48 protein-coding genes and 1 pseudogene (2 of these 49 running past the window's edge) are annotated in these 56,198 nt (G+C 68.2%); 30 read left to right on the forward strand and 19 right to left on the reverse strand.

The features are described 5' to 3' along the window. Window positions 1–1,552, forward strand: the 3' portion of a protein-coding gene (locus J2Y70_RS03935) for a putative porin (protein ID WP_309913568.1). 170 nt of this gene lie to the left of the window's left edge; only the last 1,552 of its 1,722 coding nucleotides appear in the window; its start codon lies beyond the left edge, outside the window; the stop codon is at window positions 1,550–1,552. Between the two features lie 94 nt (window positions 1,553–1,646). Beyond that, window positions 1,647–2,438 (forward strand): SapC family protein, encoded by a 792-nt coding sequence (locus tag J2Y70_RS03940; RefSeq protein ID WP_309913570.1) that lies wholly within the window; start codon window positions 1,647–1,649, stop codon window positions 2,436–2,438. A gap of 145 nt (window positions 2,439–2,583) precedes the next feature. Here the strand turns inward: J2Y70_RS03940 and J2Y70_RS03945 are convergent, their stop codons facing one another. Beyond that, the gene (locus J2Y70_RS03945) at window positions 2,584–3,327 is read right to left on the reverse strand and encodes an SDR family oxidoreductase (RefSeq protein WP_309913573.1); all 744 of its coding nucleotides are present in this window, start codon (window positions 3,325–3,327) and stop codon (window positions 2,584–2,586) included. An 18-nt stretch (window positions 3,328–3,345) separates the two neighbouring features. Then, window positions 3,346–3,753, reverse strand: coding sequence for a DoxX family protein (locus J2Y70_RS03950; protein WP_309913576.1), 408 nt, complete (start codon window positions 3,751–3,753; stop codon window positions 3,346–3,348). 129 nt (window positions 3,754–3,882) lie between these two features. Here J2Y70_RS03950 and J2Y70_RS03955 point away from each other — a divergent pair, with 129 nt between their 5' ends. Beyond that, window positions 3,883–4,242: a helix-turn-helix domain-containing protein gene (locus tag J2Y70_RS03955; RefSeq protein WP_309914676.1), complete on the forward strand. Its 360-nt coding sequence runs from the start codon at window positions 3,883–3,885 to the stop codon at window positions 4,240–4,242. A 255-nt stretch (window positions 4,243–4,497) separates the two neighbouring features. On the opposite strand, the gene J2Y70_RS03960 is transcribed toward J2Y70_RS03955, so the two are convergent. Further along, window positions 4,498–6,540 carry a TonB-dependent receptor gene (locus J2Y70_RS03960; protein WP_309913579.1) on the reverse strand — a complete coding sequence of 681 codons (2,043 nt, stop codon included), beginning with the start codon at window positions 6,538–6,540 and terminating at the stop codon, window positions 4,498–4,500. Window positions 6,541–6,760: 220 nt separating this feature from the next. On the opposite strand from J2Y70_RS03960, the gene J2Y70_RS03965 reads away from it, so the two are divergent. The 4 genes from J2Y70_RS03965 to J2Y70_RS03980 all read left to right on the forward strand — a co-directional run bounded on the left by J2Y70_RS03965 (window position 6,761) and on the right by J2Y70_RS03980 (window position 10,831). Beyond that, entirely contained in the window at window positions 6,761–7,372 is a 612-nt protein-coding gene (locus J2Y70_RS03965; RefSeq protein WP_309913582.1) for a DUF2946 family protein, read from the forward strand. Window positions 7,373–7,425: 53 nt separating this feature from the next. Next, entirely contained in the window at window positions 7,426–9,552 is a 2,127-nt protein-coding gene (locus J2Y70_RS03970) for a TonB-dependent receptor (protein ID WP_309913585.1), read from the forward strand. Window positions 9,553–9,562: 10 nt separating this feature from the next. After that, complete coding sequence (locus J2Y70_RS03975; RefSeq protein ID WP_309913588.1) at window positions 9,563–10,189, forward strand: SCO family protein; 627 nt, start codon at window positions 9,563–9,565, stop codon at window positions 10,187–10,189. An 84-nt stretch (window positions 10,190–10,273) separates the two neighbouring features. Then, a complete protein-coding gene (locus J2Y70_RS03980) occupies window positions 10,274–10,831 on the forward strand; it encodes a copper chaperone PCu(A)C (RefSeq protein ID WP_309913591.1) in 558 nt (185 codons plus the stop codon). Window positions 10,832–11,030: 199 nt separating this feature from the next. On the opposite strand, the gene J2Y70_RS03985 is transcribed toward J2Y70_RS03980, so the two are convergent. From J2Y70_RS03985 to J2Y70_RS04000, 4 genes are read right to left on the reverse strand one after another with little or no spacing between them, the layout of a single operon-like run. Then, window positions 11,031–12,476: an efflux transporter outer membrane subunit gene (locus J2Y70_RS03985; RefSeq protein WP_309914679.1), complete on the reverse strand. Its 1,446-nt coding sequence runs from the start codon at window positions 12,474–12,476 to the stop codon at window positions 11,031–11,033. After that, the gene (locus J2Y70_RS03990) at window positions 12,473–13,357 is read right to left on the reverse strand and encodes a biotin/lipoyl-binding protein (RefSeq protein WP_309913593.1); all 885 of its coding nucleotides are present in this window, start codon (window positions 13,355–13,357) and stop codon (window positions 12,473–12,475) included. Before J2Y70_RS03990 ends, J2Y70_RS03985 begins: the two co-directional genes overlap by 4 nt. A 1-nt stretch (window position 13,358) precedes the next feature. Beyond that, window positions 13,359–13,568 (reverse strand): DUF1656 domain-containing protein, encoded by a 210-nt coding sequence (locus J2Y70_RS03995; protein ID WP_309913596.1) that lies wholly within the window; start codon window positions 13,566–13,568, stop codon window positions 13,359–13,361. A 4-nt stretch (window positions 13,569–13,572) separates the two neighbouring features. Beyond that, window positions 13,573–15,549 carry an FUSC family protein gene (locus J2Y70_RS04000; protein WP_309914682.1) on the reverse strand — a complete coding sequence of 659 codons (1,977 nt, stop codon included), beginning with the start codon at window positions 15,547–15,549 and terminating at the stop codon, window positions 13,573–13,575. Window positions 15,550–15,632: 83 nt separating this feature from the next. On the opposite strand from J2Y70_RS04000, the gene J2Y70_RS04005 reads away from it, so the two are divergent. From J2Y70_RS04005 to J2Y70_RS04015, 3 genes are all read left to right on the forward strand, one after another. Beyond that, complete coding sequence (locus tag J2Y70_RS04005; RefSeq protein ID WP_309913599.1) at window positions 15,633–16,451, forward strand: helix-turn-helix transcriptional regulator; 819 nt, start codon at window positions 15,633–15,635, stop codon at window positions 16,449–16,451. A gap of 134 nt (window positions 16,452–16,585) precedes the next feature. After that, a complete protein-coding gene (locus J2Y70_RS04010; protein WP_309913603.1) occupies window positions 16,586–16,840 on the forward strand; it encodes a type II toxin-antitoxin system Phd/YefM family antitoxin in 255 nt (84 codons plus the stop codon). After that, window positions 16,840–17,265, forward strand: a complete 426-nt coding sequence (locus J2Y70_RS04015) for a type II toxin-antitoxin system VapC family toxin (protein ID WP_309913605.1) — start codon at window positions 16,840–16,842, stop codon at window positions 17,263–17,265. Before J2Y70_RS04010 ends, J2Y70_RS04015 begins: the two co-directional genes overlap by 1 nt. 163 nt (window positions 17,266–17,428) lie before the next feature. On the opposite strand, the gene J2Y70_RS04020 is transcribed toward J2Y70_RS04015, so the two are convergent. Next, window positions 17,429–21,766, reverse strand: coding sequence for a hypothetical protein (locus J2Y70_RS04020; RefSeq protein WP_309913608.1), 4,338 nt, complete (start codon window positions 21,764–21,766; stop codon window positions 17,429–17,431). A 301-nt stretch (window positions 21,767–22,067) separates the two neighbouring features. Here J2Y70_RS04020 and J2Y70_RS04025 point away from each other — a divergent pair, with 301 nt between their 5' ends. Next, a complete protein-coding gene (locus tag J2Y70_RS04025; protein ID WP_309913611.1) occupies window positions 22,068–22,496 on the forward strand; it encodes a SymE family type I addiction module toxin in 429 nt (142 codons plus the stop codon). 201 nt (window positions 22,497–22,697) lie between these two features. Here the strand turns inward: J2Y70_RS04025 and J2Y70_RS04030 are convergent, their stop codons facing one another. Beyond that, window positions 22,698–23,447, reverse strand: coding sequence for an SDR family oxidoreductase (locus tag J2Y70_RS04030; protein WP_309913614.1), 750 nt, complete (start codon window positions 23,445–23,447; stop codon window positions 22,698–22,700). A 99-nt stretch (window positions 23,448–23,546) separates the two neighbouring features. Between J2Y70_RS04030 and J2Y70_RS04035 the strand changes: the two genes are divergently transcribed. The 3 genes from J2Y70_RS04035 (at window position 23,547) to J2Y70_RS04045 (ending at window position 26,262) form a co-directional block, all read left to right on the forward strand. Further along, on the forward strand, window positions 23,547–24,497 hold the full coding sequence (locus J2Y70_RS04035; RefSeq protein ID WP_309913617.1) for an AraC family transcriptional regulator: 951 nt from the start codon (window positions 23,547–23,549) through the stop codon (window positions 24,495–24,497). A 162-nt stretch (window positions 24,498–24,659) separates the two neighbouring features. Next, a complete protein-coding gene (locus J2Y70_RS04040; RefSeq protein WP_309913619.1) occupies window positions 24,660–24,920 on the forward strand; it encodes a helix-turn-helix transcriptional regulator in 261 nt (86 codons plus the stop codon). A 1-nt stretch (window position 24,921) separates the two neighbouring features. Continuing rightward, window positions 24,922–26,262: a type II toxin-antitoxin system HipA family toxin gene (locus J2Y70_RS04045; protein WP_309913622.1), complete on the forward strand. Its 1,341-nt coding sequence runs from the start codon at window positions 24,922–24,924 to the stop codon at window positions 26,260–26,262. Between the two features lie 132 nt (window positions 26,263–26,394). Here the strand turns inward: J2Y70_RS04045 and J2Y70_RS04050 are convergent, their stop codons facing one another. After that, entirely contained in the window at window positions 26,395–27,867 is a 1,473-nt protein-coding gene (locus J2Y70_RS04050; protein WP_309913625.1) for a sensor domain-containing diguanylate cyclase, read from the reverse strand. A gap of 198 nt (window positions 27,868–28,065) precedes the next feature. Here J2Y70_RS04050 and J2Y70_RS04055 point away from each other — a divergent pair, with 198 nt between their 5' ends. Next, window positions 28,066–28,278, forward strand: a complete 213-nt coding sequence (locus tag J2Y70_RS04055) for a ParD-like family protein (RefSeq protein WP_263395890.1) — start codon at window positions 28,066–28,068, stop codon at window positions 28,276–28,278. Next, window positions 28,275–29,051: a type I methionyl aminopeptidase gene (gene map, locus J2Y70_RS04060; protein WP_309913629.1), complete on the forward strand. Its 777-nt coding sequence runs from the start codon at window positions 28,275–28,277 to the stop codon at window positions 29,049–29,051. The genes J2Y70_RS04055 and map overlap by 4 nt, the downstream gene beginning before the upstream one ends. A gap of 362 nt (window positions 29,052–29,413) precedes the next feature. Here the strand turns inward: map and J2Y70_RS04065 are convergent, their stop codons facing one another. The 3 genes from J2Y70_RS04065 to J2Y70_RS04075 form a co-directional block, all read right to left on the reverse strand. Next, on the reverse strand, window positions 29,414–30,310 hold the full coding sequence (locus tag J2Y70_RS04065) for a hypothetical protein (protein WP_309913631.1): 897 nt from the start codon (window positions 30,308–30,310) through the stop codon (window positions 29,414–29,416). Further along, complete coding sequence (locus J2Y70_RS04070; RefSeq protein WP_309913634.1) at window positions 30,303–31,346, reverse strand: Gfo/Idh/MocA family oxidoreductase; 1,044 nt, start codon at window positions 31,344–31,346, stop codon at window positions 30,303–30,305. Before J2Y70_RS04070 ends, J2Y70_RS04065 begins: the two co-directional genes overlap by 8 nt. Before the next feature lie 408 nt (window positions 31,347–31,754). Then, the gene (locus tag J2Y70_RS04075; RefSeq protein WP_309913637.1) at window positions 31,755–32,618 is read right to left on the reverse strand and encodes a LysR substrate-binding domain-containing protein; all 864 of its coding nucleotides are present in this window, start codon (window positions 32,616–32,618) and stop codon (window positions 31,755–31,757) included. 115 nt (window positions 32,619–32,733) lie between these two features. Between J2Y70_RS04075 and J2Y70_RS04080 the strand changes: the two genes are divergently transcribed. The 12 genes and pseudogenes from J2Y70_RS04080 (at window position 32,734) to J2Y70_RS04135 (ending at window position 45,672) form a co-directional block, all read left to right on the forward strand. Beyond that, a complete protein-coding gene (locus J2Y70_RS04080) occupies window positions 32,734–33,342 on the forward strand; it encodes an isochorismatase family protein (protein WP_263395885.1) in 609 nt (202 codons plus the stop codon). A gap of 107 nt (window positions 33,343–33,449) precedes the next feature. Next, window positions 33,450–33,860, forward strand: a complete 411-nt coding sequence (locus tag J2Y70_RS04085) for a DoxX family protein (RefSeq protein WP_309913641.1) — start codon at window positions 33,450–33,452, stop codon at window positions 33,858–33,860. Between the two features lie 17 nt (window positions 33,861–33,877). Further along, window positions 33,878–34,798 (forward strand): pirin family protein, encoded by a 921-nt coding sequence (locus J2Y70_RS04090; RefSeq protein ID WP_309913644.1) that lies wholly within the window; start codon window positions 33,878–33,880, stop codon window positions 34,796–34,798. A gap of 190 nt (window positions 34,799–34,988) precedes the next feature. Continuing rightward, window positions 34,989–35,078, forward strand: a pseudogene (locus J2Y70_RS04095) (type I methionyl aminopeptidase); the annotation flags it as partial. Window positions 35,079–35,267: 189 nt separating this feature from the next. Further along, window positions 35,268–36,416, forward strand: coding sequence for an efflux RND transporter periplasmic adaptor subunit (locus J2Y70_RS04100; protein WP_309913647.1), 1,149 nt, complete (start codon window positions 35,268–35,270; stop codon window positions 36,414–36,416). Beyond that, window positions 36,413–39,517, forward strand: coding sequence for an efflux RND transporter permease subunit (locus J2Y70_RS04105; protein WP_309913650.1), 3,105 nt, complete (start codon window positions 36,413–36,415; stop codon window positions 39,515–39,517). Before J2Y70_RS04100 ends, J2Y70_RS04105 begins: the two co-directional genes overlap by 4 nt. 130 nt (window positions 39,518–39,647) lie before the next feature. Continuing rightward, window positions 39,648–40,328: a response regulator transcription factor gene (locus J2Y70_RS04110; protein ID WP_309914685.1), complete on the forward strand. Its 681-nt coding sequence runs from the start codon at window positions 39,648–39,650 to the stop codon at window positions 40,326–40,328. A 76-nt stretch (window positions 40,329–40,404) separates the two neighbouring features. Continuing rightward, on the forward strand, window positions 40,405–41,670 hold the full coding sequence (locus J2Y70_RS04115) for a HAMP domain-containing sensor histidine kinase (RefSeq protein WP_309913652.1): 1,266 nt from the start codon (window positions 40,405–40,407) through the stop codon (window positions 41,668–41,670). Between the two features lie 159 nt (window positions 41,671–41,829). Beyond that, a complete protein-coding gene (locus tag J2Y70_RS04120; protein WP_263395879.1) occupies window positions 41,830–42,630 on the forward strand; it encodes a MipA/OmpV family protein in 801 nt (266 codons plus the stop codon). 120 nt (window positions 42,631–42,750) lie between these two features. Next, window positions 42,751–44,202: an efflux transporter outer membrane subunit gene (locus J2Y70_RS04125; RefSeq protein WP_309913655.1), complete on the forward strand. Its 1,452-nt coding sequence runs from the start codon at window positions 42,751–42,753 to the stop codon at window positions 44,200–44,202. A 99-nt stretch (window positions 44,203–44,301) separates the two neighbouring features. Next, window positions 44,302–44,499: a hypothetical protein gene (locus J2Y70_RS04130; RefSeq protein ID WP_309913658.1), complete on the forward strand. Its 198-nt coding sequence runs from the start codon at window positions 44,302–44,304 to the stop codon at window positions 44,497–44,499. 186 nt (window positions 44,500–44,685) lie between these two features. Continuing rightward, window positions 44,686–45,672: an aspartyl/asparaginyl beta-hydroxylase domain-containing protein gene (locus J2Y70_RS04135; RefSeq protein ID WP_309913660.1), complete on the forward strand. Its 987-nt coding sequence runs from the start codon at window positions 44,686–44,688 to the stop codon at window positions 45,670–45,672. A gap of 104 nt (window positions 45,673–45,776) precedes the next feature. Here J2Y70_RS04135 and J2Y70_RS04140 read toward each other — a convergent pair whose 3' ends face one another. The 3 genes from J2Y70_RS04140 to J2Y70_RS04150 form a co-directional block, all read right to left on the reverse strand. Next, entirely contained in the window at window positions 45,777–46,766 is a 990-nt protein-coding gene (locus J2Y70_RS04140; RefSeq protein ID WP_309913663.1) for an MBL fold metallo-hydrolase, read from the reverse strand. Between the two features lie 79 nt (window positions 46,767–46,845). After that, a complete protein-coding gene (locus tag J2Y70_RS04145; RefSeq protein WP_309913667.1) occupies window positions 46,846–47,484 on the reverse strand; it encodes a TetR/AcrR family transcriptional regulator in 639 nt (212 codons plus the stop codon). Beyond that, window positions 47,481–49,013: an FAD-dependent oxidoreductase gene (locus J2Y70_RS04150; protein ID WP_309913670.1), complete on the reverse strand. Its 1,533-nt coding sequence runs from the start codon at window positions 49,011–49,013 to the stop codon at window positions 47,481–47,483. The genes J2Y70_RS04145 and J2Y70_RS04150 overlap by 4 nt, the downstream gene beginning before the upstream one ends. A 257-nt stretch (window positions 49,014–49,270) precedes the next feature. Here J2Y70_RS04150 and J2Y70_RS04155 point away from each other — a divergent pair, with 257 nt between their 5' ends. Continuing rightward, window positions 49,271–51,529 carry a methyl-accepting chemotaxis protein gene (locus J2Y70_RS04155; RefSeq protein ID WP_309913673.1) on the forward strand — a complete coding sequence of 753 codons (2,259 nt, stop codon included), beginning with the start codon at window positions 49,271–49,273 and terminating at the stop codon, window positions 51,527–51,529. A 221-nt stretch (window positions 51,530–51,750) separates the two neighbouring features. Here J2Y70_RS04155 and J2Y70_RS04160 read toward each other — a convergent pair whose 3' ends face one another. Beyond that, window positions 51,751–52,230 carry a VOC family protein gene (locus J2Y70_RS04160; protein ID WP_309913676.1) on the reverse strand — a complete coding sequence of 160 codons (480 nt, stop codon included), beginning with the start codon at window positions 52,228–52,230 and terminating at the stop codon, window positions 51,751–51,753. Window positions 52,231–52,523: 293 nt separating this feature from the next. Between J2Y70_RS04160 and J2Y70_RS04165 the strand changes: the two genes are divergently transcribed. Further along, window positions 52,524–52,679, forward strand: a complete 156-nt coding sequence (locus J2Y70_RS04165) for a hypothetical protein (RefSeq protein WP_263395867.1) — start codon at window positions 52,524–52,526, stop codon at window positions 52,677–52,679. Between the two features lie 179 nt (window positions 52,680–52,858). Here the strand turns inward: J2Y70_RS04165 and J2Y70_RS04170 are convergent, their stop codons facing one another. Continuing rightward, the gene (locus J2Y70_RS04170) at window positions 52,859–56,032 is read right to left on the reverse strand and encodes a cytochrome P450 (RefSeq protein ID WP_309913681.1); all 3,174 of its coding nucleotides are present in this window, start codon (window positions 56,030–56,032) and stop codon (window positions 52,859–52,861) included. Continuing rightward, window positions 56,029–56,198: the 3' portion of a TetR/AcrR family transcriptional regulator gene (locus tag J2Y70_RS04175; protein ID WP_309913684.1), read on the reverse strand. The gene runs 535 nt beyond the window's last position; only the last 170 of its 705 coding nucleotides appear in the window; the start codon falls outside the window, past its right edge; the stop codon is at window positions 56,029–56,031. The genes J2Y70_RS04170 and J2Y70_RS04175 overlap by 4 nt, the downstream gene beginning before the upstream one ends.

Raw genomic sequence — 56,198 nt, forward strand, 5'->3', positions numbered from 1 at the left:
GGAAGTGGGGCAGGCATTGCTGGAGGAAGCCCAGCGCGAGGCCGCGCCGGCCGCAGCGGCGTCGGCGATCGCCGCGCAGCCGGGCGACGTGCGGGTGCCGTACATCCCGGACACCGTGCGCGACGGCATCCGCGACGAAGTCAAGGCGCAAGTCATGGCACAGGCCAAGGCCGAGCGCTGGGCCGCGCCGGAGCAGGTGCCGGAGTGGACGCAGCGCCTGCGCGTGCAGGGCGACGTGCGCGTGCGCAACGAATCGCGCCTGTATTCGGAGCGCAACAGCGACATCGAGGTCGACTGGAGCCGCATCAACGCAGGGTCCGGCTACGACATCAACGAGAACACCAATCTCAACCTGCCGCCGCTGCGCAACACCCGCGAGGACCGCAACAATTCCTGGCGCATCCGCGCGCGCATCGGAGTGGTCGCCGACCTGGGCGAACACACCCGCGCCGGCGTGCGCCTGGCGTCGGGCAGCGACGACGGCCCGGTGTCCACCACCCAGACCCTGGGTGGCGGCCTGGCCAAGAAGGACGCATGGCTGGATCAAGCGTGGCTGTCCTGGTCGCCGGTCGACTGGATGGAGATCGTCGGCGGCCGCTTCGGCAATCCCTACTGGTCCACCGACACCCTGTTCTCCAACGACCTGAACTTCGACGGCATCGCGTTCAAGTACGCCGACGAAGTGGGGTCCGACGGCCTGTCGCTGTTCGCCACGCTGGGCATGACCCCGCTGGAGTATTCGTCCGACGGTTTCCCCAGCACCAGCCAGAACAAGATGCAGAGCGAGAACAAGTGGCTCAACGGCCTGCAGGTGGGCGCGGGCTGGGAGTTCGGCAACGCGCAGAAGCTGCGTGCGGCGGTGGCCTACTACGACTTCCGCAACGTCGCCGGCGAGTTGTCGCAGCCCTGCGCGCTGTATGCCGGCGCCGACCATTGCAGCACCGATTGGTCGCGTCCGGCGTTCATGCAGAAGGGCAATACGCTGATGCTGCTGCGCGATATCGCGCTGGATCCGCTGGACCCGGCCAACACGCCGCTGCCGCAGTACGTGGGCCTGGCGTCGGAGTTCGAACTGCTGGATGTCAACCTGAAATGGGAAACGCCGGCGTTCGCCGGCTACGGCGTGCGCCTGGAAGCGAACTGGCTGCAGAACCTGGCCTACGACCCGGCGCAGATGTGGAAGCGCGCCAATGGCGGCATCGTCACCAACCTCGGCGCAGCGGCCGGTGCCGTCGCCGGGCCGCAGGATATCCGCAGCGGCGATACCGCCTATCTGGCGCAGGCCACGTTCGGCAACCTGGCGCTCGCGAAATCCGGGGACTGGAACGCCTGGCTGGGCTACAAGCGGATCGAGGCCGATGCACTGCCCGACGGCTTCAACGACTCCAACTTCCATCTGGGCGGAACCAATGCCAAGGGCTACTACCTCGGCGCCTCCTACATGTTCGACAAGAACGTGTGGTTGAGCGGGCGCTGGATGGCGGCCAAGGAAGTGACGGGCGCGCCGTTGTCGATCGACCTGTTCCAGCTGGAAGTGAACGCCGGCTTCTGACGCATGCGGCGACCAGGAACGCCCTGCGCCGATACGCAGGGCAATGCCGATTACCCCTTGTTGCACCAACGACATCGAACCAGACGGACACGACATGACTTCCGACACAATGGACGACGCACCCACGCCACAGACGGACCACGCCGCCAGCGCGCCGCCTCACGCCGCCACGCCGCCGCCGGCGGCTGCTCCATGGCCGATGTTCTATCGCCGGCCGGTGCTGCTTTCCTCGCACGACCATGCGGATTGGCGCGTGCGCCCGGCCGGCGTGGGCTTCGCCGCGCGCAGCCACTCGGTGCCGGTGGTGGCCGGCGAGTTCGCCGCGGCGTCGCGTTGCTACCCGCTGGTCTTCGCCGGCAACGACTACATGCCGATGGCGCTGCTGGGGCTGCAGGCGGAAAGCAACCGCTTCGTCGACGGGGACGCCTGGGCGGCCGGCAGTTATGTTCCCGCCTACGTGCGCCGCTATCCGTTCGTGTTCGTGCAGATGGACGAACCGGAAGGCTATGCGCTGGCGATCGACGCCGAGGCCGACATGGTGGCTGCGTCCGGTGAGGAGGGGCTCGCCTTGTTCGAAGGCGGCCAGCCCAGCGAGCTGACCCGGCAGGCGCTGCAGTTCTGCGAAGCCTTCACCCGCGAAGATCGGGCGACCCGGCAGTTCACCGCGCAGCTGGCCGCACAGGGCCTGCTGCTGGAGCGCACCGCCAACATCACCTTCCCCGATGGCCGCAAGGCCAGCATCGACGGCTTCCATGTGGTGGATACGGAAAAATTCGCGACGCTGTCGGAGGAGATCATCGTCCAGTGGCACCGCAACGGATGGCTGTCGCTGGTGCATTTCCATCTGGCCTCGCTGGCGCGCTTCACCGACCTGATGGCGCGTTGAGCCGTCAGGTCGGCGTCGTCGGCCAAGCAGTTTGGCAGCGGCAATCCCAGGGCCTGCGACCACCACGTGGCGAGCTCCTGCGGATCCGCCGTGTCAATGGTGATAGCGTGAATTTCGTGTTCTTTCCTTGTCGATGGATAGCGAATCAGCGCGCGCTGTCGATGATGGAGCCGCCGTCGGGGGTGAGGCTCGACCCGGTGATGAACTGGCTGTCCTTGCTGGCCAGGAACAGCACGACCGGGGCAATGTCGTCTTCTGGCGAGCCATAGCGTCCCAGCGGATTGGTTGGTGCCGGCACGTTGGCATCCGCTCCCCAAGTTTCAGCGACCGGCAGCACGTTGTTCACGGTGATCTTGTCGGCCGCCCACTCGCGTGCGGCGGTACGGGTCAAGGCACGCACAGCCTCTTTTGCCATGTTGTAGGGTGCATAGCCGGCCAGTCCGACAACGCCGGCCATCGAGCCGAAATTGATGATGCGTCCCTCGCCGCTTGCCTTCAGGTGGGGATAGGCCGCCTGCATCGCGCGCAGATAAGCGATGGGACCGAGGTCGAAATTGCGTTGCAACTGTTCCGTCGACAGATCGAGGACGGACGAGAACGGCGCGGTGGGATCGAAGGCGTTGTTCACCAAGATGTCGATGCCGCCATAGGTGGCCGCCACCTTGGCGATCGCCTCCTTGAGTTGGTCGGCATTGCCGATGTCGCAAGGAACCCCAAGCGCGGTACCGCCAGCGGCGGCTATGTCGGCAACCACGGCATCCACGTTCGCCGGCGTGAGAGAGAGGACGGCAACCTTGGCACCTTCTGCTGCGAACAGCTTGGCAGTGGCGCGGCCGATGCCGCGACCGGCACCCGTGACGATGGCTATTTTTCCGTTGAGGCGGGACATGGTTTTCTCCTATGCGGGTCAAGGATTGCTCTGTTGCGCCGCGATGACTGCGCCATATGGCGAAGGGACGTCGCGAGCGAAATTTTGGGTGGAGAACGAGGCCACCAGCAGCACCAGGCCCAGGAACGCTGGCAGCGCGCCCTTGGGCTTGCGTACGCCCAAGTGCGCGGAGCCGGACAGCAGCAGGTGAAAGAACATGCCGGCATAGGCCAGGTCGCTCAGGGGAACGCTGACACGCGACAGGATGACGAGTGGTCCGAGCAGCTTGATCGCGATCATGAGCGGCACAAGGTAGGAAGCGGGGTAGTTCAATTCGGCCAGCGTTTGGCGTACCCAGTCTTTCCTGGCGATGTAGAGCGTAGCGGAAGCGAAATATAGAAGTGTCAGCAATGTGGTGCTGATCCAGTAGGCATATTGCGCAACCATCAGTGGGTTCCTAAGTGCGTTTCAGATCGACTTCCTCCAAGAATGTCGTCTAAGATGAAACGCAACAAGTAGGATGAATAAGTGGTACTTAGTATGGAAAATATGACGAATGGCAATTCTGTCGTGAACATGCACGAGGAAATGCGCCGCGCGTTCGCACTGCTCTCGGGTAAATGGAAGCTGGAAATCATGTGGTTGCTCAACCAGCGGGTCTACCGCTTTGGAGAGCTGCGCAAGGCGATATCCGGCATCACCCAACACATGCTGACGGCGCAACTGCGCGAGCTGGAGGCCGACGGACTGGTGTCGCGTACGGTGTTCCCGGAGGTGCCGCCCCGTGTCGAGTACGCGATCACGACCAAGGCGCGTGGCCTCGGGCCGACCATGGAAGCGTTGACGATTTGGTGGAACGAGCACGGAGGCAGCGTGCCGGCGAAGCCGGCCGCACGCGGGCGTAAAGCCAATACCGCGGGACGGAAGACGAAGTGATATTCATGCCGTCAACGTGGCTGTAGGGCGCCGTTGGTTGGTCGTCGGAACTCGACCTCAGTGGGCTGGAATATCTGAATATTGCGAATATTCAAGAGCGCGGTTCGGTTGTTGGTAGGCAACCAATAAGCAATCCAGGGACGTCGGGTTTAGTTCCAGGGGCTGCGGTAACTGGTCGCAATCCCGGCGTTGGAATGTTGCCACTTGCGCGTTACGCGTCACCGGGTGGAGATCCACCCGGCGCGCAGCCGCTGCTCAGAGCTTCAGACTCAACGACACGAACGCGGACCGCGTGGGCGCGGGCGAGAACATCGGGCGCGCGTCGCTGCCCCAGAAGAAGGTGTCGTACCAGGCGTAGGCGTATTCGCGGCCGGTCACTTTCTTGAGCTGCAGGTCGATGCGCGCGCGTTCGGAGAGCCGGTAGCCGGCGCTCAGGTCGAGCACCGCGAAGCCGCCGAACTTGCGTTCGGTGTTGCGCGCTTCCAGGTAGTAGTCGCCCTGCGCACGTGCCTGCGCGCCGAAGCGCAGGCGGTCGGAAGCATCGAAATCCACGCCGATGTTGGAAATGAAGCGCGGCGTCGCCAGGACTTCGTTGCCGGCGAGCGAGGTGCCGTCGTCGGCGAACGCGCTGACCACCTTGGCTTCCTGGTAGGCGTGCGAACCCCACAGCGACCAGCGCTCGCCGATGCGCGTGCTGGCCTGCAGGTCGATGCCGCGCCGGCGCGTCTGCCCCAGGCCGACGGTGGTGCCGGTGGCCGGCATGTTGGCCACCTCGTCGGTGGCGTCCTGCTGCCAGATGGCCAGCCGGACGTCGGTGCCGTTGGCCCCGCTGAACTTGATGCCGGCTTCCTTGCCGGTGTTGACCGACGGTGCGAAGGCTTTCTGGCCGGCGGTAAGGTAGGCGGGCGCGGTGGAGCCGGTGAGGATCTGGAACGTGCGGCCCCAGTTGGCGTAGACGTTCAGCGCCGGGGTGAGCGCGTACATCACGCTGAGCTTGGGCTGCTCGATGGTGCCGTAGCGTTGCAGCGGTGCCTCGATGCCGCCGGGCAGCCGGGTGTGGCCATCGAAGCGGTCGATGCGGAACGCCGGCACGATCCGCAGCGCGGCCACGGGCGCGTAGATCGCCTGGACGTAGGCGCCGGTGTTGTCGAGCGAGTAGCGGTCGTCGTTCTGGATGCGCGTCGGCGCGGCATCGAAGTCGGTCGGGATGCCGAAGCGGAAACGGCTGCGCCGGTAGCGGTTGTCCTGGTGCTCGCGGTTCACGCCGCCTTCGAGGGTGAGCGTGTCGCCGGCCACCCAGGTCAGCGTCGACAGCAGGCCGGTCTGGCGCTCGTTCCATTCGCGGCGCTGGCGCGGCGCGTCGCCCACGGGGTAGTCGCTGAAGGTGACGTAGCGGTCGTCGTCGTACCCGTTGTAGTACAGCTTGCTGCTCAGGTGCACGCTGTCGGACAGCCGCAGATCCAGATGGGTGCTCAGGTGCCGCATGTCGCGATCGTCAAAGTCGTTGGCATTGCGCGGAGCGGACGCGCGGGGGTCGGCGGCGAGCTCCTCGGCGGTCATGAATCCCGACTCGTCGGCCTCATGGTGGTACAGCCGGGCGATCACGCCGAACTTCGCCACGTCCGCGTCGCTGCCGAAGAACCATTTGCCGCCGACGCTGATCTTCTTCGAGCCGTCGTGCGCGCGATAGCCATCGGACGCCTGCGCGCCGAGGAAATAGTTCTGCGCGAAGCCGTCGGCCTCGCGGCCGAGCGCGAGTTGCGCCTCGCGGGTGTCGAAACTGCCGTAGGTCAGCCGCGCATCGGTGTAGTCGCCGCCCTGACGGGTGCCGAAGTTGATGTTGCCGCCGATGTTGTGCAGGCCGTAGCGCGGGTCGTTGGTGCCGCGGACGACCTCGATGTAGTCGATCTCCAGCGGGAAGAGCATGTCGATGAAGCGCTGGTTGCCGCTGTTGACGTTGCTAGGAATGCCGTCGATCAGGGTCTTGATGCCGTTGAGGTAGCCTTCGCCGTTGAACGCGCGGAAGGTCACCTTGCCCGACTCGGCGCCCTGGCGCGTCTCGGTCAGCTGCATGCCCGGCATCTGGCCCAGCAGTTCCCAGCTCTGCATGACCGTCTTGTCCTCGATCCGCTCGGCGCCCAGGACATCGACCGAGGTCAGCACCTCGTTGGCGGTCAGCTGGGCCTGGCCGTTGCGCACCTGCACGGCGCCCATGGTGGTGGCGGCGCCTTGCACTTCCGCGTAGGCGGCGGTGCTGGATTGGGCCGCAAGGACAGCGGCGATGAGGCGGATCTTCATGGGGAGGGATGCTCGTGAGGGCGTCTGCCGATGGGCTGGCGTCAAAGGGAGGAGCGGCGGATAGCGACCGGGAGAGAGGCGCCGAGCAAAGGCACCAGTCGAAATCGGCCCGCATGCTAACATGTAATAACATTACATTTGCCAGGGTCGTGGACAGGGGTGCTCGGCGCATGGAATCGGCCGCCGACGGCTGCTTTTTTGCAGCCGGCGAGATCTGGCCATGCCTGTTTTTCAGGCAGCGAGCAGCCGCACGACACACATCCGCCGCCGCCGCCGCCATCGCTTGTCGGCTGCTGTCACGGGGCGTGCCGTCGCGCTCGCGAACGCCAAGCGGGCATCCGTCGCCATGCGTCGCTTCTCGCTCCACGCTGCGAGAGCGCTGCACCGCGGCTTGCCGGCGATGCGCGCGCCATGGCTACAATGCGTCCGGATGCGACACGCGGCCTTCCAGCGCAGGATGATCTTGTTGGCGATGCTCGCCGTGGCGTTGTTGTTCGCCATGCCGATCGCATCGCGGCTGGTCGCGTCCGCCGTCGGCGATGCGAACGGCACGTGGGCCCAACTGTGCACGGCCAGCGGCATGAAGCTGGTCAAGATCGGCGCCCCGTCCGTCGTGCCTGACGGCGGGGCGCCGGCGGCGCCGGCCATGGATCACATGCACGACGACTGCCCGTATTGCCCGCTGGCCGCGGGCATGGTGCTGCTGCTGTGCCTGCTGCTGGCCCTGCACGCCACACCGCGCCGCAGCGCATGGACCCGACGGTTCGCTGTCGCGCGCGCGTTCCTGCATCCCAACGGCCTGGGCTCCCGAGGGCCCCCGCTTCCGGCCTGAAGTCGATCCTTCGCGCGCCGCGTGCGTGCGTCACTTCATTTCGGGAGTTCCTCATGTCGATTCTTTCCATCGCGGCGCCGCGTGCGTCGCGCTTGGCCATGGCTGTGGCCGCCATTCTTGTGCCGAACGCCGCGCTGCGCGCCGCCGAGCCGGCCACGCCCACCACGCTCGATGCCGTCCAGGTCCGTTCGGCGGCGCTCGAGCGCATCTACGCCGAACAGGCGCTGACGCCGGGTGGCGTCACCGTGCTCGATGGCGATGCGTTCCACGAACGCGCGGTCGCCAACATGGCCGATTCGCTGCGCTACGTGCCCGGCGTCTGGGCCGAGAGCGGCACCGGCGGCGATGCCATGTTCCTCTCCAGCCGCGGCTCCAACCTCGACGCCACCGACTACGACAACAACGGCGTCAAGCTGTTCCAGGACGGCCTGCCGGTCACCACCGCCGACGGCAACAACCACAACCGCTTCATGGACCCGCTGGCTGCACGCCACGCCATCGTCGCCCGCGGCGCCAATGCCTTGACCTACGGCGCCAGCAACCTGGGCGGCGCCATCGACTTCGTGAGCTACACCGCGCGCAACAGCGCGCCATGGCAGGCCGCCATCAGTGGCGGCAGCCACGGCCTGCGCAGCGGCCGCTTTACCGCCGGTGGCGTCTCCGGCGACTTGGATGGGCAGGTGACGGTGGAAGGCAAGCATTCGGACGGCTATCGCGAGCATGGCCGGCAGAACCGCAGCGGCGTCTACGCCAATGGCGGCTGGCAGGCGTCGCAGGATCTGGACCTGCGCGTCTACGCCATGCACGTGGACAACCGCGAGCAGTTGGCCGGCGCGCTCAGCAAGGCGCAGTTCGACCAGGACGCGTACCAGGCCAATCCATCGGCGATCAGCGGCAACTTCCAGTGGAACACCACCACCGATCGCCTGGCGCTGAAGGGCGACTGGACGCCGGATGCGGACAGCCGGCTGGAGTTCGGCCTGTCCTACGAGAACCAGGATCTCTACCATCCCATCGTCGACAAGGTCATGGTCGACTTCGACGGCGGCGGTCCCGCGGCGCCGGTAGAAGTCTTCAGCCTGCTCAAGAACACCGACCAGCGCACCTGGGCCGGCATGGCGCGCTACAACGTCAAGCGCGGCGATCACGACCTGCTCGTGGGCCTCAACCTGGCCGACACGCGCGAGACCGGCGGCAACTACCGCAACGACCACGGCCAGCGCAATGGCCGCACCGGCATCATCGACAACCGCTCCGACAGCACCGAGGTGTTCGTCGTGGACCGCTGGAAGCTCGCCCAGGACTGGACGCTGGTCTACGGCGCGCAGGGCGTGTTCACCGGCCGCGACGTGCGCAACACCGACCTGGCCAGCGGCACGCTGCGCAATCCGAAGGCCGACTACCGCGCCTTCAATCCCCGCGTCGGTGCGATCTACGCCATCGCCCAGGGCAGCGAGGCCTACGCCAGCATCAGCCGCCTCTACGAAGCGCCGACCACGTTCGACCTGGAAGACGACGTGCGCGGCGACGGCTCCACCCTCGAGGCCATGCGCGGCATCGTCTACGAGCTGGGCGTGCGCGGCAGCACGCCGCCCGCGCCGCAGGCGGTGAGTTGGCAATGGGACGTGGATGTGTACTACGCGCAGATCCGCGACGAGATCCTGTCCGTCGACGACCCCGCCGCACCGGGCACCAGCCTGTCCGCGAACATGGATCGCACCGTGCACGCCGGCGTCGAGGCGCTGGTCGGCGCCAGTATTCCGTTCGGCGACGGCGCGCAGCGCATCGAACCGCTGCTCAGCGCCAGCTACAACCGCTTCGCGTTCGATGGCGATCCGCACTACGGCAACAACGCCCTGCCGGCCGCGCCGGACTACGCGTTACGCGGCGAGGTGATGTATCGCCACCAGAACGGCTTCTACGCCGGGCCGACGTTCGACCTGGTGGGCGCGCGCCATGCCGATTTCAGCAACACCTATCGCATCGGTAGCTACGGCCTGGTCGGCCTGCGCACGGGCTTCGCCCGCGACCGCTGGCAGTTCTTTCTCGAAGGCAGGAACCTGGCCGACAAACGCTACGTGGGCAGCATGAGCGTGCGCGACCGGGCGAGCGCCGACGCGGCGATCCTGCAGGCCGGAGCGCCGCGCTCGGTGTATGCGGGCATGCGGTTCCAGTACTGAGGGCATGCACATGAACACTTCGACATTCGCACTATCCCAATCGCGAGACAGCCGCCCAACGCGGCACCGCGCACGCCATGCGGCGTTCCTGCTGCTCGCCTTGTTGCTGTGCGGCTGCAGCCGTCCGCCGCTGCACGGTGCCGACCTGAGCGCGGCCGGGCGCGGCGTGAGCTTCTACCTGACCGACACGCAGGGCGTCCCGCGTCCGCTGCAGAGCTTTCGCGGCAAGGCGTTGGTGCTGTTCTTCGGCTTCACCCGCTGCCCGGACATCTGTCCCACCACGCTGGTGCGCGCCACGCAGATCAAGCGGCAGCTCGGCGATGACGCACGCCACGTGCAGTTCGCGTTCGCCACGCTGGATCCGCAGCGCGACACTCCCAAGGTATTGCGGACCTATGTGCAGGCGTTCGATCCGGACTTCGTCGGCCTGACCGGCAGCGAGAGCGAGATCAAGATCGCCACCGCGCAACTCAACGTGGCCTACACCAAGGTGCCGATCGGCAACACCTACACCATCGACCATTCCACCCGCAGCTATGTGTTCGACGCCGCGGGCGATCTGCGCGTGGGCCTGGCGCACAAGCAGAGCGTGGAGGAGTGCGTGGAGGATATCCGCCAGGTACTGGCGTACGACTGACCGCGCCCGCTCTCATACATCGCACCACAACAAGCCGACCGTCGCATCGCGGCGGTCTTCTCCAGCAAGCCAAGAGGAATCACCATGAAAACCCGCGCCACCGCACTCGCCGCCGCGATGCTCGTCCTGGCAGCCTGCCAGCCGTCCAACGACCATGCAGCGCAGGATGGCCCGACCGCTGCGCCCGCTCCGGCCGCCGATGCCGCCGCCGCGCCTTCCCGCTCTGCATCGCCGAGCGTGCACATCGGCCAGGCCTGGGCGCGCGCCACGCCGCCCGGCGCGGCCGTGGGCGCCGGCTACGTCACCTTGCGCAACGATGCCGACACCGCCGACAAGCTGGTTGCGATCCAGTCCCCCGCCAGCGCGCGGGTGGAAATCCACGAAATGCGGATGGATGGCGACGTCATGAAGATGCGCCGGCTCGATGAAGGCCTGGAACTGCCGCCGCACGCGACCGTTGCGCTGCAGCCGAGCGGAAACCACCTGATGTTCATCGAGCCGCGCGCGCCGTTCGTCGCGGGCACGCCGGTCGAGGCCACGCTGACATTCCAGCACGCACCGCCGGTGACGGTCCATTTCGACGTGCAGCCGATGGGCGCCGATGGCCCTGGAGAAGACGACCACGGGCAGCACATGCACTGACGCGTTAGCGTTCGTATTCGGTGCGCGTTCTCCGTCATCGGCGGTTCTTGGCCGATGGTGGATTCAAGGAGCCGTGCTGCTGGCGGGACGTCGAAGTTCGGCCCAAGCGGTCGATTCCAACGACGTCCTATGCAGTGGATGGAATAGCGCTCGGCCATGGTCCCGCTCAGGCACGGGGACATGCGCCGGCGATGGATCGCTATCGACGTGTTGCCGTCTGACCGGCCTCCGGCCCCGTGTCCGACCAGCCACCGCCGAGCGCCAGGAACAGATCCACCTGGCGGTCGACCAACTGCGCGCGCGAGGACGCAAGCGCCGATTCGGCGTCCGCCAGCGCCGCCTCGGCGGCAAGCACATCGAGGAAGCCGATCCTGCCGAACCGATACAGTCGCCCGGCCTGGCCGCTCGCGCGGGCGGCAGCGTCGCGCGCCTGGGCGAGGCTGCGTTCGCGGTCGATCTCCTGGGCATAGGCCGACAGCGCGGTTTCCGTCTGCCGCAAGGCCTGCAGCACCGCGCCATCGAACGACGCCAGCGCGGCATCGGCGTCAGCGCCGGCCGCGTCGATGCGAGCCTTGGCCACCCTGCGATTGGGCCAACGCCACGACAGCAGTGGACCGAGGGTGGCGCCGAAGCTGTCGCCGGACAGCAGTTTCCCCAGCGAATTCGCCATGCCCGCGGAGGCGCCGATGCTCACCTGCGGGTAGAGGTTCGCCGTTTCCACGCCGATCGTCGCGGTGGCGGCCGCCAGGTTGCGCTCCGCCGCGCGGATGTCCGGGCGGCGCTGGATCAGCTGCCAGCCGTCGCCGACCGGAATCGCGCGCTGCAGGCGCGGCGGCTGCTGGCAACGGCGCGCGTCCTGCGGGTAGTCCGCCGGCAGCCGGCCCATCAGTGCGGCCAGCTCGAACAAGGCCGCCTGGCGCTCGGCCACCAGATGCGGGATCGCCGCCGCGCTGCGGTCGACCGCGGCCTGGGCCCGGCTCACGTCGAATTCCGTGCCGCGCCCGCCCGCTGCAAGCCGGCGCGTGGCATCCAGCGTGGCGCGCTGCGTCTCCAGTACGCGCTGCGTGGCCGCCAGCGTCAGGTTGGCCGAGCAGGTGCCGAGATAGGCGCGGGTGACGGCCGCGGCGACGACCACCCGCACGTGATCGCGTGCCGCCGCAACGGCCTGCGCATCCGCGCTGGCCGCCTCGATGCCGCGGCGGATGCCGCCGGCCAGATCCAGCGGATAGGACAGGCCGATGCCGAGCGCGTACACCTGCGGCGGCGACGAGGGCGAGGTGTATCCGCCCGCATGCGCCAGCGTGGCCGACGCGCTCGCGTCGGTGTGCAACGCGCCTTGGGCGCGGTACTGAAGCACCGTCGCCGAGGCGCGCCGCAGGTTGGCGTCCGCTGTGCGCAGGTCGGTGTTGGCCTGCAGCGCTTCGGCGACGTAGGCGTCGAGTTCAGGATCGTCGTAGAGCTGCCACCAGCGCTGCGGCGGCTCGGCCAGTGCGAACGCCGGGTCCTGGCCTGAGACGAACGCGCGCCCGGCCTGCGGCGCGGCCGCAACCGCGTCGACCGGAACGCGGTAATCCGGGCCGGACACGCAGCCGGCCAGCGACAGCGCCAACGCGATCGCGCCGGCGCGGCGAACCTTGCCGCTCATTTGCAGGCACCCGATGCGCTCGGGATCACGGTCACGCTCGCGGTCCTGCCGACGATGAGCCGGGTCTGGGGAGAGACATCGTCTATGCGGATGCGGACCGGAATGCGTTGCGCCAGCCGCACCCACGAATAGGTCGGCGCCACCGCCGGCAGCAGGTTGTGGGTGCTCGCGCGCTGGTCGTCGGCAATGCCGGCGGCGATGCTGTCCACATGCCCGCGCACCGCGCGGCCATCGCCCATCAGCCGGGCGACGGCGGCGTCGCCTTCGCGGATGCACGCGAGCTTGGTCTCCTCGAAATAGCCTTCGACCCGGACGCTGCCGGCATCGATCAACGCCATGGCCTGCGCGCCCGGCTGCAGGAAATCGCCGGTGTGCAGGTCGAGGTTGGTCACGACGCCATCGGTGCTGGCGCGCACCTCGGTGCGCTGCACGTTCAGCAGCGCCACCCGCCGCTCCGCCTGGGCCTGCGCCAGGTTCGCCAATTCCGTCTCCACCTTGGCGGCGTTGCGCTCGCGCGTCTCCGAAGCGACCAGATCGCCCAGGGCGATATCCCGTTGCGATTCGCGCCGGGCCAGGCCGAGCGTGGCCTGCGCGCTGCGCACGCTGGCCTCCGCCTGCTCCAGCGCGGCGGCGACGCGGGGCTGGTCCAGCACCAGCAGCAGCTGGCCGGCTTTCACCCGCTGGTTGTCGTGCACCAGCACCTGCGTGACCAGCCCGCCCATGTCCGATGCCACCCGCACCACGTCCGCGCGCACCCGGCCATCGCGCGTCCATGGCCGCGTTTCGTAGCGGTTCCAGATGGACAGGGCCGCGACGATGGCGATGGCGAAGACGGCGAGCGTGGCGCTCCAACGTCCGATGACGACAAGCATGTGCTTCATTTCATTTCTCGAGCAGGGGCACGAGCCGGATCAGCAGCTCCGCCAGGATCACGAACAGCGACAGGCCCACCAGCGGCCGATAGGCGAACACCCGGTACAGGCCGAGGCGCGCCAGCAGCCGCGACACCAGTAGCGACAGCGCCAGCGCGACCAGCGCCACCGCCAGCAGGCCGGGAACGAAGACGCCATCGAAGGAAAGATCGGCAAACATCGCCTCAGTCCCGTTGCGCGATCAGCGGCGCCAGCAGGTCGCGGCGCAGATCCGAAAGCAGCGAGAGCACGCGTTCGCCTTCGGGTTCCTTGTCCGCGATGACTGCCATGCGCATGCAGTCGAGGGAGTCCAGCAGTTGCCCGTCCAGCGCGTGTGCGGGCATGGCACGGGTCCGGAAATGGGCGGCCGCCCGGTCGAGCAACTCGGCATGGCAGACGCGGGCGTCTTGCCCCTTCAGCGCCTTGCCCATCGCACGCAGCTCGGCCACGGCGCCTGCTGCGCGCATGTCCGCAAACAGCGTGCGCAGGGTGTGGGCGGCATCCGGGTGGCCGCGCAGGCGCGGGGCGAGCAGCCCGAGCCGGTCCACCATGCGGCTGGTCCAGTCGGCGGTAGTGCGTCCACGTCCGCGGGCGCGGCGTGCGATGGCGCGCGCGATCGCACGCAGCAGCCGCTTGCGGGTGCGCTGCGTGTCCATCGTCTGGAACAGCAGCATGCTGCACAGCGCCGCCGCCGTGCCCACGAATAGCGCCACGCTGCCGTTGAGCGCGCCCGCGAAGCTCGCGGCATTGGTGGCGCCCAGACCCGCGATGAGCGGAAACGTCAGCACCACCCCCAACGCGCCCATGATGAAAGGCGGGCGCGCCAGGAACGACCCGCACAGCAGCAGCGCCGGCGCCAGCGCGGCCGCCAGGCCGACGAAATCGGACAGGCTCGGGAAGATTACGAAACCGTACAGCAGCCCGACCGCGACACCGATGGCCGACCCGGCCAGATAGCGCATGACATGGCCGGCAGGGGCCTCGGTCGTGCCGAACAGCAGGCACGCCGTGCCGACGATGGACACTGCCGTTGCGCCATCGGACCAAGCCGTGGCGATCCACAGGCCACAGCTCAGCACGATGCCGACGAAGGCACCGAACGCGGCGCGCAGCGCAAGGCGGTGATCGCGATGCAGGACGTGGCCGCGCGCCTGTTTCGCCAGCCGCGCGGGAACCCGCAGGCGCCAGTGCGGGTTGGCGGCGCGCAGCTGCGCTTCCAGCAAGCGGCAATCGCGATGCGCGGTGTCCAGTTCGGCAAGGCGCGAGGCCAGGTTGGCCTGCAGCACGTCGCGCCAGCCGTCCGCGTCGGCCGTGTCCACGGCCTGCGCACCGCGCTCGGCTGCGCGCAGCTCGGCCATCGCATCGTCCACGGCGCTGGACAGCAGCAGCACGTCGAGCATCCGATCGTGCAGCGCCCGCAGCATCTCCACCTGGGCAGGGCCATACGCGCTATCGAAGCGCAGGTGCACGGAGAGCGTGTGCAGCTCCAGCAGATCCACCGCCGCCTTCGCGCGATCCTCCGCCAGCACCGCGTCCTTCGCGCCCGCGCGCATGTCCTGCGTCCAGCGCTCGGCATCGGACAGGATCGCGGCCACGCGCGCCTGCACACGCGGCGCCACCTTGCGCGGCAGCACCAGCCCATGCACCAGCGTGGCGGCCAGGATGCCGAGGGCGATTTCCTGCACGCGGGTGATGGCGATGCTGAAGACCTCACCGGGCACCATCACGCTGGGGAAGCCGATCAGGCTGGTCGTGTACCCGGCCAGCAGGAACGCGTAGGAGCGCGGCGTCCGGTCGAGCATGGCCAGGTACAGGCACAGCCCCATCCACGCGGCCAGCGCCACGCTCAGCACCAGCGGCGCGTTGGCGAAGCGCGGCACCAGCGCCACCGTGGCCACCGCACCGCCCAGCGTGCCCACAAGGCGGAACAGGCCACGGCTCAGCGTGGCCCCGGACAGCGGCTGCGACACCACGTACACCGTGCCGATCACCCAGAACGGACGCGTCAGGCCGATCCGCAACGACAGGTACAGTCCGAGCAGCGCGGCGGCCAGGCACTTGAGCGAGAACAGCGCGGCCTCCCGATCGGCCTGCAGCGCGGGCGCCGTCAGCAGCGCGAGCGGCCGCGCGAGGAAGGAGCGGGCAGGGGAGGGGTCCGGCATGTGCATGGGCACATCGTAGGCAGCGGCCCGCTCGCCGAATTTCGCTACAATGACAACGTTTCGCTAAATCCGGTCAACCTGGCATGACGCGCGTGACGCTCCCCGGCTTCGATCTGGACCCGGACGCGACGGACCGGCCAGCGGTTGCCAGCCGCTTGCAGGTGGCCGACCACGACGCCGAGATCCCGGTGCACGAACACCGCAAGGGGCAGTTGATCCTCGCCCTGCACGGCGCCGTGACCTGCCAGGTCGAACGCGCCCTGTGGATCGTGCCGCCGCAGTGCGGCGTGTGGATTCCCGGCGGCATGCCGCACAGCAACCGCGCCACCGCCAACGCCCGCCTGTGCTATCTGTTCGTCGAACCCGGCCTCGTGGACTTGCCGCAGCACTGCGTGACGCTGTCCATCTCGCCGATGGTGCGGGAGATGATCCTGCACCTGGCCGACGCACCGCCCGACGACCCGCGCGACGGGCACACAGACCGGCTCGCGCGCGTGCTGCTGGACGAACTGGTGCAGATGCCGGCGGAACGCCTGTACCTGCCGGTCAGCCACCACCCGAAAGTGCGGGCCCTGGCCGACGCGCTGGCCGCGCATCCGGCGGACCGCAGCACCATCACCGACTGGGCCAAGCGCCTGGCGCTGGGCGAACGCACGCTGACGCGCCTGATCGCCCGCGAAACCGGCCTGTCCTTCGGCCGCTGGCGGCAACAGCTGCACCTGCTCATCGCCATCCGCGACCTGGCCGGCGGCGCCCCGGTCCAGCGCGTGTCCGAAAGCCTCGGCTACGAATCGGTCACCGCGTTCATCACGATGTTCAAGAAGGCGCTGGGGCTGTCGCCGACGCGGTATTTCGCGGTGCGGTCGCGGGGTCGAGCTTCTGGTGGGAGGGATGAGAGATGAGCTTTTCGACTGCGGAACCGAAAGTGCGCATAGCGTTGCGCTGTCGCCTGCTACCAACCGCCCGGCTGCTCGCTTGCGCCTCAAATCTGCACTGTAGTAACGTAACTACATAGGGTGAACGCAGGAGGTGCCCAATGACCATCACAACCTTATCCAGTCGGGAACTGAACCAGGACGTGACGCGGGCCAAGAAGGCCACCAAGAGCGGCCCGGTGTTCATCACGGATCGCGGCAAGCCTGCGCACGTGCTGTTGAGCTTCGAGGACTACCAACGGCTGACAGGGCAGCGGCGCAACATTGCCGACGCACTGGCGATGCCGGGTGTTGCAGACATCGAGTTCGAACCGCCGCGCGTGACGATTGGAGCCCGGGCGGCTGACCTCTCGTGATGTATGTCCTCGACACCAACGTGCTGTCCGAGCTGCGCAAGGTGCGGCTCGGCAGGGCGGATGCGAATGTGGCGGCGTGGGCGGAAAGCGTCGATGCCGCCGATCTCTTCATCTCGGCCATCACCGTCATGGAGCTGGAGCTTGGCGTTCTTTCGATTGAACGCAAGGACGCCACCCAGGGCGCCATGCTGCGCTCATGGCTGGAGCAACACGTATTGCCCGAGTTCTCCGGGCGTACATTGCCGATCGATACCGCTGTGGCACAACGCTGCGCTCGGCTGCATGTACCCGACAAGCGTGGCGAGCGCGATGCGCTTATCGCGGCGACGGCGCTGGTGCATGGCATGTCGGTGGTCACGCGCAACGTCTCTGATTTCGAGCCCGCGGGAGTTCCCATCGTCAATGCGTGGGAGCCGTTGCCATGATTGCCTGTGAAAGGAAATTGGAAGTTGCCCGCTATGAAAAAAGAAACGACGGTTAGAAGTCAACCTGACCCCGTTGATTTTGGTCTGCGGTCAGTCCAACAAGCAGCTAGGACCAGGCGGCAAGAAGCACGTTTGGCTAGCTAGAATAGATCGATGCCCGGATTCACACCGGCTTCCTCGTTGCGGACTTGCGTGCGCGTTTCTTTTTGACACCGAGCTTCACGCCGCCGAGATAAAGACCGCGAGCCACCAGAAACGCATCGGCCCCCAAGCTTGCTAACAAGGCTTCAGCTTCGGTGTTGAGGCGGCTGATCACCTCTTCGAAGGTCATCGTCAAGCCGGTGTCCGAATCCTCCCAAGTCTTCTCGCCGCGCCAGGAGATCCAGAGGACTCCTACACGTCGATACTCCGGCGCCATGTATTGCCCGACCAACTGGAATCGCAGCGCGTCGCTCAGATCCTTGTATGTGTAGCCGTTCTCGCCGATCTTCAATTCAATCGAAGCCTGCAAATTTCCAGGCGCGGTGGAGATCAGTCGGATATCCGTCTCTTTCTCTTCGGCCGTAGCCGACTCCTGAGTGGTGGTGTAGGAGTTCAGCGACCGCTGACGGAACTGCGATGCAAGTTCGCGTCGTAGCAGCTTCTCCTCAGTGATCTTCTCCCAGAGTTCACGCGGCGACTCATCCTGGCGAAGCAGGTCATCGACATCATCAAGTCTCGACGCAAGGATCTGAGCCATCTGTGCTCTGCTTCGGGGCGCGACCTCGAAGTTCTCCTCAAACGCAATCACTTCCCGCTCAGTCATCGGCACTGCATCCAGCTCCTGCGCGAGCTTCTCGCGTCCAATCGCAATCAACCGGTCGCGGTAGCGCGCCACATCGGGATCATCGGCCAGGCTGAGCTTCAACTTCCAGGCTTCGGTGCCTGGAGCATCCATGAACGCGTTGGAGAGCATGCTGCGCGCATACTCAGCATCGTCGCGAAAACCACTCTCTCGCATGCCCTGTCGGGCGTCGTCGTGCTCGCTACGCACATGGCGATTGGCAAGGCGAACAAATCGCAGGAGAAGTTCGGGCTGCTCGCTGAGTTTAGCGATGTCGATCGCGGCGTGATGGCCAAAGAGCGCGCCAATCCACCGGACCATCTCTGACTTCTTGGCGGGCTCCACGGACTTGCCGAGGCGCTCCAAGGCGTCGGCTAGCGCTGTATGATTGATGCGGGCAAGGATGGGGAGCCAGAGGCCGAGCGTGGGCTCGCTGGCCCCATTCTCGATTGCCGCCAGCGCAGCGGCTTCGAGCATTGCTGTATCGCTGGCCGTGCCGAACTCGAACAAGTAGGAGGCCGCATGCTCTATCGTTTTCTGGTCAGGCCCGGAGAGTGGGCCTGCCACCATAGAGTTGTGGACCCAGGCTTGGACGCGGGGCAGGAGTAGCCTCGCCACCACGGGAGCAACACGCTGGACATGTTTCAGGAGCATCCCGTGCAGATCATCGCCACTCCGCAGCGCGTCGTCCAGCTCGCTGCCGATGATTTCATCAACCGCCTTCGGGTGCCGCACTGCCAACTGCTCCACCCAACGCGGCAGGCGGTTCAGTTCGATCAGCGCATATCGACAGGCTAGCTTCGCTTCGTCCGCGGTGAGCTTGTCCGCCCAGAGTGGGTCTTCCGCTTCGGCGTAAATGCCTGCAAGGCCCATGCGCCAGATAACGAGATAAGTGCTCTTCTCGTCTTTCGAGCGCTCTGAACGAACCGTTGGCGTCCTGGTCCGCCAGCTGGCCGCGAACGCCGCCCGGAAGCGATCGGCGATCTCCTTACCGAACATCCGTTCGAGATAGCCGCGGTTCCAACCCGCATGGTCGCTGGCGCCTCGGTCGGTATCCGTTGCGCACCAGATGTCCCAGATCGTCCTCTCGACGCGCGCGGGAGCGAATACGTCGTCGGGGCGTTCCGCAATCTCACGAAAGCGCAGGCGCCAGTCCGACAGTCCGCGCGCATGCTTGCGGCGGTTGGCTTCTCGGCGCTCCGCATCCCGTTTCATCCAGGCTGGCTCTTCCCGCGGCTCAGAGATGCGCTTGGCGAAAAAGTCCGCCTCTGCTTCGAGTTCCGCATTGCCCTTGGCGGCCGATTTCAACTCGCGCGCCCAGGCTTCCGAATCAGGCTTCCCATGCGTGAAGGACTTTGCCGTTTCGAATGCAAGTGCCTGCTCTTCCGCGCTGCGCGCTGGGTCAGAGATCGCTGACAGCAACCACGTTTCATCCTTGACAGGATTGAGCCGGAGTCCGCAGTCGCTATGGACGCGGATCAGGCGTGCTTGCGCATCTCGGTCGCCCTTGGGGTGGTGCTTGTGGGCCATGGCGTCCTGCGCCCAGTAGACGCCTGCGCGCAACTCTGGGGACGCGTCGCCAAGGGCTGCGTGGAGCGCCTTGGCATCCTCGTCCGAGTCGTAGTCCCCGCGTGCGAGGAGAAGCGACATCGTAATGTCGCGCATAAGAGTGGCGTCAGTGCGGCCCTCCCGAAGGCGCCGCACGCTACTGGCGAGAAGGGCCGGGACCAAATTTTGCCGGTTCGTGCGAAGCCGGTAATGCTCCTCATGCCAGTGGACCCCGGAAGCGACCAAGTTGGACAGCTCTTGATCGAGAAGATCGACTTGATCCTGGGGAAGGTCTGGTTGCTCGGCAACATTGGCCAGATGTGTGGCCTGCCCATAGACGGACTCCTTCTCGGCTGGAAGGACGTTCAAAACGCCTACCAGCTGCCGAACGGTCATCGTCCGCGGGAAGAACTCCAAGATGGCGCGCTGGCGGAGTGGCATCGTCCACTTTTTGTCGGGCGTAGCCATTTCGTCCAGAAGCAATGGGAGGCGCGGGTCTGACAGGCGCGCTAGGGCCATCAGCGCACTGACACGGGTGGGGGGGTGTTCCTTCGGGTTGATCGCAACTGCGTGGGCAATGTCGGCGTTGTCTGTCATGCCCCCGTCGCCAATCAGGCCGAGCAGCGTCTCCTTGACCTCAGGATTTTCGATGCCGTTCGACCAGAGGCGGGCGATGTCCGCAGTCAGGTCCTTCGAGGCGAAGCGCTCGACCTGCACCTTCGAGACGGCCTGGCCGCGCCATGTTCCCTTGCCCTGCTGGACAACATAGGCGGCCAGTGCAGCCTGTCGCAGCGGAAGGTCGAGCGACTCAGGATCGCCGTAGTGAAGCAGGAGCGCTGGCTCATGCTTCAACACCTCATGGCGCACATACTCATTGTCGGCGGCGAGCCACGCCACGACAGAGCGCATCGCCGGGCGCACCAGGCGCTCTCCGTCCGGCAGCGTCGCAAACAGCAGTCCCCCAAGCGCGGCATGCGACATGCCCCGGTCGACGAAGCCCTTGATGTGCTCCGCTGCGAGGAACTCAATTACTGATCGGTGGTAAAAGCGCACGCGGCCGTAGTTGGCAAAGCCGAACAGTGCGCGCTGCAACAGGGTGTCAATCTCGTCCCAAGTGAAGTCTCCCAGCACCTTAGACGGATCGATGGATCCATCGCCAGACGCCCGGTCGGCATCATTGCCAAACCAGAGCGCGAACCGCCCCCTCATCAGCATAGCGAACGCGAGCCGGGCGGCTGCCTCCCGCGCACGCGCGCTACTCAGGTCTAGGCGTTCGGCATGCTTGGGGTTCTTCCTAAGCCTAATGTCTATTGCGGAGTGGATCTGATCGCGATGGCGCTGGATGCGGCCGTGCTCCTTCCAGTCGCCACAGAGGGCTAGGAAATCGAGTGGCCTTCGCGCGAAGTCATGCGCGTTACGGGCCTCAATCGCCGCAAAAAGCGCGTCGACATCTTTAACCTTGGCTTCTTGCGCCAAGGCGTGCATCTCTTGCCTTCGAAGCGGCGAGAGGGCGACCTCGCGCCACTGCATGGGCCTCTGCTCCTCGCGCTTTCGCGTCTCGACGCGCATTGCAAAGTTAGCGAACTCGGTCTCGGAATCCTCCACGGTCTCGGGCGAGGACACCGGTAGATGCTTCTCGATGATCTGCCGGTCAATGGCGATCGGGCGCGTGGTGATGACGATCGACGCGCGGTCGAGATGGCCGTGCAATGAGCGCGCGATGGAGCGCACGGCGCGCTCGAACAACCGCGGTGAAAGCTTCGCTTCGTCGATCGAGTCGAGGAAGAAGATTGCGCGCTCGGTATGCGCAGATTTCCAGGCATCGAAGCGCACCCGCTCGTCCGGGTCAAAGCCTTCCTCGATCGAAGCATCGCCAAGAGCGGCAAGTTCGGCGAAGAAAGCGGGGCGACCCTCACCCCAAAGCTGCTCTTGCATCTGCTGGCACTCGTAGGTCTTGCCCATCCCTGCTTCGGACACGATGAGGACCCGATCGGACTCGAGAAGCGTGGGCCAGTCGACCTTGCCGCGATCCGTGAAGCCAGCTAGGAAATCAGCCCTCTCCGGATCGTCACTGTATTCGTTGGGGAGATCGAAGAACGTCCTGAGAATTGCGGAGCGATCCAAAGCCATGACGAAAATAAACCTCGAAGTAGTAGGCGCGTCGTCAAATCTTTGCGCCTTGCGGGTCCAGCTTACAGGGACCTATCTCAATACTAGAGCCTTGGGGTAGCCTCGCGCGTATGAGGCCGGTATCGGGGTCAGGTTGACTTTCTCCGCTCCAGCAGGATGTCCCGCAATGTCTACGGGTATCATGCTTTAAGCGTTGACAGCCTCTTTTGGTCGAGCAACTATCTGCTTGTTGCGACAAATTCCGCAGCCGGGTTTGGTCTCCCGAAATCACTTGGCGACTCCCACTCGAATGGAGGACGTCATGTCCGGTAGTGCTGCCGCTCGTTCAACGACCAAATCCCCTCACCGCGCCGCCAAGGCGCCGCCCTGCTGGCTCAAGCTCGAATCGCCCGACTCCTTGGATGTGATTGCCGCGGAACCGTTGCCTGGCGCGTCGGTGCCGCCGTTGTGTCCCGATGCGGACAAGGATCCAGTACCCAGGCGCTCGGTCCCGCGCCGGCCCACGCAATGCACCATCGGTTATCGCTACTACGATGTGGAGCGCAATGGCATGCGGGTCGGGCGGCAGGTGCCCAGCCTGCGCTTGCATGGCCTGTGGCTGGAAGGCCTCGGCTTCGCGGTGGGCGGCAAGGTGCGCATCACGATGGCCAATGGTGCCCTGTTGATCACGGCTGAGCCGGCGGCGGCGCCTGCGGCGAAGACGCGGCGCGGTGCCACTTCGGCGCTGTAGCCGCCTGGCCCTGGGTGTGGCAGTTGCCGGGGACGCTGTGAGTCCAGCAGGCGATCACCGCTACCTGCCGGCACTGCAAACCCTTGGCCTCCAGCGATCTCGTTGACCATCTGCCGCAGGTCGACGGCACCGCTGTAGGTTTCCAGCAAATGCCGGAACCGCCAGGTGCGTCGTGCGGGCGCGCCCGGCGCGGCCGCTGGTTCAGCTTGCCTCCGCCGCCCACTGCAGGGCATCCGCTCCGGCCGGCAGGTACAGCGGTGTCGACGCATCGGTCGCCGCGCGCCATACGGCGTCGGCGACGTCCTGCATGCGCGTCCCGGGACCGGTGGATTCGGCCATCCGCGCGATGGTGCGGCGCATGAAGTCGCCATAGACCGCATCGTCCATGCCGCGCAGGCGGGTGCGGGCGGTGTCGCGAAACCGCGTCTCGCCGGAAGATCCTGGTAGCACGATGCGCACGCGCACGCCGAACGGCTGGAGTTCGCCCGCCAGCGATTCGGAGAATGCATTCACGGCCGCCTTGGCCGCCCGGTAGATGCCGACCAGCGGCAGCGGCTTGTAGGTGACGCTGGAGGTGACGTTCACGATGACGCCGGCACCGCGCGCGCGCATCTGCGGCAACACCGCTTGCGTGACTGCCATGGTGCCGAAGGTGTTGGTGTCGAACAGGGCGCGCACGGTCTCCATGTCCGTCAACTCGAATGGCGCGGGCGCGCCGAAGCCGGCGTTGTTGACCAGCACGTCGATCGGGCCGGCGGCCGCGACGGCGGCGCGGATGCTCTGCGCGTCGGTGACGTCCAACGGCAGCACGCGCACCTGTTCCGAGGGCGGCAGCAGGTCGTCTTGCGGCGTGCGCATCGTGGCGAGCACGCGCCAATCGCGGGCGAGGAAGTGGCGTGCGGTTTCCAGGCCGAAGCCGGAGGAGCAGCCGGTGATCAGGACGGTCTTCAAGGGGATTCCTTCGATGGGTGGACGATGCAGCGACGATAGATTGCCGCCGCCGTACTCGCTACGATTCAGAGTCCTTGATTCGTTTGCGAGCGTCCAGCGATGGTGGATCCTCTTGCCGAGGTGGTCACGCTGCTGCAGCCGACCGCCCGGTTCTCCAAGCATGTGGTCGGCGCAGGTCCATGGCGCATCCGGCGCTCGGACGCCGGCCAGCCCTTCTACTGCGCCGTGCTGGAGGGCGGCTGCCGGCTGGCGCTCGATGGCGGCGAGCCGATCGTGCTGCAGGCAGGCGATTTCGTCCTCGTCCCGGCGGCTTACGTGGTCACGATGTCCAGCCTTGTGCCGCACGAGGGTGCGGTCGAGACCATGCCGACCGCGCTAGGGCCGGGGTTGTTCCGGATCGGCGCGCAAGAGGGCCCGACCGACCTGCGCATCCTGGCCGGCCACTGCAGCTTCGGCTCGCCGGATGCGGCACTGCTGGTCTCGCTGCTGCCGCAACTGGTCTGCGTGCGCGGCGAGCAACGACTCGCCACGCTGGTGCACCTGGTGAGCGAGGAGTCGCGCGAGGCGCGGCCCGCGCGCGAGGTGGTGCTCGCGCGCCTGCTGGAAGTGCTGCTCATCGAAGCCCTGCGTTCGGCCGCCGGCACGGGGGCATCGCCGGGCCTGGCGCGCGGGCTGGCCGATGCGCGCCTTGCCGCGGCGATCCGCGCGATGCACGAACAGCCCACGCGCGCATGGACGGTGGTGGCGCTGGCGAAGGAAGCCGCCTTGTCGCGCTCGGCGTTCTTCGAGCGCTTCGGCCGCACCGTGGGCATGGCGCCGATGGAATACCTGCTCGCCTGGCGCATGGCATTGGCCAAGGACCTGTTGCGCCGCACCGAGTTCGGCATCGCCGACATCGCCGAGCGCGTCGGCTACAGCTCCGCGAGCACCTTCAGCGTCGCCTTCGCGCGCCACGTCGGACAGCCGCCGACGCAGTACGCGCGCGCAAGCGGTCGCGGCAGCACGCGCAGCCAAGCAGCGGTCTCCGATCGAGTTGAGGGCATGGAGTAGCTGCGTTTCGTGTCGCCCAGGCGACGCCCCCCGCCTCCGCTACGGCGCACGGCGATCGGACGCGGCCATGCGCAGAATGCCTACTTAACTTGCATATCAGCTATTTGACGCTTATTTGTTTTGCAGGTATTTTGCGTTTAGTTGTATTACGGGTGCAGCCCAATGTCGATACGCCATGTTCTGGTCACCGCGACGCAGCTAGGCGCGACGCTGCAGGCCGCGCGCAAGGCCAAAGGCCTGACTCAGGCGGCGTTGGCTAGCCGTCTTGGCTTGAGCCAATCGCGCGTCTCCCATCTGGAACTGAACGCCCATGCGTTGAGCGTCGAGCAACTCTTGGCCTGGTGCGCGGCGCTGGGGTTGGAGTTGACCATTGGCGCCCGCGGCGACGCTGGCGCGCGCTCCAGCGCGCCTGTGGGGTGGTGACATGGGGCGCCGATCCCACAGCCGCAGCCTGTCCATCTGGACCAACGGCGTCCGCGTCGCGCGCTGGACGATGCCCACACGCGGGGACATGGAACTGCACTACGACACGGACTGGGTGGGTGCCGACGTTGGCCGGCCGCTGTCGCTATCGCTGCCGTTCAATCTGCAGAACCAGCCGCTCAAGGGCGAGAAGGTCTTCAACTACTTCGACAACCTGCTGCCGGATAGCGATGCGATCCGCCGGCGCGTGGCGCAGCGCTTCAGGGCGCAATCCACCGATCCCTTCGATCTGCTGAGCGCAGTCGGGCGCGATTGCGTGGGGGCGGTGCAGATCCTGGGCGATGACGAGGTGCCGCAGGATGTCGAACGCATCGACGGCGTGCCCCTGTCGGAAGAGGACATCGAACGACACCTGATCGAGACCGTCTCGCCGCATGCCTTCGCCGCGCACCGCGACCCGGATGCGGACTTCCGTATTTCCTTGGCTGGTGCGCAAGAGAAGACGGCCTTCCTGTGGTGGGGCGGCCAATGGCACGCACCGCGCGGTGCCACGCCGACCAGCCACATCTTCAAGCTCCCGATGGGCCTGGTGGGCGGGCGGCGGGCGGATTTCAGCACCTCCGTCGACAACGAATGGCTGTGCCTGCGGCTGTTGAAGGCCTATGGGTTGAACGTGGCCGATGCGCGCATCGCCCGCTTCGGCCAGCAGCGCGTGCTGGTAGTGGAGCGCTTCGACCGGCGCCTGGCGCCCAATGGACAGTGGCTCATGCGCCTGCCGCAGGAAGACTTCTGCCAGGTCGAGGGCTGCTCACCGCTACGCAAGTACGAGAACGAGGGCGGTCCAGGGCTCAGGGCTCTGTTCGGCACACTGCGTCAGTCGGTCGATGCCGAGGCCGACATGAAGACGGTGCTGGCTGCGCAGGTGCTGTTCTGGCTGCTGCGCGCGCCCGATGGCCATGCCAAGAATTTCAGTATCCAGCTTCTGCCGCGTGGCCGCTTCCAGTTGACTCGGCTGTATGACGTGATGTCGGCCTATCCGGTATTGGGCGATGGCCCCCATCAGTGGTCGCCCTACGACATCAAGTTGGCCATGGCCTTGCTGGGCAAGAACAAGCATTACGCGATGCACAGCATCCAGCGCAGGCATTTCAGCAGCACGGCGCAGCGGGTTGGCTATGCGTCGACCGCCGAGCCGGTCATCGAAGAGATCCTGGCGCGCACACCTGCCGCCATCGCCGAGGCGCGCGCGGACTTGCCACAAGATTTCTCGCTGCGCGTCGCCGACGCCATCCTAGGCGGGCTCGAACAGGCTGCCGCTGCGCTCGAAGGGATGGCCTCTTAGCTGGGCCAGCCGAGCCAAGCGGGCAGCGTGTCAATCGCATGGCATCAACGCCTGCGGTTTTGATCGCCGATGTATTCAGCGGAATCCGTGAGATTCCGAGTGTGGGTCCACCTCGCGCGAGGGCTTACGCGGCTAGGCCGAAACCCGATCCCGCCCCGCCTGCTTGGCCCGGTACAGTGCAGCGTCCGCCTTGCCGACCAGGTCCGCGGCCGACCAGCGTTGGTCCTCGATGCTCGCGCATGCGACGCCGATGCTCACCGTCACCTGGGAACTGGTCGGGCTGGAGGCGTGCGGCAGGTCCAGTGCGTGCACCGCCGCGCGCACCTGTTCGGCCAGTTTCTCGGCGCCGGCCTGGTCGGTGAACGGCAGGACGATGGCGAATTCCTCGCCGCCGTAGCGGGCGGCGGCGTCGTGCAGGCGCAGGGCGCAAGAGGTCAGGGTCTGGCCTACTTGGCGCAGGCAGGCGTCGCCGTTCACGTGTCCGTAGGTGTCGTTGTAGAGCTTGAAGTGGTCGATATCGATCATCAGCAGCGCGACCGGCAGGTGACCGGCTTCGCTCTGCTGCAGCGCGCGGCGCAGCTTGTGGTCGAAGCCGCGGCGGTTGTAGATGCCGGTGAGCGGGTCGATCCAGGCCTCGGTGCTGAGCTTGGTCTCGCTGGCGTGCATGCGCCGCAGTTGCTGGTCCAGCCAGATGCCGAGGCCGACGAACAGGACGCAGCCGATGAGGGTGATGATGGAGCGGCGCACGGCCAGTGCGCGCCATGGCGCGAGCACTTCGTTGGAGGAGACGCCGGCCAGCACCGACAGCGGATACGGGCGGGCCTGGGCGAATCCGGAAATGCGCTCCACGCCGTCGAGCGGGGACACGTTGATGACCCAGCCGCGGTGCAGTTCCTGCATCGTGCGGTGGATCGGGGTGCCGGCGATGCTGGTGCCGCTCAGGCTCTCGTCGCCCGGGTGGCGCGAGACGATGGTGCCGTCGTCGTGGATGATGGCGATGGATCCGCGTTGCCCGACGTCGAACGTGCTGTGAAAGCGCTTGAAGTACTCCACGCGGATGCTGGCCAGCACGACGCCGCCGAAGGAGCCGTCGGGATTGTTGATGCGCCGGGTCAAGGTGACGATCCACGAGCCGTCGGAGCGGCTCTGGATCGGGTGGCCGACGAACACCAGGCTGTCGTTCTGGGCCTGGTGGTGCTTGAAGTAGGCGCGGTCGGAATTGTTGTGGTGCCTGGGCCCGCCCGGCAGCGAGGAGTTCACCCATTTGCCGTCGGCGTCGTAGACGAAGATGGCGTGCACGCGGTCGGAGCGGTTGGCTTCTTCCACCAGGAACGCGTGCAGCGCCTTCGGCTCGGTGTTGCCGGTTTCCACGCGCGCGGCGATGCCCGACAGCACGGTCTCGGCGATCGCGAACGAGTCGCTGGTGTGCTGGGCGAGGGAGCTGGCCAGATTCAGCGAACTGGTCTGCGCGGTGCGCAATGCGGTGGTGCGGGCGTCGCGCAGGGACGAGTACTCGGACGCGACCAGCATCGCCCACGCCGCGGTGACGAACAGGTGCAGCGCGACGCGCTGGACCAGGTACCTTCGGTGTTTGCCTGCAATCATGTCCGCCTGCCGCTCGGGGCTATGGACTAGGCACTGCAATCCCTGTGCCGCGATTGGCGGCGCCTCCTTGGCGCCGCGCCGCGGGCATGCGCGGCAACGCTTGGCTCGAAGGGGCGGGCGATCTCGGCGCCGCGGTGCCGATTGTTAGGCATATACGAAACGTATATGATCCATGCATAACTTCCCTCGAGAGCCGACATGGGCATCGTCAACATCGACGACGACTTGCACGACCAGCTGCGCCGCGCCTGCACGGTGACCAGCCGCTCGATCAATGCGCAGGCCACCTTCTGGATCAGGATCGGGATGCTGTGCGAGATGCATCCGGAGCTGTCGTTCCAGGACTTGGTGGCGCGCGAGCTGCGCGCGGCCGGGGTGCAGCCGCAGGCGTTGAAGCCGGGGCGGGCGTGATCAAGCGGCCGGACGAACTCGCGTTGATGGCCGAGTCCGGCCGGCTGCTGGCGCGGGTGTTCGACGCGTTGGACCAGCTGCCGCTGGAAGGCCGCAGCACGCTGCAGATCAACGATTTCGTGGAACGGATGATCGTCGAGGAGCTGGGCGCGCGGCCGGCCAGCAAGGGCCAGTACGGGTTCCCGTTCGTGCTCAACGCCTCGATCGACGACGTGGTCTGCCACGGCGTGCCCGCGGCCGACAACGTGCTGCGCAGCGGCCAGATCGTCAACCTGGACATCACCCTGGAGAAGAACGGCTACATCGCCGATTCCAGCACCACGTATCTGGTCGGCGAGGTCGCCTATCCGGCGCGGCGGCTGGTGCAGACGGCCTACCAGGCGATGTGGAAAGGTATCGGCGCGGTGCGCCCGGGCGCGCGGCTGGGCGACATCGGCCACGCCATCGCCCGCCATGCGCGCGAGCACGGCTACAGCGTGGTGAAGGAATATTGCGGGCACGGCATCGGCCGCGAGATGCACGAGGATCCGCAGATCCTGCACTACGGCCATGCCGGCACCGGGCTGGAACTGCAGGAAGGCATGGTGTTCACCATCGAGCCGATGCTCAACCAGGGCCGGGCGGCGATCCGCTCCGAGCCGGAGCAGTGGCCGGTGCATACCCGCGACGGCAAGCTGTCGGCGCAGTTCGAACACACGGTGGCGGTGACGCGCACAGGGGTGCGTGTGCTGACGCTGCGGTGTGATGAGAAACCGCTTTGTCGGATCGACTGATGCGGGTGCGGTGCGGGGCGTATACCGGTTTGTCGGAAGCTGGCGCGTGCATCACCGGACTCCCGCATCGTGCGCCGACGACATGGTGTCGCGCGGCAGGCGCGCTGGCACACCGCCGTTGCGGGCGACCACGATGCGTCCGTCCAGTCACACGAACTGGAACGCAACAGGCTACACGCTCAACAGGGCATGCTGGACGTCTCGGGTTGGCCGGCGAAAGTCGGGAGAGGCATGGCCGCAGCGGATGCCTGCGGTGAACCGGGAAACGCCAGGCAGGCGCCTGGCGCAGGGGGGCGCCGCCGCGCACAGCGTCGTGCAGCGTCTAGACGCGTCGCGTCATTTCCGTTCTCGGCGCCGAAGCGCTACGCCTGCATGCCTGCGGCCGGATAGGCGGCATACGCGAAGAACCTGCCGTCCGCGGACCAGCTATTGACGTTCATGCTGCCTTGTCCGCCGTAGACGCGCGCGAGGGTCTTGCCGGATCGCCACTCGGGCAGGTCGATCCGTTTGATCTCCACCCAGACGTCGCCCGGGTGGCCCTGGGTGCCGGGAGGAAATGCCAGGTAGACGAGCTTGGTTCCATCCGGCGACAGGTGGGGAAACCAGTTCGCGCAATCGTCGAACGTCAATTGCGCGATCTCGCTCCCATCCGCGCGCATGCGCGCGATCTGCATGCGGCCGTCGAACGCTTCGGTGTTGAAGTAGAGCCATTGTCCGTCCGGGCTGTATTCGCAGCCGTCCGCGGGGCCGAGGCCATGCGTCAACTGGCGGTAGCCGCCTCCTGCCGTGGACATGGTGTGGACCTGCGCCTGCTGCGCGCCAGGCGTCCCGCCGCGGTGCACGCCGATGAAGGCCAACTGCGTCCCGGCAGGGTCGATGCCATGCAGGAAATGCATCATGTCGGCGGCCTCCGAAATCCGCGTGGCGGCGCCCCCGGCCACTGGCGCACGATAGAGGTGGCCATCGTCCGCCGAGAGATAGACATGGCGCCCTGCGCGATCGACCACGTGGTCGTTGTTGATCGGCGGAATCCCCGAGATGGGGACAGGGCCGAGGCGCGCGTCGGACAACGACAACCGGAACAGGCGGCCGTTGCCGTTCAGGAGCAGCGCGTCTTCGTGCGCAAGCCAGTTCGGCGCTTCGAGCAGAATCTCCTGCGTTGCGAAGGCGAGCCGGGATCGGCCTTCCACCACATCCGCGATCCAGACTTCGCAACGCTGCCCTGGCTGCAGGACGCGACCGCCTGGCGTGTCAGTCACTGCTGCCGGTACCCAGTTGCGCCCGCGCCGCGTCCAGCGTGGCCATGATCCGGACCACCTCGTCGAGCGGATGAAGCGGCGATTCGGTGCGGCCTTCGCCGATGTAGCGTGCGGCCGCTGTCGCTTGCCACGCAAGGCCGCCGTAGCCCTCGATGCCGGTGGGATCCTTCCACACCGAGGGCTCGCTGGCGTAGTCGTTGCCGGCAAGGCGTAGCGTCGTGGGATTGTGGAACGACCCGCCGAGGTCGATGCGTCCCCCCGTCCCGGTGACATGGGCGGTGGAGCTGCTGCGGGCCATGATCGAACTGATCAGCGTCGATTGCGCGTGCCGTCCATGGGCCAGCACCACGGTGGAAAATGCGTCGACGCCGGCGTCCGTCAGTGCGCCGTTCGCCGCGATGGCCGTGGGCGCGCCCAGGATCATCGACGAGAACTGCACGGTATACACGCCGAGGTCGAGCAGCGCGCCGCCGCCGAGTTCCGGTTTGTGCAGGCGATGCGCGGGGTCGCTGGGGCCCAATTGGCTCAAGTCCGCAAAGACATGGCGCACGTCGCCGATCGCGCCGTCGGCCAGCAACTTCCGCAGCACCGAGGTGTGCGGAAGATACCGGCTCCACATGGCCTCCATCAGGAATCGCCCGCGCTCGCGCGCTTCCCGGACCAGCAGGTGCGCATCGTCCGCGCGCATCGCGATGGGCTTTTCGATCAGCACATGCTTGCCCGCGCGCAAGGCCAGCAATCCATTCGCCAGATGCTCGCTGTGGGGCGTGGCGACGTAGACGATGTCGACTTCGGGATCCTCGACCAACGCCTCGTAGCTGTCGTATGCGCGCTGCAACCCCCAGGTCCTGGCAAAGGCATAGGCGCGTTCGGGATTTCGCGAGGCGACCGCGAATGGCCGCTGCCGGGTGTGGCTGCGCAGCGCCTCGACGAACGCCGATGCGATCGATCCTGGGCCGAGCACGCCCCAGCGCAGGGATGGCTCGCCTCGACCCGGGGAAAACAGGTCGGGTTCGGGAAACTTCATTGGCGCCATGAGCGTTGCTTGTGCGGTTCCAAGTCGGCGCATCGTAGCAAACGCGCGGTTTTACCCTAGCCGATCTGCGCTGCCGTTACCGCGCCTTCCTGACGGTGGTGGAGCCGGCTCCATCGGCTGGATGGTTGCTTGCTGTCGCAGGCAAACGCTGCAGGCGATGCTAGGTGGAGCGTTGTCGATCGCACCTGCGCGCGATGTACCGCCTGTGCTGCGAAAGGGTGCGCGTCCATGTGGCTTGCGATTGCGCGTGCATGCCGCCGCTCACGTTGTAGCGTCGGCAGTTCAACCGTGGGCTCGCGGCTTCGATCCAGTGCAGCAGCTTTGCGAATCGATGGATGCGCGTAGTTCGCCATCGGCCTTCGGGCGCACCTGTGCACCTGCACGAATCGCGCAGGCGCAGGATGCGTCTCAGCCGAAGTGTTCGATCAGCAGGTCGGTCAGCACGCGGATCTTGCGCGCCGGGTGCGCGGCCGGCGGCCTGACCACGTACAGGCCGACCGCGGACGGGGGGTAGTCGGTCAGCACCCGCACCAACGCGCCGGAGGTGATGTGGTCGGCGATCAGGAAATCCGGCAATGCGGCGATGCCGAGCCCGGCCAGGACGGCGGCGGTCAGCGCGGCGCCGTTGTCGGCCTTGAAGCGCCCGCGCGGGTGCAGGGTGATCGTCTTGTCGCCGTCCGTCAGCCGCCAGGCCTCGGTGCCCTGCATCAGCGCTTCGTGCGCCAGCAGCGCCTCGGGCGTGTCCGGTTCGCCGTGCTCGCGCAGGTAGCCGGGGGTGGCCACCAGGCTGCCGCGCATCGGCGCCACGCGGCGCGCGACCAAGCTGGAGTCGGGCAGGTAGCCGAGCCGGATGGCGCAGTCGAAGCCCTCGGCGACCAGGTCGATGAAGCGGTCGCTGTAGCAGGTGTGCACGTGCAGCGCGGGGTGCCGGCGCGCCAGTTCGGCGAGCACCGGCGCCAGGTGGGTGGGGCCGAAGGTCAGCGGCGCGGCGATGCGCAGGCGGCCGCGCAGGTCGCCGGCCGGGAAGATGGTCTCGCGCGCCACGTCCATCTCGGCGCAGATGCGCGCGGCGTGTTCGCGGAAGGTGGCGCCGGCCTCGGTGACGGCCGCGCCGCGGGTGGTGCGGGCGAGCAACTGGGTGCCCAGCTCCTCCTCGAGCCGGAGCAGGCGGCGGCTGACGATGGACTTGGCCAGGCCCAGGCGCCGCGCGGCCGGCGACACGCCGCCGGCATCGGCCACCTCGACGAAGGTGCGGAGATCCTCGATGTCCATGGGTGTTCCTGTTTTTGCGACACGGAATGCCGGTTTGTGTGGCTAGTATGCCGCAATGGGGAACGTCAAAGTCTGCTCCAAGGTCGCCATCCCGGCGGCCACCGAGGAGACGGCAATGAGCAACAGCAAAGGCGTGTGGCGGTCGGAAGACGTGGCCCTGGTCCTGATCGACTACCAGAAGGAAATGTTCGAGCACGTGCGTTCGGAGACCGACGCGGCGACGATCGATCTGAACGTGCGCCTGTTGATCAAGGCGGCCAAGGCGTTCGGCATCCCGGTGGTGTTGAGCACCGTCGGCGTGCAGATGGGCGTCAACGGGCCGACCCGCGCCTCGATCCTGGAGGAACTGCCGGGCGTGGAAGTCATCGACCGCAGCTCGATGAACGCATGGGAAGACGGCGCCTTCCGCGCGGCGATCGAACGCACCGGCCGCAAGCGGCTGGTGTTCGGCGCGCTGTATACCGAGATCTGCCTGGCGTTCCCGGTCGTGGACGCGCTGCGCGACGGGTATGAGGCGATGTTCGTGGTCGATGCGGTCGGCGGCATGTCGCAACTGGCGCACCGCACCGCGATCGAGCGGTTGACCGCGGCCGGCGCGGTGCCGACCACGGCGCTGGCGCTGTGGACCGAGCTGTTCCGCGACTGGAAATCCCCGCTGGCCGACAAGGCGCGCGAACTGTTCGCCTGGTACGTCCCGGAACTGCAGGCGCTGGCCGCGCGCTGAGCCTGCGCATGCCTGCGGCGGTGCGCTCCGATGCGCCGCCGCATCGGCATGGCGGCAGCGCCCGCTCCATCGCTCTTCCTCTTCACACTCCATCGAGACCGCACACCATGACCACCTCTTCCTTTCCCAACCACGCGCCGTCCGGGCGCTTCACCCGCGGCCTGTCCTGGACGCTGCGGATCTTCGCCGCCGCGGCCTTCCTGGCGGCCGGCGGCGCCAAGCTGGCCGGCGTGCCGATGATGGTCGAGGTGTTCGACCACATCGGGCTCGGCCAGTGGTTCCGCATCGTCACCGGCGTGATCGAGGTGATCGGCGCGATCGCGCTGCTGCTGCCGGCCACGGTCGCGTTCTCCGGCGCCTGGCTGGCGGCGATGATGTTCGTGGCCGCCGGCGTGCACCTGTTCGTGATCGGCGGCAGCCCGGTCCCGGCGATCGTGCTGATGTTGGTCACCGCCACGGTCGCCTGGTTGCATCGCGGCCACTTCGCGACGGTGCTGCGCACCGTGCGTCCGGCATGAACGCGGGAGCGCACGCCATGCAGACCCTGTCCACCCCGGTTCTTCCGCCCGCCACGCCTGCGCCTGCGGCGCCGCGTGCCATCGTGCATCGCACCCGCGGCCATGGCGCAGGTCCCATCACCCGGCTGATGAGCCCGTCGGATCTCGGCCAGGCGCTGAAGCCGTTCGTGTTCCTGGACATCTTCGAGGCGCAGGGCCCGACCCTGCAGGCGATGGCCGGTATGCCGCTGCATCCGCATTCGGGCATCGCCACGGTCACCGTGTTCACCGAAGGCACGATGCGCTACGACGACCCGGGCAGCGGCCGCGGCGAGATCGGCTACGGCGGCGTGGAATGGATGCGCGCCGGGATCGGCGTGTGGCACGGCAAGGAGATGACGCCGCCGCCCGACGCGTCGCACATCCAGGGTTTCCAGCTGTGGCTGGCGCTGCCGGCGGCGCTGGAGACGTCGGAACCGCAGAGCCGTTACGTCGAAGCGCAGGACATGGCCACGGCCGGGCCCGCGCACGTGGTGATCGGCCACTACGACGGCATCCACAGCCCGATCGACGCGCCGGACGGGATCAACTATCTGCTGGTCACGCTGCGTCCGGGCGAGCGCTGGGTCTACCAGCCGCCGGCCGGCCACCAGGTGGCGTGGCTGGCGCTCGCAAGTGGCGCGCTCGATGCCGGTGCGCCGGTGTCGCGCGGCGAGATGGTGATCTTCGCCGATGACGGCGCGCCGATCGCGCTGGAAGCGCGCGGGCAGGAGCCTGCCGTGTTCGTGCTCGGCTCGGCGGTGCCGCATCCGCATGCGCTGCACATGGGCAATTACTCGGTGCACACCTCGGCGCAGGCGCTCGCGGCCGGCGAGCAGCGCATCCGCGACCTGGGCCGGAAGCTGAAGGCCGCGGGCGACCGCAGCACCGGGTCCGGGACGATCCCGGTGTTCAAGTGAGGTAGGCGCCTGCGGCATTGGTGGCGGCGCGCGTGCGCAAGATGAGATGCACCCGCCTCGCCACCGCGCAGGAACTGCGGGCCGGGTGGGGCGTCACGGCGGACGCGTCGGCGTACCGCCGCGTTGCGCATGCCTAGTTCGGCGCGCCAGCGGGCGTGTCTTGGTGCAGCGCGGCCGCTTCGTCGGCCTCGACGTGCTGCGCAGCGGGCAGATCGTCAACCTGGATTTCACTCTGGAGAAGAACGGCGACATCGCCGATTCCAGCACCACTTATTTGGTATGGCGCTGCGTAAGGCCCGCGCAGGCGCGGCGCCACCGCTTGCGCCATCGAGCATTGCGATCGCTCTGAGCTTCTGCTGACGCTGCCGCCGCGACCGCGCGCGACATTTCCGCGACATCCGCGGCCGATGATCGGCGCATGCCCCCTCTCGGGCCGAGCGGCAAGCGCGCCACAAGCGAAGGAATCCCAATGAAGCAACGCCGAATCGTGCCCATCGGCGCGGTGGTCCTGATGATGGCCATCGCCCTGGTGGTGGTGGCCGTAAAACCCGGAAGCGACAGCCAGGCCGACGCAACCGCCGCAGCGCCGGTGCCCGTGCTGTCCGTGGTCATGACGACGGCGCAGGTGGCCACGCTGCCCGTGCGCATCCCGGCCAGCGGCAACATCGCCGCGTGGCAGGAAGCCAGTGTCGGCACCGAAGTGGATGGGCTGCGCCTCACCGAGGTGAAGGTCAACGTGGGCGATACGGTGCGGCGCGGCCAGCTCCTGGCGCAGTTCGCGCCGGAGATGGTGGCCGCCGACGTGGCCGAGGCGCAGGCGTCGGTGGCCCAGGCCAAGGCGCAATCCTGGGAGGCGCAGGCCAATGCCGAACGCGCGCGGAAACTGGATAAATCCGGCGCCATGTCGACCCAACAGGTCGATCAGCTGGTCGTGGCGGCCAGGACCGCGCTGGCCAGACTGGACGTGGCGCAGGCGATCGAGACGCGGCACCGCCTGCGGCTGGCGCAGACGCGGGTGCTCGCGCCCGGCGACGGGATCATCACCTCGCGCTCGGCCACGGTCGGCGCGGTGATGCCGGCGGGACAGGAACTGTTCCGCCTGATCCAGGATGGCCGGCTCGAATGGCGCGCGAGCGTGGCGATGGCGGACATCGCAAGGCTGGCGCCGGGGCAGCGCGCGGTGATCGCGGTGCACGGGCAGCCGCCCATCGAGGGCCGGCTGCGGATCGTCGCGCCGGCCATCGATGCGCAGACGCACACCGGCCTGGTCTATGTGGATCTGCCGCCCGGCCGCGCGCTGCAGGCCGGTGCGTTCGCGCGCGGGCACATCGAGGTCGGCGCAAGCCAGGCGCTGACCGTGCCGCAGGGCGCGGTGGTGCTGCGCGACGGCTTCCACTACGTGATGCGCCTGGATCGCAAGTCCAGCGTCATGCTGACCAAGGTGGCGGTCGGGCGGCGCGCGGGCGAGCGCATCGAGATCGTCGGCGGACTCGCCGCTGCCGAGGCGATCGTCGCCTCGGGGCTGAGCTTCCTGAGCGAGGGCGACACCGTCAGGGTGGTGCGCGGCGCCGATCCCGCGCGGCCGAACGCGACGGCCTCGGGCGGGGCCGCGCCATGAGCCTCAATGTGTCCACCTGGTCGATCCGCAATCCGGTCGCCACGTCGCTGCTGTTCATCCTGTTGACGCTCGCCGGCATCGGCGGGTTCCTGGCGATGAAGGTGCAGAGCTTCCCCGACATCGATTTCCCGATCGTCACGGTGAGCGCGGAGCTGCCCGGCGCCTCGCCGCCGCAGCTGGAAAGCGACGTGGCGCGGAAGATCGAGGACGCGCTGGCGAACATTCCGCGCATCAAGCACATCACCAGCACGTTGACCGACGGCACCGCGACCGTCACCGCCGAGTTCCATCTCGACAAGCCGCTGCAGGAGGCGATGGACGACGTGCGCGACGCGGTGTCGAGCACGCGCGCCGACCTGCCCGCGGACCTGCGCGACCCGGTCATCACCAAGGTAGACCTGGCGAGCAAGCCGGTGCTGACGTACACGGTGACCTCCACGCGGCTGGACGGCGAAGCGCTGTCCTGGTTCGTCGACAACCTGGTCCGCAAGCGGCTGCTGGCGGTGCCGGGCATCGGTGCCGTGTCGCGCGTGGGCGGGGTGACGCGGGAAGTGCGCGTGGAACTGGATCCCGACCGCCTGCTCGCCTTGAACGCGACCGCGGCCGATATCTCCGCGCAGGTGCGCGAACTGCAGCAGGAGGCGTCCGGCGGGCGCGTGGAAGTGGGCGGCGCGGAGCAGTCGGTGCGCACCATCGCCACCGTCGCCACGGCCGACGACATCGCCTCGCTGGACGTGTCGCTGGGCGATGGGCGCCGGGTGCGCCTGGACCAGCTCGCCACGGTCACCGACACGGCCACGGAACCGCGCTCGCTGGCGCTGTTCGACGGCCGCCCCGCGGTGGGGTTCGACGTGTTGCGGGCGCGCGGCGCTGGCGAGATCGATGTCGCGCAGGCCGCGCGCGCCATCGTGCAGGAGCTGAAAGCCGCGCATCCCGAAATGCAGTTCACCGAGGCGGTGAACTCGGTCGATCCGGTCGTGGACAACTACCGCGGATCGATGACGCTGCTGCTGGAAGGCGCGGTGCTGGCGGTGCTGGTGGTGTTCTTCTTCCTGCGCGATTGGCGCGCCACCGTGATCGCCGCGGTGGCGCTGCCGCTATCGGCCATTCCGACCTTCGCGGTGATGTACCTGCTGGGGTTTTCGTTGAATATCGTCTCGCTGCTGTCGTTGTCGCTGGTGATCGGCGTGCTGGTGGACGATGCCATCGTGGAGATCGAGAACATCGAGCGGCATCTGCTGATGGGCAAGCCGCCGATGCGCGCGGCGATCGAGGCCGCCGACGAGATCGGCCTGGCCGTGGTGGCCACCACCTTCACGCTGATCGCGGTGTTCCTGCCGACTTCGCTGATGGGCGGCGTGGTGGGCAAGTACTTCGTGCAGTTCGGCTGGACCGCGGCCATCGCAGTGTTCTTCTCGCTGGTGGTGGCGCGGATGCTGACGCCGACGATGGCCGCGTATCTGCTCAAGGCGCCGAAGCATGCGCCCGCCAGTCCGAAGTGGATCGCGGTCTATCTGCAATGGGTGCACGCCTGCCTGCGGCACCGCGCCGCCACCCTGGGCGCGACGGCGCTGCTGGTGCTGGGCGGGCTGGCGATCGCGCTGCAGCTTCCCGGCGAGTTCATTCCCGCCGACGATGGCGACCAGACCCAGGTCACCCTGTCGCTTCCGCCGGGCAGCAGGCTGGCCGAGACCCGCGCCTTGGCCGAGCAGGCGCGGCGTACACTGGCCGCCCATCCGCACGTGGTCTCCGTGTACACCGCCATCGGCGCGCCGGCCGCGTCGTCCGATCCGGACGAGGGCGGCGGGCCTGCGGCAGGCGTCACCACCGCCGTGCTCACCGCGAACCTGACGCCGCGCAAGGACCGCGACGGCGCGACCAGGCAAGCCATCGAAGGCCAGCTGCGCAAGGACCTGGTGCTGTTGCCGGGCGCGCGCGTCAGCGTCGGCAGCGGCGAGAGCAGCGAAGGCTACGCCTTGGTGCTGGCGGCCGAGGATGGACAACTGCTCGCGCAGCACGCGAGCCGCGTGGAGCGCGAACTCAGGAGCATCCCCGGGATCGGCGCGGTCACCTCGTCGGCCAGCCTGGTGCGGCCGGAGCTGGTGGTGCGCCCCGATTTCGCCCGCGCCGCCGACCTGGGCGTGACCTCGGCGGCGATTGCCGAAACGCTGCGGGTGGCGACGGCGGGCGACTACAGCCAGGCGCTGGCGAAGTTGAACCTGAGCGAGCGCCAGGTGCCGATCGTGGTGCGGCTGGCCAACAGCGGCCGCGACGATCTGGACACGCTGCGCCGGCTGCCGGTGCCGGGCGCGCGCGGGCCGGTGCCGCTGGAGAGCGTGGCGGACCTGCAGATCCTGAGCGGGCCTTCCGAACTCACGCGTTACGACCGCATCCGCAACGTCGATCTGAGCGTGGAACTCAACGGTCTGCCGTTGGGCGAGGTCGAGGCCGCCGCGGCGGCGCTGCCGAGCCTGCGCAACCTGCCCAAGGGCGTGTCGGTGGCCGCGACCGGCGACGCCGAGGCGATGGGCGAGCTGGCGACTGGCTTCGCGATAGCGATGCTGTCCGGGGTGCTGTGCGTCTACATGGTGCTGGTGCTGCTGCTCAAGGACTTCGCGCAGCCGCTGACCGTGCTGGTGGCGTTGGTGCTGTCGGTGCCCGGGGCGTTCGCGGCCTTGCTGGCGACCGGCTCCACGCTGTCGATGCCGTCGATGATCGGCCTGATCATGCTGATGGGCATCACCACCAAGAACTCCATCCTGTTGGTGGACTACATCGTCATCGCCCGCCGCGATCACGGGCTGGACCGGCTGGCCGCCATCGTCGACGCCTGCCGTAAGCGCGCCCGCCCGATCGTCATGACCACCATCGCCATGGGCGCGGGCATGCTGCCGATCGCCATCGGCCTCGGCGCCGACCCCAGTTTCCGGTCGCCGATGGCGATCGGCGTCATTGGCGGGCTGATCACCTCGACCGTGCTGTGCCTGCTGGTGATCCCGGTCGCCTACAGCTACATGGACGACGCCATCGAAGCGGCCAAGGCGCGGCTGAAGGGGCGTGCGGACGCTGCCGCGCGCGGCGCCGCCGGGAGCGGCGCATGAGCGGCGCGCGCGGTCCCGGTGCGGGCGGTGCCGGCCGCGACCGGCGGCGGCGCGCAGCGAGCGGCGCCATGCGTTTGGTAACGTGGACGCAGGCGGCAGCGCACAGGGCAGGACCATGAGCAAAGACCATCTGTCCATTCTGATCATCGAGGACAACGCGCAGCTGGCGGCGAACCTCTACGACTACCTGGCCGGGTGCGGCCACAGTCTCGATGCCGCGCCCGATGGCCTGTCGGGGTTGCACCTGGCCTCGTCCAAGGACTACGACGCGATCCTGCTGGACTGGAACCTGCCCCGGCTCGACGGCCTCACCGTGCTGCGCAGGCTGCGGCAGGAAGCCAGGAAGCAGGTGCCGGTGATCATGCTGACCGCGCGCGACCAGCTCGCGGACAAGATCGACGGCTTCGAAGCGGGCCTGGACGACTATCTGGTGAAGCCGGTGGCATTGCCGGAGATCGAGGTGCGCTTGCGCTCGCTGGTGGCGCGGCTCAAGCAGGTGGCCGCGCCGGACCACGTGCTGGCCATCGCCGACCTGCAGTTCGATCTGCGCACGCTGCAGGTCCGGCGCGCCGGCAGGAACGTGGCGCTGACCCGGATCGGGCGGCGCCTGCTGGAGCTGCTGATGCGCGAGAGCCCGAACATCGTCAGCCGCGCGCGGCTGGAGCGGGCCGCGTGGGGCGACATCGTGCCCGGGACCGATCTGCTGCGCTCGCATATGCATGTGCTGCGCCGGGCGATCGAGACGCCGGCGGACACGCCGCTGCTGCATACCGTGCCCGGCCACGGCTACCGGCTCTGCGACGATGCGTAGGCTGATGCGCCTGATCCGCCGGCCGCGCGGCGTGCACTGGTGGATCAGCGCGGCCTTGATCGGCTCCGGCTTGGCGATGCTGACCGCGCTGAGCGTGCAGAGCTTCAGGAGCCAGCAACTGATCGAGCACAGGTTCTGGGTCGATCTGCTGCGCTCCACCTCGGCCGACCACGCGGCCCGGGTGCGCGCCGGCCAGGCCGATGCGCTGCCGCAGAGCGGCATCGTGCGCTCCTGGTATGTCGCGCCCGGCCGCGCGGCTGCGCGCATGCCCGTGTATCTGGCGGCGCTGCCGCCCGGGCTGTACTCGACCGAGGCCGCGTATGGCACGTTCCAGGACAACGTCGCCTTCGAGGGCCTGGGCGGACACAGGAGTTTCCACGCCCTGATCGTCGATCTTCCGCCCGGCCGGCTGATCACGACCATCGATATCGCCCAGCTCGAGGACCAGCAGAACTGGAATTCCGTGCAGAGCGCCGTCTGGGGCTGCTTCTTCGTCGTCTTCATCGGCGGGGTGATCGTCTGGCTGCATGCCAACCTCGTGCGGCCGGTGCGGGATCTGGCGCAGCGCATGCAGGCCATCGTGCCCGGCACCGCCGGCGAGCGCCTGCCCACCACCTACCGGCGCGAAGAGATCCAGATGATCGCGCACGCCAGCAATGCGCACCTGGAACGGGTGGAGCAGTTCATCGAGCGCGAGCGCAGCGTGCTGGCGCAGGCCAGCCATGAGTTCAGGACGCCGATCGCGGTGATCTCCGGCGCGGTCGACGTGCTCAAGCAGATGGCGCTGCCCGACGTCGCCACGCCGGTGCTCGCGCGGATGGAAAGCGCGGTCGGCGATCTGTCGGAAACCATGGTGGCGCTGCTGCACCTGGCCCGCGAAGCCGGCGCGGGCGAGGAGCCGATGGATGTGACGGTGTTGCACGACCTGCTGCCGCGGCTGGTGGCCGATCACCAGCACATGCTCGGCGACAAGGCGGCGCACCTGCGGGTCGGGGAGATCGAGCCCACCTTCATCGCGGTACCCGAAGCCATGGTCCGCATCGCGGTGAGCAACCTGATCCGCAATGCGATCGAAAGCACCGACGACGGTTACGTCGAAGTCGCGCTGCGCGGCGGCGTCGTGTCGGTCGCCGACTCGGGCAGCGGATTCAATCCCGTCGAAGCGGCCCGGCGCTACCGCGAGAACCTGCGCCGATCGGCGCCCATCCGTGGGCAGGGCCTCGGCCTTTTCCTGATCGGCCGGATCTGCGACCGCTTCGGCTGGACGCTTTCGATCGAGCCGGCCGCCGGTGGCGGTACGCGCGCCGCGTTGGACGTCGCGGCGAGCGTCATCGCATTGTAGCTTCCAGTACAGGCATCGTTCAGTCGCTCGCCGCAGCACGCGACATTTCGGCGACACCGCCGGTCCATTCTGAGGTGGATGTCTGCAGCGCCCCGTTGCCAACGCACGGCTCGCCGCAGACGCGCTCTCTCTCCACCACTCACTGAGGTTCGGCGTCCCATGAAGAAACTCCTGTCGCTTGCGTTGCTGTCTGCCCTGTCGCTCGACGCGATGGCCCAAACGGCGGATGCGGATGATGCATTTTCAGAGCAGGGGCCGCCGCGATGGGGGCTGGGGGTCGCCGCCGTGGTCAGCGACAGCCCCTACGCCGGCGAGGGCACCCGGGTGACGCCGTTCCCGCTGGTGAGCTTCCAGGGCGAGCGATTCTCCTTCAGGGGGCTGACCGCCGGCTACAAGCTGATCGGCGGCGATGCCTTCGCGCTGTCGGCGATCGCCAAATTCCGCTTCGACGGGTTCGACATCGACGACTTGGGCAAAAAGGAACTCGCCGCGAACGGCCTGGACTATCGGTTGCTCGAGGATCGCGACGACGGGCTGGATCTCGGGCTGGCGGCGACGTGGAGCGGTGCGGCAGGCGAGATCGAAGCGGAGATCCTGGCCGACGCGATCGACGCCAGCGGCGGCCAGGAGGTCTCGCTCCAGTACGGCTATCCGCTGCAACTGGGCAAGGGCCGGCTGACCCCGAACGTGGGCGTCACCTGGCTGTCCAAGGACATGGCCAACTACTACTACGGCACGCTCGACGAAGAGGTCGCGCGCGGCGTGGTGGACTACAAGCCGGGCGCGGCGACCATTGCGCACGTGGGCGCGTCCTACATGCGGCCGATCGGCGAGAAGTGGTCGGTGCTGGCGTTCGTCAAGTACAGCGTGCTGCCCGACGAGCTCAGCGACAGCCCGCTCATCGAGCCGGACACCGACGGTACCGCGTCGATGTTCATCGGTTTCTCGCGCGGCTTCTGACCGTTCGGCGGCCACGGCGCTGGCCGTGGCCGCCGCTTCGATCGCACCGCTACGACAGTCGGGCGCGTCGCCCGGCCGGCGCCCGAATCGCGCGTTCCGCGCAGCAGCGAGAGACCACGCATGCATCCGCGTTCGACCTTCCACACCCGGCGCTCGGCCGTGGCGTCCCTGGCCGCTGCGCTGCTGCTGGCAGGGTGCTCCCTGGCGCCTGCCTATCAGCGGCCGCCGGCGCCCGTCCCGGAGCAGTGGTCGGATGGCACCGCCGCGCACGAGACGAATGAGTCCACGCCTCCCGCTGTCAACCTGGACTGGCAGGAATTCGTCGTCGATCCGACGCTGCGCGAACTCGTCGCGCTGGCGTTGGCCAACAACCGGGACCTGCGGCAGACGCTGTTGAACGTGGAGGCCGCGCGCGCCGAGTACCGGATTCAACGCGCCGATCGCCTGCCGACCCTGCAGCTCGACGCCAGCGGTGTGCGCCAGCGCGCGCTGGGGACGCCGGAGGTGGAGCGCAGTTACGAGGTCGGCCTGGGACTGGCGGCGTTCGAGCTGGACCTGTTCGGCCGCGTGCGCAACCTGTCCGCCGCGGCGCTGCAGGACTATCTGGCCACCGAGCGGGACGCGCACAGCGCGCGCGTCAGCCTGGTCGCCGAGGTGGTCCAGGCCTACCTCGTGCGCGACGGCGCGCAGCACCGCTACCGGATCGGCACCGACATCCTCGCCGCGCGCGAGGCTTCGCTGCAGTTGACGGCGCAGCTGCGTGACCTGGGCTTCGCCAACGAACTCGACCATCAGGAGGCCATCGGCCTGGTGGAACAGGTCAAGGTGGATCTGGAACGCATCGACCGCGAGTTCCGCCAGGCGACCAACGCGTTGACGCTGTTGCTCGGCGTCGCCGATGCGGGCCAGCGCCTGCCCACGCTGCCAGCCGACGGCGCGACGCTGGTGCAGAAGATCGCGCCGGGAACCCCGTCGGCGCTGCTGATGCGGCGCCCGGACATCCGCGCCGCGGAGCATCGGCTGAAGGCGCGCAACGCGAGCATCGGTGCGGCGCGGGCGGCGTTCTTCCCGCGCATCGCGCTCACCGGCACGTCCGGACGCGGCAGCACCGAACTGTCGGATCTGTTCGGGTCGTCGGGCCAGCGCCTGTGGTCGTTTTCGCCGCAACTCACCCTGCCGATCTTCGATGCAGGCCGCAATCGCGGCGATCTCGACCTGGCGCACGTGCGCAAGGACGTTGCCGTCGCCGCCTACGAGCACGCCATCCAGGTCGCCTTCCAAGAAGTGTCCGACGCGCTGGCGGCCACCGACACGCTGGCGCGCGAGGAAACCGCGCAACGGGCGGCGGCGCAGGCGACCGCGGAGGCGTTGCGCCTGTCCGAGGCGCGCTACCGCAGCGGGGTCGACGACCACCTGCGCTTGCTGGACGCGCAGCGCAGCGACTTCGCCAGCCAGATGGCGCTGGTGGACGTGCAGACCCAGCGGCAGATCGCGCTGTCCACGCTGTTCCGTGCACTCGGCGGCGGCTGGCGCGGCGAGCTGTCCGCGCCGGCGTCGCTGCCGGCGCCTTGAACGGATGCCAGTGCCAGCCGCATGCCGACGCATGCATCGCCAGCCAGGAACGAGAGCAGGGACCATCCGCGCGATCCATCACCTCCCCCAGGAATCACGATGCACGCCCATCCCCCAAAGCAGAAAGACTGGAGCAAGCGCGAAGGCTTCCTCGCGCTGCGGGATCTTCCCGAACTGCCGTCGCTCAAGAAGAACCTCGCCGCGCGCCGCCACAACGCCTGGCTATGGCGGGTGACGGTGTGCTTCGTGCTGATCTCGCTCGTACTGATCGTGCGCGCGATGGTGCTGCATCCGTGAATTCGCGACATGAGCAAGCACGGCATCGCGGCTGTCCTTGCGTCATGACCGCAGCACGTGGCGATGCCTCTAGCGCGTGAGTCGCCGCTGCCGCGCGCGACATTCCGACGACATCCCCGCTCCACCATCCGACGCATCCGACGCCATGGCGATGCCGCCCGCGCGCGTCCAGCAGCGAGACCTCCAATGCCGTTCAGCACGCTCGCCCTCTGCGCGATGGGCCTCTATGCCGTGGCCGCCATCGCCTACGTCTACAAATGGCGCGCCCGCCTGCGCTACGCCGGTTTCGGCCAGTACCTGCGCAAGAGCTGGCCGCTGTTCGCGCCATTCAACTGCCTGCTGTACATGGCCACGCGCCGGTTCGCGCGCCGTCCGGTGATCGACGCCGGCTACCTCGCGGGCATCTCGGTGCTGCGCACGCACTGGCCGCAGATCCGCGCCGAGGCGCTGGCCCTGCACGCCAGCGGCGAGCTGGACGCCACCAGCCAGCCCGGCTCGGCGGGCTACCACGACCTGGGTTTCCGCACGTTCTACAAGCGCGGCTGGAAGAAGTTCTACCTGACCTGGTACGGCGCGCCGCACCGCTCCGCACAGCGGCTGTGCCCGCAGACGCTGCGGCTACTGGCGCAGGTGCCGGGCATCCGCGGCGCGATGTTCTCCGTGCTGCCGCCCGGCGCGGAGCTGAGCCTGCACGCGGACCCGCTGGCGTGCTCGTTGCGCTATCACCTGGGCCTGGCCACGCCCAACGACGACGGCTGCTTCATCAACGTGGACGGTCACGCGCTGTCCTGGCGCGATGGCCAGGATTTCGTCTTCGACGAAACCTACCCGCACTTCGCCCGCAACGACACAAAGGCGCTGCGGCTGATCCTGATGTGCGACGTCGAGCGGCCGATGCACGTCGCCGGCCGCGCATTCAACCGCGTGTACGCGCTGCTGGCGCGCGCGCTGGCGGTTCCCAACACGGCGGAGGACCGGCGCGGCCTGCTCACCGGCGTATTCGCGACGCTGGCGCCCTGGCGCATGCGCGGGCTGGCGCTGAAGGCGCGCAATCGCAACCTGTACCTGGTGCTGAAGTACGCGCTGAACCTGGCCCTGGTCCTGCTGGCGTTCCTGCCGGTGTACGCCGCGCTGCAGTGGGTCGAGCGCGCCGGCAGCGTTGCGCTCGACTAGGCGCTGCAGCGCACCGGTCATGCCGGCGTCTGCCACGCAGGCGCGCATGCTCTGGCCGGGTGCGGAGCGATGGCGTGCACGTGCGCAGGCGCAGTGCAGGAAAACTAGGCGGACGGATCCTTGAAGTCGAACACCTGCCCAGGCTCGGCCGCAACGAATCGGTCGGCTGCAACGCCTGCCAGTTGCAATGCCTCGGCCAGCTTTTCGCGCGGCTCCTCGCGGCCTTCGTCGGTGAGCTGGAAGGTGCCCCAGTGGATGCCCAGCGCCTGTCGGGCGCCGGTGTCCTGGAAGATCCGCACCGCTTCCGCTGGGTCGACGTGTTGCGGCGCCATGAACCAGCGCGGCGCGTAGGCGCCGATGGGGATCAGGGCCACGTCGGGTGCGCCGACCCTGTCGCGGATCTCGCGGAAGATCGCGCCATCGCCGTAGCCGGTGTCGCCGGCGAACCAGACGGAGCCCCGTGCGGTTTCGACGAAGAAGCCGGCCCACAGCGCCCTCCTGCGGTCTCTCACGCCGCGGCTCGACCAGTGGTTGGCGCGGGTGAGCGTCACCGTCGCGGTGTCGCCGAGCGGCAGCCGGTCGTGCCAGTCGCCGGTCTGGATGCGGGCATCGGGCGCGTGCTTGCGCAACAGGAGGTCGTTGCCCAGCGGCATCACGAACAGGGGGCGATGCGCCTGGTGCAGCTTGCCCAAGGTGGCGAGGTCGAAATGGTCGTAGTGGTTGTGGCTCAGCAGCACCGCATCGATCGGCGGCAGGTCCGCGAACGCCACGCCTGGCGCCGTGACCCGCTTCGGACCGGCGATTTGCGAGGGACTGGCGCGCTGCGACCACACCGGATCGGTGAGCAGGTTCAGGCCGGCGACCTGGATCAGCACGGAGGCGTGGCCGACCATAGTGATGCGCAGCCGATCGTGCCGCGCGGCGGGAACGGCCGGACGCACTGGTACGCGGTCGGGCCAGCGGACCGTGCCCATGGCCGCCTTCCAGCGCAGCACGCGTGCCAACGAGTTGTCGACGGTCGGCTGGCCCGGGTTGAAGAAGCGCACCCCGTCGAAGTGGTCGCTGGCGGGGCCGTCGTAGTAGGGGTTCTTCATCGGGCATGCGATCGAGGGGATGGCGGGCGACGGCGCAGGGTGCGCCGCGGCGATGGGAATGGCGAGCTGCGGTGCCGGCTCATCCGGTGACGGCCCTGGGCGCGATGCCTTGCAGCAGCAGGCGCCCGTGCTGGTCGGCCAGCGCGGCGAGGTTCGGGGCGTGCGCGCTGTCGCGGCCGAAGACCTGGTGGAACAGCATTGCCATCAGCATCGGGCCCATGATCGACAGCACGTAGAGCTTCGGGTCGCCGGCCGGGGCGGTGCCGCGCGCCTGGGCCTTCTCGATGAGGCCGGCAACGGTGGACATCACCCGGTCGATGGCTTCGGCGTGCCAGATGCGGGCCAGTTCCGGAAACGCGCGGCTCTCGCCGATGACCATGCGCAGGATCGCCGGCAGGCGCTGGTCGCCCATGCCGTCGGCGGCGCGCGCCAGCAGCAGGGTGGTCAATTCGGCGAGCCCGCCGTCGAAGGTGGCGGCGGCTTGCTCGAGCGGCGCAAGGCTGGTCAGCAGCCCGTGCCGCACCACTGCGGCGAACAGGTCCTGCTTGTTGTCGAAGTACAGGTATAGCGTGCCCTTGGCGATGCCGGCGCGCTTGGCCACGTCCGCCAGCTTGGTTTCGGCGAAGCCGTGCTCGACGAAGGCATCGAGCGCGGCGCTGAGGATCTCCGCGGGGCGGTCTTCCTTGCGGCGTTTCCATTTCGGCGGCGCGTCGGTCATGCGGGCGATGTGCTCAGTGCGGGGCGTATCCGTGCCACACGATACCCGTCCAGCGCCGCGAGCGAGGCGTCGGGCGCGGCGCAGGCGACGTAGCCGTCGGGCCGCAGCAGATAGGCCGCGTCCTGCGCGAAGCCGGCGCGCTGGTGCTCGGGTCGCCATGCGAACACGCGCAGGGCGATATCGCGCGCGCCGCACCAGGCCTGCAGTTCGGGCCGCGCGCTGCCGTAGACGTGCAGCTGCCAACCGATCTGCGGCAGCGGCGCGTAGTTGTCGGCGTCGCGCGTCTGCACCCATGGCAGGCGATCGCCGCCGGCGACATCGCCGGCCTTGCCGGCGCTCAACGGGCTGTCGCGATAGTGCAGCATGGTCTGCGAGACGGTGCGGAACATCAGCTCGCTGAGGTTGCGGCTGCGGTAGGCCAGGCTGGCCAGGGCCGGGGCGACGTAGGTCCTGATGAAGCTGGCGACGCTGCCGGCGGCGGTGACCAGGGTGAAGGCGCGGTCGGTGGTGTTGACCAGGGTGCGGGCGAAGGCCTGGCGCTCGGCCGCGTAGCTGTCGAGCACGGCATCGGACGCGCGGCCCTTGAGCACGTCGGCGAGCTTCCAGGAAAGGTTGATGGCATCGAGGATGCCGGTGTTCATGCCCTGGCCGCCGACCGGGCTGTGGACATGCGCCGCATCGCCGAGCAGGAACGCGCGGCCCTGGCGGAACGTCTCGGCGACGCGGTGGTGCACGCGGTAGGTGGAGAACCAGTTGACCCGGTCGATGGTGACGCCGAGGTTGCGGATGGCGTCGTCGCTGACGTCGGCGAAACTCAGCTGCTCGGCGCGATCGGCACGCGCGTCGCGCACGGTGCCGATGAGCCGGTAGTTCCCTGTCGCGCTATAGGCCAGCACCAGGATGAAGTCGCCGTTGCCCAGGGCGATGTGCGCTTCGTCGGTCGACTGCAGGCCGCTCAGTTCGACATCGGCGACGTAGAACACCTGCCGGTAGGTGCCGCCTTCGAAATCGACGCCGAGCCGGTGGCGCACGGTCGAGCGCGCGCCGTCGCAGGCCGCCAGATAGCGCACGTCGGCGGCCTGCTCGCTGCCGTCGGGCAGGCGCAGGCGCGCGGCGACGCGATCGCCGTGGTCCTCGAAGGCGACGAGTTCGGTGTCGCGCTCGACCGCCACGCCCAGCGACGCGAGCTGCGCGAGCAACAGGCGCTCGTGCTGGTCCTGCGGGTACACCAGCACGAACGGGTAGGGCGACAGGCCCGTGGCCGAATCGCGCAGCGCGATCCGCGCGCGGCGCTTGCCGCGGGCCCAGATGTTCATGGCCGGGGTGCGGTGGCCGGCGGCGACGACGGCCTCGGCGATCCCCACCTGCCGGTAGAGCTCCAGGGTGCGTGCCTGCACCGCCATGGCGCGCGAGGTCTCGCCCGGACCGGCGCTCTTGTCGATGAGGCGTACAGCGACGCCCTGCCGGGTCAGCCATAACGCCAGCGTGAGCCCGGTGGGGCCCGCGCCCACGATCAGCACCTCGCTCATGCCGCACCTCGTTTATATGACCCGTGGGTCATTTAAATCAGCTCGCGGTCTTGCCGTCAAGCGGCGGGTGCGCACGTTCCCCGGTTTCGGCGGTTCCCTGAGCTGTTCAGCAAGAAACCGGGATGGCGCTCTCAGGTTTGCGCCATGGGCGCCGTTACCTCTCCAGATAACGCCCCAATCCCTCGTGCATAGCGGAATTGGATGCCGCCGGCCGTCCACCAGCGACAGCCCGGACACTCTTGCCTGGAGTTGCACTCATGAAGTGGTTCCACGATCTGCCTATCGCCCGCAAGCTGGCGGTGGGGTTCACCCTGACGACGCTGATGACGATCATGCTCGGCACCTTCGCCCTGGTCCGCCTGGGCGGCGCGCATACCGAACTGGCGGCGATGGCCGGCAACGAGATTCCGTCGGTGCAGCACCTGGGCGAAGTGCGCGCGCAGCTCGGCGAGTTCCGCACCTTCGAGCTGTCGCAGCTGACCATGCTGGCCAAGCCCGACAAGGTCGCCGACTACAACAAGCGCATGGACGCGACCACCAAGCTGGTGCGCGAAGAGCTGACCGCCTATGCGGCGCTGCCCGCCGACGACAAGGAGCAGGGGCTGTACCGCAATGTCGAGGCCAACGTGAACGGGTACTTCGGCGCCAATGCCGAGATGCGCGCGGCCATCGCCGCCGGCGATGGCGTGCTGGCGCAGCAGATCTCCGACGACAAGTCGCGGCCGGCGCGGCGCAAGCTGTTCGAGTCGCTCAAGGAACTGGGCGCCTACAGCGCCGCGCAGATGCAGGCGAAGATCGTCAAGGCCGACGCCACGCATCGCGCCAGCGTGATCGCCATCGTCGCCTGCATGCTGCTGCTGTCGCTGATCGCCGCCGCGCTGGCGGTGGTGATCTCGCGCGCGGTCACCGGCCCGTTGGGTAAGGCGGTGCATGCGATCCAGTCGGTGGCGCGCGGCGACCTGTCGGTGAACATCCAGGCCACCAGCGCCGATGAGGCCGGCAAGATGCTGGCCGCGACCCGCGACATGACGGTGATGCTGCGCCGGTTCTCCGGCGAGACCCAGCAGATGGTCGAGATGCACGCCGGCCCGGACATCGGCCACCGCATCCCGGAAGATTTCCCGGGCGTGTACGGCCAGCTCGCGGTCGGCATCAACACGGTGATCTTCGAACACCTGGACGCGATCAAGGACGCCATCGCGGTGCTCAACCAGTACGCCGCCGGCGACCTGTCGCAGGATGCGCGGCGCCTGCCCGGCAGCCGCGCGATCCTGCACGAGTCGATGGATGCGGCCAAGGCCAGCCTGCTGGCGATCAACACCCAGATCCAGTCGCTGGCGCAGGCCGCGGCGGTCGGCGATTTCAGCCAGCGCGGCGACGCGCTGCGCTTCGATCACGACTTCCGGGTGATGATCGAACACCTCAACACCATGATGCAGGTCGCCGACGGCAACCTGGGCCAGGTCTCGCAGCTGCTGCGGGCGATCGCCAACGGCGACCTGACCGCACGCATGCACGGCGACTTCCACGGCGTGTTCGCCGGCATGCGCGACGACGCCAACAGCACCGTCGCGCAGTTGACCCAGATCGTCGGCCGCATCCAGCAGGCGTCTTCCAGCATCAGCACCGCCGCCGGCGAGATCGCCTCGGGCAACGACGACCTGTCGCGGCGCACCGAGCAGCAGGCCGCCAATCTGGAAGAAACCGCCGCGTCGATGGAGGAGCTCACCTCCACCGTGAAGCAGAACGCCGAACACGCGCGCCAAGCCAACCAGCTGGCGATCGGCGCGGCCTCGGTCGCCTCGCAGGGCGGCGAGGTGGTCGGCCGCGTGGTCACCACCATGCACGAGATCGACGCCTCCTCGCGCCGCATCGCCGACATCATCACGGTGATCGACGGCATCGCCTTCCAGACCAACATCCTTGCGTTGAACGCGGCGGTGGAAGCGGCGCGTGCCGGCGAGCAGGGCCGCGGCTTCGCCGTGGTCGCCTCGGAAGTGCGCACCCTGGCGCAGCGCTCGGCCAGTGCCGCCAAGGAAATCAAGGGCCTGATCGACGAGTCGGTCGGCAAGGTCGCGGTGGGTTCGCAGCTGGTCAACCAGGCCGGCGACACCATGGGCGAGATCGTCGCCTCGGTGCAGCGCGTGACCGACATCATGGCCGAGATCGCCGCGGCCTCGCAGGAGCAGTCCGCCGGCATCGAACAGGTCAACCAGACCGTCACCCAGATGGACGAAGCCACCCAGCAGAACGCCGCGCTGGTGGAAGAAGCCACCGCGGCGGCGCGCTCGATGGAAGAGCAGACCGGCCACCTCAACGATGCGGTGGCGCTGTTCAAGCTGGACGCGCACGCCGCGGTGCTGGCGCCGGCGGTCGCGCCGCGCGCGGCTGCGGCGGCGCTTCCGGTGGGTGCACCGGCCAAGGCCAAGGCCGCGGCCCCGGCACGCCGCGCACCGGCCCGCGAGCCGATCCGCGAAGCGGTCGCGGCCAACGCCGGCGACTGGCAGGAGTTCTGAAGTCCCGCCAGCATCGACGCCCAGGACGAGGCCCCGCTCCGGTGGGGTCTTGTCGTTTGTGCTCGGGCGTAATGCTGTTGCGCGTGCCTGCTCAAGACGCTGGTCGAAGGCGTCGTTCCGCCGCTGGAACAGGGACTGCTGCCGGCACGGATCTGCGCAGTTTCCTGCTGCCCCTCGTCGCGACTGAAGTCGCTCCCACAGGGGGCTCGACGAGGCGCGCCTCAGCCGCGTCGCGCGGCCTCGATCGCGGCGATGTCGATCCTGGTCATGCCCATCATCGCCTCGAACGCGCGCTTGGCCACTGCCGGATCCGGGTCGGCGATCGTATCGGTCAGGGCGCGCGGGGTGATCTGCCACGACAGACCCCATTTGTCCTTGCACCAGCCGCAGGCGCTTTCCTGGCCGCCGTTGCCGACGATCGCGTTCCACAGGCGGTCGGTCTCGGCCTGGTCGTCGGTGGCCACCTGGAACGAGAACGCTTCGCTGTGCTTGAACGCCGGGCCGCCGTTGAGGCCCAGGCAGGGGATGCCCAGCACGCTGAACTGGACCGTCAGCACGTCGCCCTGCTTGCCGGAGGGGTAGTCGCCGGGGGCGTGATGCACCGCGTGCACCGCGCTGTCGGGGAACGTCTGCGCATAGAACGTGGCGGCCTCCAGCGCGGTGCCGTCGAACCAGAGGCAAATCGTGTTCTTGCTGATCATCTGGACTCTCCTGGGTAGAAAGAGACAGCGGTGCGCAAGGTGCCAGAACTGAGCAGGTGCATGGCGCGTGTGCAGCAATGGCATGTGCAGTTCGACGCAACGCAATCCGGTGCGCTCGTGTTGCACGGCGGATTCTACGTCGCTGCTGGCGCTGCGGGTCGAGCCGGAACGCGTGCGCGCGTTGCGGTCGGCGCACGCGGCTGGGCCTGGCGAGCGCCGATGCGGGGCCGGGCTAGCGGGCTCTTCACCTGTGATGTGGTGTCGTTGCACATCGCACAACCACGGAGCTTTGCATGGACACCACGCTGATGCCATGGGTCGCCGGACTGTTCATTTTGTTCGTCGGCGCGGCCTTCTACCTGATCACCCGGGCCAAGAACAATCGCAACCGCCCGGCCAAGGACGCGGCCGCGACCAAGGCCGGCGACGATGCCTCGTTGAGGAAGTAACCTGCGCGACGCGGCGGCGAATCGGCCATGCCGTGGGCGCCGGGCTGTGCGACGTGCGTGTTGCGATCGGACCCGAGCGCGCAGCGCTCACGATGCGTTGCGGGCGCCGCGCCGGATCGTCGCTCGCAGCGACGCGCCTGTGTCGCCTGCCTGCTGCGCCGTCCGTGGCGCGGCAGCCGTCACGAGAAAATATCCGCCACATAGCGGCCGTGTTCGCGTTCGATGCGGTCGGCCCAGGCGTTGGCCTCCTCGGCGCTGACGTCCATGCTCTCGCGATAGATCCGCACGAAGGTATCGCGTACCGCCGGTGCCATGCGTTCGCCGTCGCCGCAGACGAAGACGGTGGCGCCTTGCCGGAACAGCGCGGACACCTGCGCGCGGTCCTGCCACAGGCGGTGCTGGACATAGGCCACGCCATCCTGCGGCGCTTGCGAGAAGGCCGGGCGCACATCGACCACGCCCATGTCGCGCCAGCGCTGCAGTTCCTCCCTGTACAGATAGTCGACGTCGGGATGATCGATGCCGAAGAACAGCAACGCCTCGCCGACGTCGCGGCCGCCCGCTTTCTGGATCGCGCGCTCCTGCAGGAAGCCGTGGAACGGCGCGATGCCGCTGCCGGCGCAGACCAGGATGATCGGCGTGGCCGGATCCTCCGGCGGGTGGAAGCTGGCCTGCGACGGCCGCACCGCGACCGAGACCGGCGCGCCTTCGCCCAGGCCGGCCAGGTAGGTGGAAGCCACGCCGCGGCGGCGCCCGATCCCGGACAGTGCCGGCGCGTCGAGCACGGCCACGGTCAGCGAACACTGCGCAGGGTCGCGCAGCGGCGAGGAAGAAATGGAATATTGGCGTGCGCGCAACGCGGGCAGCGCGTCGAGGAAGGCGCCCAGCGACAGCTCGCAGGCCGGGAAGCGTTCCAGCAGATCGAGCAGGCTGGTCTTCTTGGCGAGGACCTCGTCGGCGTAGGCCGGCTCGGCGGCCAGTGCCTGCAGCGCGTCGCGATCGGGCGGGCAGCGCGTGGTGGCGGCCAGTTGCGCCACCTGCGCGCGGGTCGCCGGTTGCGCCAGTTCCACGTAGTCGGTGAGCACCTCGGCCAGCGCCACCGGATAGCCGCTGGGCAGGGCGGACGCGGCGCCGGGCCGCTTGCCGATGAGCACCTGGGTATCGCTGGCCAGGCCGAAGCGCCGCAGCACGCGCTCGACCTGCGCGGCGGGGTTGCGCGGCAGCACCGCGAGATAGTCGCCGGTGCGGTAGCGCATGCCCTCGGGCAGGGCGATCTCGATGTGGCGCTTGGAGCGCGCGAACGGCGCGGCCATGTCGACCAGTTCGCGGTTCTCGACGATGCGGCCCTGGTCGAGCTCGGTGAGCCGCAACGCGCCCAGGCGCGTGGAGGGAACGATGTCCACCTGCAGCGCGTGCGCGGTCTGCGCCGTGGTCGCCTTCCCCAGCGCCTGGCCGAGGTCGGGCCACAATCCGGCGTACCAGGCGTCGAAACCGCCGAAGAAATCGCCGCCGGCATCGGTTTCGCCGCGGGGCTTGAAGCGCGCGGCGCCGGCCGCTTCGAATGCGGCATCGATCCGCTTCGGAATCGCCTGGTAGGTGCGCGCCCACTGCCGGTTGCCGCACCCGAACACGGTGTAGCGCACGCCGGCCAGTTCGCCGGCGGGCAGCGTCTCGATCCAGTCCACGAAGCGGCGCGCGTTGTCCGGCGGCTGGCCTTCGTAAGAGGAGGCGACCACCACCACTGCGCCGTCGCGGGGCAAGTGGCCGGTGTAGTCGTCCAGCGGCGCCACCACTGGCGCATAGCCTTGCGCCGCCGCGTCGCCGCCGATGCGCTGCGCGAACGCTTCGCAGGAGCCGGAATTGCCGCCGTACAGCACCAGCAGCGGCGTGCCCGGTGCGGTGCCGTCGGCTGCCGGCGTCGCCGCCGGCGCCAGGGGTTTCTGCGGCGCGGACGGCACCGCGCTGCGGCGGCGCAGGGCGACGGCGTCGCGCCGGCGCGCGCGGATGCGGAAACCGTCCGGTTTCAAGGTCAGCGTTTCCGCCACCTCGAGCTGATAGTTCGGATCGACCTGGTCCAGGTCGAAGCGCTGCAGGATCATGCTCAGCACCAGCTGCGCCTCCTGCATCGCGAAGCCGCGCCCGATGCAGGCGCGCGCGCCGTTGCCGAACGGTTTCCAGGCATTGGGCGGGAGCCGCTCGGCCGCCTCGGGCGCGAAGCGCTCCGGCCGGAACGCTTCCGGGTCCTCCCACACGGCCGGGTCGCGATGCAGGCCGGGAATCAGCACGAGCAGGGTGTCCTGCGGCGCGATCGCATAGCGGCCGGCCAGCGTGGTCGCTTCGCGCGCCGCGACCGCGAACGCCGGCGCGGTGGGCCACAGCCGCAGGGTTTCCTGCAGGATCTGCTCGATGTAGCGCAGCTTGGCCAGGTCCTCGACCTGCGGCGGCTGCGTGCCCAGCGCGGTGTCCACCGCCTGGCGCGCGCGCGCCAGCGCTGCCGGATTGCGCAGCAGCAGATACAGCGCGAACGACAGCAGCCCGCTGGTGGTCTCGTGGCCGGCGATCAGGAAGGTCACCAGCTGATAGCGGATGTTCTCGTCCGACAGCGCTTCGCCGCTCGCCTGGTCGCGTCCGTACAGCATCAGGTTGAGCAGATCGTCGCGCGAGGCCGCGTCCGGGTCGGCCCTGCGCTCGGCGATCAAGGTGTCGGCGACGCTGCGGATCATCGCCAGGTCGGCCTCGTAACGGCGCCGGCCGGGTGCCAGCAGGCGATTGGCGAGGTCGGGGCGGCGCGCGCGCGCTCCGGCCTCGGCCAACGCGCCCACCATCGCCGCGACGAAGGGGTGCATCTCGTTCTGGTAGAAGCTGTTGAAGCGGTAATCGAAGGCGCACAGCGCGATCGTGTCCAGCGTCAGCCGGGTCATGTTGTCGGCCACGTCGATCGCCGCGTCCGGCCCGAACCGTTCCCAGCGCTGCAGCATCTGTTCGGCGATGTCCTCCATGCGCTCGAACATCGAACGCACCCCGATCGGGCCGAACGCCGGCATCAGCAGCCGGTGCGCCTTGGCCCAGTTGGGTTCGTCGTTGTAGGCGGTGAACAGGCCGTCGCCGCCGAGGTCGCGCAGCGCTTCGAGCGGGCGGTGCAACTTCTTGGCGAAGCGGGTTTCGTCGCAGACCTCGTCCACCAGGCGCTGCCCGCTCAGCACGGTCAGCGACAGCGGACCGCTGTTCAGGCGGAAGATCGGGCCGTGCACCTTGGCCAGGCGCATCAGGCTCTGCACGGGGGCATCGCCATCGAGGTGGTGGAAATTGCCGAGCAGCGGCAGCGAGCGCGGTTGCGGGATTGCGTCGGTCATGGGGTGCCTTCCTGTGGGGAGCGCAGCGTGGCGAGCGGCGGGGCGCCGGCATCGCTGTGCGGGGGATGCAGCAGGGTGGCGAGGACGGTCTCGACCAGCCGCGTCCGCGCCGTGGCGGCGCCGATTTCCGGGGCCAGCCGCGCCAGCAGCTGCGGGAACTCGGGCG

This window comes from Xanthomonas sp. 1678 (genome assembly GCF_031455575.1).
Classification (GTDB): domain Bacteria; phylum Pseudomonadota; class Gammaproteobacteria; order Xanthomonadales; family Xanthomonadaceae; genus Xanthomonas_A.

What these genes read in the sequence shown, in the direction of transcription:
- J2Y70_RS04160 (WP_309913676.1), bottom strand. Translation starts at nt 52,230, where the DNA reads ATGATCAGCAAGAACACGATTTGCCTCTGGTTCGACGGCACCGCGCTG.
- J2Y70_RS03945 (WP_309913573.1), bottom strand. Translation starts at nt 3,327, where the DNA reads ATGTCCCGCCTCAACGGAAAAATAGCCATCGTCACGGGTGCCGGTCGC.
- J2Y70_RS04005 (WP_309913599.1), top strand. Translation starts at nt 15,633, where the DNA reads ATGACGCGCGTGACGCTCCCCGGCTTCGATCTGGACCCGGACGCGACG.
- J2Y70_RS04035 (WP_309913617.1), top strand. Translation starts at nt 23,547, where the DNA reads ATGGTGGATCCTCTTGCCGAGGTGGTCACGCTGCTGCAGCCGACCGCC.
- J2Y70_RS04100 (WP_309913647.1), top strand. Translation starts at nt 35,268, where the DNA reads ATGAAGCAACGCCGAATCGTGCCCATCGGCGCGGTGGTCCTGATGATG.
- J2Y70_RS04150 (WP_309913670.1), bottom strand. Translation starts at nt 49,013, where the DNA reads ATGAGCGAGGTGCTGATCGTGGGCGCGGGCCCCACCGGGCTCACGCTG.
- J2Y70_RS03960 (WP_309913579.1), bottom strand. Translation starts at nt 6,540, where the DNA reads ATGAAGATCCGCCTCATCGCCGCTGTCCTTGCGGCCCAATCCAGCACC.
- J2Y70_RS04125 (WP_309913655.1), top strand. Translation starts at nt 42,751, where the DNA reads ATGCATCCGCGTTCGACCTTCCACACCCGGCGCTCGGCCGTGGCGTCC.
- J2Y70_RS03965 (WP_309913582.1), top strand. Translation starts at nt 6,761, where the DNA reads ATGCCTGTTTTTCAGGCAGCGAGCAGCCGCACGACACACATCCGCCGC.
- J2Y70_RS04170 (WP_309913681.1), bottom strand. Translation starts at nt 56,032, where the DNA reads ATGACCGACGCAATCCCGCAACCGCGCTCGCTGCCGCTGCTCGGCAAT.
- J2Y70_RS04050 (WP_309913625.1), bottom strand. Translation starts at nt 27,867, where the DNA reads ATGATTGCAGGCAAACACCGAAGGTACCTGGTCCAGCGCGTCGCGCTG.
- J2Y70_RS04155 (WP_309913673.1), top strand. Translation starts at nt 49,271, where the DNA reads ATGAAGTGGTTCCACGATCTGCCTATCGCCCGCAAGCTGGCGGTGGGG.
- J2Y70_RS04115 (WP_309913652.1), top strand. Translation starts at nt 40,405, where the DNA reads ATGCTGACCGCGCTGAGCGTGCAGAGCTTCAGGAGCCAGCAACTGATC.
- J2Y70_RS04140 (WP_309913663.1), bottom strand. Translation starts at nt 46,766, where the DNA reads ATGAAGAACCCCTACTACGACGGCCCCGCCAGCGACCACTTCGACGGG.
- J2Y70_RS03985 (WP_309914679.1), bottom strand. Translation starts at nt 12,476, where the DNA reads ATGAGCGGCAAGGTTCGCCGCGCCGGCGCGATCGCGTTGGCGCTGTCG.
- J2Y70_RS04105 (WP_309913650.1), top strand. Translation starts at nt 36,413, where the DNA reads ATGAGCCTCAATGTGTCCACCTGGTCGATCCGCAATCCGGTCGCCACG.
- J2Y70_RS04025 (WP_309913611.1), top strand. Translation starts at nt 22,068, where the DNA reads ATGTCCGGTAGTGCTGCCGCTCGTTCAACGACCAAATCCCCTCACCGC.
- J2Y70_RS03940 (WP_309913570.1), top strand. Translation starts at nt 1,647, where the DNA reads ATGACTTCCGACACAATGGACGACGCACCCACGCCACAGACGGACCAC.
- J2Y70_RS04145 (WP_309913667.1), bottom strand. Translation starts at nt 47,484, where the DNA reads ATGACCGACGCGCCGCCGAAATGGAAACGCCGCAAGGAAGACCGCCCC.
- J2Y70_RS04120 (WP_263395879.1), top strand. Translation starts at nt 41,830, where the DNA reads ATGAAGAAACTCCTGTCGCTTGCGTTGCTGTCTGCCCTGTCGCTCGAC.
- J2Y70_RS03975 (WP_309913588.1), top strand. Translation starts at nt 9,563, where the DNA reads ATGAACACTTCGACATTCGCACTATCCCAATCGCGAGACAGCCGCCCA.
- J2Y70_RS04045 (WP_309913622.1), top strand. Translation starts at nt 24,922, where the DNA reads ATGGGGCGCCGATCCCACAGCCGCAGCCTGTCCATCTGGACCAACGGC.
- J2Y70_RS04040 (WP_309913619.1), top strand. Translation starts at nt 24,660, where the DNA reads ATGTCGATACGCCATGTTCTGGTCACCGCGACGCAGCTAGGCGCGACG.
- J2Y70_RS04015 (WP_309913605.1), top strand. Translation starts at nt 16,840, where the DNA reads ATGTATGTCCTCGACACCAACGTGCTGTCCGAGCTGCGCAAGGTGCGG.
- J2Y70_RS03990 (WP_309913593.1), bottom strand. Translation starts at nt 13,357, where the DNA reads ATGAAGCACATGCTTGTCGTCATCGGACGTTGGAGCGCCACGCTCGCC.
- J2Y70_RS04090 (WP_309913644.1), top strand. Translation starts at nt 33,878, where the DNA reads ATGCAGACCCTGTCCACCCCGGTTCTTCCGCCCGCCACGCCTGCGCCT.
- J2Y70_RS04055 (WP_263395890.1), top strand. Translation starts at nt 28,066, where the DNA reads ATGGGCATCGTCAACATCGACGACGACTTGCACGACCAGCTGCGCCGC.
- J2Y70_RS04165 (WP_263395867.1), top strand. Translation starts at nt 52,524, where the DNA reads ATGGACACCACGCTGATGCCATGGGTCGCCGGACTGTTCATTTTGTTC.
- J2Y70_RS03950 (WP_309913576.1), bottom strand. Translation starts at nt 3,753, where the DNA reads ATGGTTGCGCAATATGCCTACTGGATCAGCACCACATTGCTGACACTT.
- J2Y70_RS04000 (WP_309914682.1), bottom strand. Translation starts at nt 15,549, where the DNA reads ATGCCGGACCCCTCCCCTGCCCGCTCCTTCCTCGCGCGGCCGCTCGCG.
- J2Y70_RS03995 (WP_309913596.1), bottom strand. Translation starts at nt 13,568, where the DNA reads ATGTTTGCCGATCTTTCCTTCGATGGCGTCTTCGTTCCCGGCCTGCTG.
- J2Y70_RS03980 (WP_309913591.1), top strand. Translation starts at nt 10,274, where the DNA reads ATGAAAACCCGCGCCACCGCACTCGCCGCCGCGATGCTCGTCCTGGCA.
- J2Y70_RS03970 (WP_309913585.1), top strand. Translation starts at nt 7,426, where the DNA reads ATGTCGATTCTTTCCATCGCGGCGCCGCGTGCGTCGCGCTTGGCCATG.
- J2Y70_RS04130 (WP_309913658.1), top strand. Translation starts at nt 44,302, where the DNA reads ATGCACGCCCATCCCCCAAAGCAGAAAGACTGGAGCAAGCGCGAAGGC.
- J2Y70_RS04080 (WP_263395885.1), top strand. Translation starts at nt 32,734, where the DNA reads ATGAGCAACAGCAAAGGCGTGTGGCGGTCGGAAGACGTGGCCCTGGTC.
- J2Y70_RS04010 (WP_309913603.1), top strand. Translation starts at nt 16,586, where the DNA reads ATGACCATCACAACCTTATCCAGTCGGGAACTGAACCAGGACGTGACG.
- J2Y70_RS04075 (WP_309913637.1), bottom strand. Translation starts at nt 32,618, where the DNA reads ATGGACATCGAGGATCTCCGCACCTTCGTCGAGGTGGCCGATGCCGGC.
- J2Y70_RS04085 (WP_309913641.1), top strand. Translation starts at nt 33,450, where the DNA reads ATGACCACCTCTTCCTTTCCCAACCACGCGCCGTCCGGGCGCTTCACC.
- J2Y70_RS03955 (WP_309914676.1), top strand. Translation starts at nt 3,883, where the DNA reads ATGCACGAGGAAATGCGCCGCGCGTTCGCACTGCTCTCGGGTAAATGG.
- J2Y70_RS04070 (WP_309913634.1), bottom strand. Translation starts at nt 31,346, where the DNA reads ATGGCGCCAATGAAGTTTCCCGAACCCGACCTGTTTTCCCCGGGTCGA.
- J2Y70_RS04135 (WP_309913660.1), top strand. Translation starts at nt 44,686, where the DNA reads ATGCCGTTCAGCACGCTCGCCCTCTGCGCGATGGGCCTCTATGCCGTG.
- J2Y70_RS04020 (WP_309913608.1), bottom strand. Translation starts at nt 21,766, where the DNA reads ATGGCTTTGGATCGCTCCGCAATTCTCAGGACGTTCTTCGATCTCCCC.